The organism is Pseudomonas sp. MWU16-30323, assembly GCF_020515595.1.
Classification (GTDB): Bacteria; Pseudomonadota; Gammaproteobacteria; order Pseudomonadales; family Pseudomonadaceae; genus Aquipseudomonas; species Aquipseudomonas yamanorum.
This window is the reverse complement of the sequence record NZ_JAIWYM010000001.1, coordinates 226,592-282,736: the sequence shown is the minus strand read 5'-3', so window position 1 is coordinate 282,736 and position 56,145 is coordinate 226,592. Positions and strand designations below refer to the sequence as shown.

Sequence of the window (56,145 nt, the reverse complement as noted above, 5' to 3'; positions counted from 1 at the left end):
TCAACACACCTTCTGGAGATCGACATGACCACACACAACCTCAGCGGCAAAGTCGCCTTGATCCAGGGCGGTTCCCGCGGTATCGGCGCCGCCATCGTCAAGCGCCTGGCCGCCCAGGGCGCCGCCGTCGCCTTCACCTATGTCAGCTCGGCCGCCAAGGCCGAAGCATTGCAGAACAGCGTGATCAGCGAAGGCGGCAAAGCCCTGGCGATCCATGCCGACAGCGCCGATGCCGCCGCCATCCGCAGCGCCGTCAACGCCACCGTCGAAGCCTTCGGGCGCCTGGATATCCTGGTGAACAACGCCGGCGTGCTGGCCGTCGGCCCGCTGGAAGATTTCAGCCTGGAAGACTTCGACCGTACCCTCGCCATCAACGTACGCAGCGTGTTTGTCGCCACCCAGGAAGCCGCGCGGCACATGGGCGAAGGGGGCCGCATCATCAACATCGGCAGCACCAACGCCGACCGCATGCCGTTTGCCGGTGGCGGCCCGTACGCCATGAGCAAATCGGCGCTGGTCGGCCTGACCAAAGGCCTGGCCCGCGACCTGGGGCCACGGGGCATCACCATCAATAACGTGCAGCCAGGCCCGGTGGACACCGACATGAACCCGGCAAGCGGTGATTTCGCCGAGAGCCTGATCGGCTTCATGGCCGTGGGCCGTTATGGCCATGTGGAAGAGATCGCCAGTTTCGTCGCCTACCTGGCAGGCCCTGAGGCCGGCTACATCACCGGCGCCAGCCTGACCATCGACGGCGGCTTCGGCGCCTGAACCCAAGCTGCGACATCGCACCGCGCTCCGACCTTGGTCGACACTGACTAACGCCAAGCATCATGCGAGACTGTTCGCCCGGGCCGGGAATGCCCGGGCGTTCTTATGTCTGGAGTTCTCATGACGCTGTCCAGCGGGCTGATCGCCGCCGTTGCCCTGGCCTATATGGCCATTATGTTTGCCATCGCCTTTTACGGTGACCGTCGCCATGCGCCGCTGCCGCCGCGGATGCGTGCCTGGGTGTATAGCCTGTCGCTGGCGGTGTATTGCACCAGTTGGACATTCTTTGGTGCCGTAGGCCAGGCGGCCGAACAGTTGTGGGCGTTTTTACCGATCTACCTGGGGCCGGTGCTGCTCCTGGTGCTGGCGCCGTGGGTCCTGCAAAAGATGGTGCTGATCAGCAAGCAGGAAAACATCACCTCCATCGCCGACTTTATCGCCGCCCGTTACGGCAAATCCCAATCCCTTGCAGTGGTGGTGGCACTGATCTGCCTGGTGGGCGTGCTGCCTTATATCGCCTTGCAGCTCAAAGGCATCGTGCTGGGGGTGAACCTGCTGATCGGAGCCAGCGCCGACACCACCGGCACCCGCTCCCAGGACACGGCGCTGATTGTGTCGCTGGTGCTGGCACTGTTCACCATCGTGTTTGGTACCCGCAACCTGGACGCCACGGAACACCACCGGGGCATGGTGCTGGCGATTGCCTTTGAATCCCTGGTCAAGCTGTTCGCGTTTCTCGCCGTCGGTGCGTTTGTGACCTACGGCCTGTACGACGGTTTCGACGATCTGTTCAGCCAGGCGATGCTCGCGCCACGGCTGGAGGAATACTGGAAAGAGACGGTCAACTGGCCTTCGATGGTGGTGCAGACCGGCGTCGCGATGATGGCAATCATCTGCCTGCCCCGGCAGTTTCACGTCACCGTGGTGGAAAATATCGACCCCCAGGACCTGCGCCTGGCCAAGTGGGTGTTCCCGGCCTATCTGATCCTGGCCGCCCTGTTTGTGATCCCGATTGCCCTCGGCGGGAAGATGCTGCTGCCGGGCTCGGTATTACCGGACTCCTACGTGATCAGCCTGCCGCTGGCCGAAGCCCATCCGGCCCTGGCTGTGCTGGCGTTTATCGGTGGCGCTTCAGCGGCCACGGGCATGGTGATCGTCGCGAGTATCGCGCTGTCGACCATGGTCTCCAACGACATGCTGCTGCCCTGGCTGCTGCGCCGTTCCAGCGCCGAGCGGCCATTCGAAGTGTTCCGTCACTGGATGCTGTCGGTACGCCGGGTGAGCATTGTCATCATCCTGCTGCTGGCTTACGTCAGTTACCGGCTGCTGGGCTCCTCCGCCAGCCTTGCGACCATTGGCCAGATCGCGTTCGCCGCCGTGACCCAGCTGGCTCCAGCGATGCTCGGCGCACTGTATTGGAAACAGGCCAACCGACGTGGGGTCTTTGCCGGGTTGGCGGCAGGGACGTTCCTGTGGTTCTACACCTTGGTCCTACCAGTCACTGCGAAAAGTCTGGGCTGGTCCTTCAGCCTTTTCCCGGGCATGACGTGGCTGCATTCGCACCCACTGGGTTTGTCCGTGACTTCCCTGACCCTGGGCACCGTATTTTCCCTGGCGGGTAACTTCACATTGTTCGTGTGGGTCTCGATGCTGTCGCGTACGCGGGTGTCGGAGCATTGGCAGGCCGGGCGTTTTATCGGCCAGGAAATCAATCAACGGGCCAGCGCCCGCTCGATGCTTTCGGTACAGATCAACGATTTGCTCAGCCTGGCGGCGCGGTTTGTCGGTGAAGAACGGGCTCACCAGAGTTTTGTGCGCTTCGCCTATCGCCAGGGCAAAGGCTTTAACCCCAACCAGAACGCTGACAACGACTGGATCGCCCATACCGAACGCCTGCTGGCCGGTGTGCTCGGCGCTTCGTCGACCCGGGCGGTGGTGAAAGCCGCCATTGAAGGCAGGGAAATGCAGTTGGAGGACGTAGTCCGCATCGCCGACGAAGCGTCGGAAGTGCTGCAGTTCAACCGGGCGCTGCTGCAAGGCGCCATCGAAAACATCACCCAGGGCATCAGCGTGGTGGACCAGTCGTTGCGGCTGGTGGCCTGGAACCGGCGCTACCTGGAGCTGTTCAATTACCCCGAAGGCCTGATCAGTGTGGGCCGGCCGATTGCCGACATTATTCGCTACAACGCCGAACGCGGGCTGTGCGGCCCGGGCGAGGCCGAAGTGCACGTGGCGCGCCGCCTGCACTGGATGCGCCAGGGCCGTGCGCATACCTCCGAGCGGCTGTTCCCCAATGGCCGGGTGATCGAGCTGATCGGCAACCCGATGCCGGGCGGCGGGTTTGTCATGAGTTTCACCGACATCACCGCGTTCCGCGAAGCCGAGCAGGCGTTGACCGAGGCCAACGAAGGCCTCGAGCAGCGGGTGACCGAGCGTACTCACGAACTGTCGCAACTCAACGTTGCCCTGACCGATGCCAAGGGTGTCGCCGAGACGGCCAGCCAGTCGAAAACCCGGTTCCTCGCGGCGGTCAGCCACGACTTGATGCAGCCGTTGAACGCCGCAAGATTGTTCTCTGCTGCCCTCTCCCATCAGAACGACGGCATGTCGCCGGATGCCCGGCAATTGGTGCAGCATCTGGACAGCTCGTTGCGTTCAGCAGAAGACCTGATCAGCGACCTGCTGGATATTTCACGCCTGGAAAACGGCAAGATCAATCCCCAGCGCCAACCCTTCGTGCTCAATGAACTGTTCGATACGTTGGGCGCCGAGTTCAAGGCGCTGGCCCAGGAACAGGGGTTGCGCTTCCGCCTGCGGGGCAGTCGTTTGCGGGTCGACAGCGACATCAAGTTGCTGCGGCGGGTGTTGCAGAATTTCCTCACCAACGCGTTCCGCTATGCCGATGGGCCGGTGCTATTGGGTGTCAGGCGCCGTGGTGGCGACCTGTGCCTTGAGGTGTGGGACCGTGGTCCCGGCATTCCTCAGGACAAACAGAAAGTCATCTTCGAAGAATTCAAACGCCTGGACAGTCACCAGACCCGCGCCGAGAAAGGCCTGGGCCTGGGCCTGGCGATTGCCGACGGCTTGTGCCGCGTGCTCGGGCATCGCTTGAGCGTGCGTTCATGGCCGGGCAAGGGCAGCGTGTTCAGCGTGCGCGTGCCGTTGGCGCGCACCCAGGTCAGCGCGCCTGCCAAGCCGGCGCAGGAAAGCGGCCAGCCGTTGAGTGGCGCGCAGGTGCTGTGTGTGGATAACGAAGAAAGCATCCTGATCGGCATGCGCAGCTTGCTCACGCGCTGGGGCTGTGAAGTCTGGACCGCGCGCGACCAGGCGCAATGTGCCGCGCTGTTGGCGGAGGGTGTGCGCCCGCAACTGGCCCTGGTGGATTATCACCTCGACCACGGGGAGACCGGCACCGAGTTGATGGGCTGGCTGCGGGCACAACTGGCGGAGCCGATTCCGGGGGTGGTGATCAGTGCCGATGGACGGCCGGAGATGGTGGCCGAGGTGCATGCGGCGGGGTTGGATTACCTGGCCAAGCCGGTGAAGCCGGCGGCATTGCGGGCCTTGTTGAGCCGGCACCTGCCGCTTTAGCCCATGTGGGAGCTGGCTTGCCTGCGATGGCATCGCCTCGGAGTATCTGGAGGACCGAGGTGTCTGCATCGCAGGCAAGCCAGCTCCCACAGAGACCGGTGACTATTCGGGCAACTGCGCCACGCCGTCTTCATCGGTCATCGCCCGTTCCAGCAGGTCGGCCGGCAGGCTTTTGCTGGCGCGGGCGCCGAGCAGCTTCAGTTGCTCGGTACGGCTCACCAGGTTTCCGCGTCCGTCTGTCAGCTTGTTGCGCGCTGCGCTGTAGGCTTTGTCCAACTGCTGCAGGCGGTTGCCCACCTCGTCCAGGTCCTGGATAAACAGCACGAACTTGTCATACAGCCAACCGGCGCGCTCGGCGATTTCCCGGGCGTTCTGGCTTTGCCGCTCCTGTTTCCACAGGCTGTCGATCACCCGCAAAGTCGCCAGCAGCGTGGTCGGGCTGACGATCACGATATTGCGGTCGAACGCCTCCTGGAACAGGTTCGGCTCGGCTTGGAGTGCAGCCGAAAATGCGGCTTCGATGGGCACGAACAGCAGCACGAAATCCAGGCTGTGCAGGCCTTCGAGACGTTTGTAGTCCTTGCCGGCCAAGCCTTTGACGTGGTTGCGCAACGACAGCACATGCGCCTTCAGGGCGGCTTGGCCGATCGCTTGATCGTCCTCTGCAACGTACTGTTGATAGGCCGTCAGGCTGACCTTGGAATCCACCACCACCTGCTTGTCACCCGGCAGCATGATCAACACGTCAGGCTGGAAGCGCTCGCCGTCCGGGCCCTTGAGGCTGACCTGGGTCTGGTACTCGCGGCCCTTTTCCAGCCCGGCATGTTCCAGCACTCGCTCCAGGATCAGTTCGCCCCAGTTACCCTGGGTTTTCTGGCCCTTGAGGGCGCGGGTCAGGTTGGTGGCCTCATCGGAAAGGCGCAGGTTCAGCTGTTGCAGGCGCTCCAGTTCCTTGGCCAGGGAAAAGCGCTCGCGGGCTTCGCTTTGGTAGCTTTCTTCGACGCGCTTTTCGAACGACTGGATGCGCTCCTTGAGCGGGTCGAGCAATTGGCCGAGGCGCTGTTGGCTGGTTTCGGCGAAGCGCTGTTCGCGCTCGTCGAAGATCTTCCCGGCGAGTTCAGCGAATTGCGCGCGCAGCTCATCACGGGAACCTTGCAGGTCGCTGAGGCGTTGCTGATGGCTTTCCTGTTGCTCGCGCAATTCGGCGCGCAGGGACGCAGACAAGGCATCCAGGCGGCGCAGTTCGGTTTCTTTGGCGGAACGGTCGAGGTTCCAGGCGTGAGCGGCGTCGCGGGCGTTGTCGCGGTCGATCTGCAGCAGTTCGACTTCCCGGCGCACGGCGGCGAGGTCGGCTTGCTTGGCGGCGTTGGCCTGGCTCAGGTCGCTGATTTCGTCACGGCTGGCGTCCAGCTGCGCGGCGAGCCCTTCCTGGGCCAGTTGCGCGGTGGCCAGGCGCTCTTCGAGCAATTCCCAGCCGGCCATCCGTGCGCTCAGTCGGCGCTGAATCTGCCAGCACAGGCCCAACAGCGGCAATCCAGCACCGGCGAGACCCAGCGCAACACTGGTCCAGTCAAAAGCCATAGCGATTCCTGCCGTCACCCGAAAAGAAGAAGGTTAACCAAGCCTGCGCATTGAGGACAGCTCAGTCTTCGATCTGGCCCAGTTCACGCTGGGCGATGCGGTCGCCGGCGCGGGCTGCCTGGCGCAGCAAGTCGTGGCCGATGCGGCGGTCCCGGGCATTGCCGCACTCGCGGCACATCAACTGGCCCAGACGGCTTTGCGCTACTACTACGCCAGCACGAGCCGGTTGCTTGAGCAAATGCCCGGCGAAGTGTTTGACGTTGGGGCTGTGGCCCAGGCGCGGGCTGTCGAGCAACCACAAGGCGACTTTCAGGGAAAAACGCTTGGGTGCGGTAACAACCTGAGGGCTGTCGGTAACAGAAGGTGATACTGAGCGAAACTTCATAAAGCACTGTGGGACAGAACGGAAGGCGCGCCACTCTACTCTTTTTTTCGTACAGGTAAAGCTGAAAAAACCCTGCACGCCCGTTCTAGAGCAAGCGCTTGGGACAATCCACAGAAGCTGTGGATAACTCAGTGGACAACCGTTACGTAACTCCCGCAAAGGCCCGTGGAACGGGGGCCGCGCTCAAACTGACGATTTTTTCACCAATAAAAAAAAGCTCGATTTTTCATTGACTTAAATTTTAGTTGCAGGCACCCGGGGGCATTGCAGAGCGTATGTCAGTGCGGTTACACAGGACGCAACCAATGTGCACAACTACCCGCCTGACGGTTATATCAACCGCGTTTTTTGGTCGCAAGGCGGCCGAGGAATGTTACCGACGCACCGAGGCCAGAAAAGTTTTTTACCTAGCACACTTCCTTTCACCGTTTCAATCCGTTACTATCCGCGGCGTTAGTACCAAGCTGAAAGTCAATTCTGGTCGAACAACTCCCTCACGGCACCGCCGACAAAAAGGGATCGACCACCTCGATGGTTTCCAGGTATCACTTGCGACGACACAGCCTTTGAACAAGCAAAGGGTGTCGCGAAGTTTCAATACTCTGAAAGAACCAACCTGCAAATTGATCAGGATCTTCACCCCGGGCCCAGAACCTTTGCCCCTGTTGTGTTGCCTGCCCTCCTAAGTACCTACCTGCCAGCCCAAGCGCGCCAACTTAATAGCGCTTCAAACTGGCTGCTTTGTTCCAGTCGGGTTCTTCGTTCGATCAATAGTGATCAACGTCACTGGAACGTTTTAACGTTGCACGGTTCTTAACCGTGTCATTTGTAGGAACACCAATAATATGTCCACTCAAATCCACACTCAGGATGCCATTCGCACCCTAACTAACGCTTTTGCACCAATGAACTGCCTGATCATGGCCGCTCGCAAAGGCTGCTTCAGCTTTACCCTGGTCAACGAACACGGCATCGCTCGTCACAGCGAACGCCTGTACCCCGATCAATACTCCAGCGCAGAACCGCTGCAGGCCGTGATCGATCGTACTCGCCAGGCACTGGTTGCCTGATCGACCCGGATCGCTGAAACACAAAAACCCCGGTTAAAACCCGGGGTTTTTTATTGCCTGAAATTCAGGCGCGCTAAGTTCAAATTGATATAAACGCTATAACTAAATGATGAAAATATTTTAAAAACAGTCCTTTACGTCGTAAATATGACACTACACTTCAACTCAAGCGGCATGATCCGCTTCCGGCGAGCCTGAGATCCGATTCACTGCTGCCAAGCCCCCTCTCAGGTATCGCCGACCCATTTCATGGATTGAGGCTTTTATGGGCATCGCCGCCAGCGAATTGTGTCGTTATGTGATCCGGCCCACCCTGCTTTATTTGGGTCGCCATAACCCGACTGCCGAATCCCTGCTGCTGGGCATCGCCGCCAGCCAGTCGGCACTCGGTTCCGCCCTGCACGACCGTCGCGGCCACGGCCTCTACAGCATCACCGAACCGCGCCACCGTGCGCTGTGGGATGACTACCTGGCGCTGGACCCCGAGCGCGCCAGCCTGGTGCGCGGCCTCGCCAGCCAGCATGCCTTCCTCAGCGGGCCGCAGCTCGAGCTGACGGTCAACCTGCGTTACGCCACCGCCATCGCGTGGCTGCTGGTGGAACAACACCGTCCAAACCTGCCACCGGCCGATGATGTATTGGCGATGGCGCGTATCTGGAAAGAAATATTTCACCCTCAAGGCCGGCTCCGGGATTTCACCCAGGCCTGGCAAACCTGTGTTTCACCCATGAATCACGTCGCCTGTTGACCGGGCGATTTGCAAGATTCGGCTAAAAACGTTGATTTTGGTCGGATTGTCCTACAAAACCGCTCTATCTCCTATGTTTCAGCCTATAGCGCTAACTTAAAAATATTGTTACTTTCCGCAGCGGTGATCACCACGGAGTTCTAATAATGAAAAAAGTAATGCTCAAGACGACACTTAGCCTCGCCGTTGCAATGGCATCCTCCCACGTGTTCGCGAGCGGCTTCGCCCTCAACGAACAGGACGTTGCTGGGATGGGTACCGGTTTTGCGGGGCGCTCATCATCTGCCGATAACGCAAGCACTGTTTATGGCAACCCTGCCGGTATGGCTCGCCTTGAAGGCCAGCAGATTACGGGTGGTGTTGCAGCCATCGACGCCTCGACCGACATCAAAGATGCCGGCGGCCGTTCCAGGGGTACCAACAAAGGCGATATGGTTCCCTTCACCGGCGTACCGTTCGGCTTCTACACCAACAAACTCAACGATCAGTGGGCTGTAGGCTTTGGTGTCTACGCACCGTTCGGCCTGGTGACTGATTATGAACGCGGCTTCCAGGGCAGCGGGTTTGGCAGCTACAGCAAAGTGTCTGTCATCACCCTCCAGCCGACGGTCAGCTACGCGTTCAACGACCGGGTTTCCATCGGTTTCGGCCCTACCATCAACCGGATTTCCGGCAAGCTGGAATCCGAACTGACCCTGAACCCTGCCGTGCCTTCGACCAACGTCACGATCAAGGGCGACGATACCGCCATTGGTTTCAACGTCGGCGTACTGGTACAGGCCACCGATACTACCCGCGTCGGCCTGACCTACCACTCCAAGGTCAGCTACAAGCTTGACGGCCACACCGAGGTGACGGCGCCTGCTCCGACCGCCGGTGCGATTGGCAGTGGCCGCTACGACGCCTCGCTGAGCATCGACACACCAGAGTCTTACGACCTGTCGGTAACCCAGGACCTGACTGACGCCTGGAAACTCTATGGTGGTGCGACCTGGACCCGCTGGAGCCGCCTGAAAGACATCACGGTCAAGAACCAAGGTGTAACGGGCGCCAACGGCTTTCTCGCACCTTCGGTCATCGGCACTATCACTGAACCTCAGAACTGGCACGACACCTGGGCCTACGCCCTGGGTACTTCGTACCAGGTCACCAAGCAAGTGGTACTGCGTACCGGCCTGACGTTCGACCAGTCGCCAACCAACAACACTGACCGTTCCCCACGTATTCCTACTGGCGACCGGACCATCTTCAGTGTGGGCCTGGGTTATGCCGTGATGGATAACATGACCGTTGACTTGGCTTACTCCTACCTCAAGGAAGAACCGGTCAAAGTCAACAAGTCCAATGCACTGGGTTCCTACAGCGCCAAGTACGAAAACAGCGCCAACGGTTTCGGCCTGGGTGTGACGTACAAGTTCTGATGTAAAGCGACATAAAAAAGCCCCGCTCTCTTGCAAAAGAGGCGGGGCTTTTTAGTGGCCGGCAATCAGGGTTTCGAAGCCAGTGCTTCTTCCACCGCCTTGATCAGGTCCGGACTATCCGGTTTGGTCAGGCTGGAGAAGCTGGCGATCACCTTGCCCTGGCGGTCCACCACGTACTTGTAGAAATTCCACTTCGGCGCGCTGCTCTGCTGCGCCAGAACCTTGAACAGGTGCACCGCATCCGGGCCCCTGACCTTCTGTGGCTCGGTCATGGTGAAGGTCACGCCGTAGTTCACATAACAAACCTTGGCCGTTTCCTCCCCGGTCTTGGCTTCCTGCTTGAAGTCATCGGACGGCACGCCAATCACTTCCAGCCCCTGGCCCTTGTAGCGCTGGTACAAGGCCTCAAGCCCTTTGAACTGCGGCGCAAAACCGCAGAAGCTGGCGGTGTTGACGATCACCAGCGGCTTGCCGGCGAAGCGCTGGCACAGGTCGATGGATTCCTTGGCGCGCAGCTTGGGCAGTTGGCCTTCAAGCAACGGCGGGCAATCGGCGGCCATGGCGACGCTGCCAAAAGCCATCATCAGAGCGGGTACTGCAAGCCAGCGCATCTGCATGTCAGGTGTCCTTGAAAAGTCTCAGACACAGAACTTAACAGATCGCCATGCCCAACTGCATCAATGCCAGGCCGCCCTGTTGCCAGCCCCACCACGCCAACAGCAGCAAGACCCCTGCTCCTGCTGCGCCGAGCCAATGCCAGGTCGAATTCATGCCACCCCCATTTGCGTCTGCAAACGTGCCACCGGGCGCTCGCGCACCGGCCAGTTCAGCGCCGCTGCCACCAGGCTCAGAACGATTGCCACCTGCCAGATCAAATCGTAGTTACCAGTTCGATCATAGACCACCCCGCCCAACCAGCCCCCGAGGAACGAACCCAGTTGATGGAACAGGAACACGATCCCACCGAGCATGGAAAGGTTTCTGACACCAAACAAGGTCGCGACCGTGCCGTTGGTCAGCGGCACCGTGGACAGCCACAAGAAGCCCATGGCCATGCCAAACAGGTAAGCGCTGGTTTGCGTCACGGGCGCCCACAGGAAGATCACAATCACCACCGCCCGCAGCAGGTACAAACCGGTCAACAGGCGCGGCTTGGACATACGCCCGCCGAGCCATCCCGCCGTATACGTGCCGAAGATATTAAACAGGCCGATCAATGCCAGCACCGTGGTGCCCACGGAAGCCGGCAAGTGCTGGTCCACCAGGTACGAAGGCAAGTGCACGCCGATAAACACCACCTGGAAACCGCAGACGAAGAACCCAAACGCCAACAGCCAGAACCCCGAATGGGAGCAGGCTTCACCCAAGGCTTCGCGCAGGGTCTGTTGACCGGCTACCGCGGGCAGCGGACGGTCCTTGAGCATGGTCACCAATGGCACGATCAGCGCCACCATCAGCCCCAGCACCAGCAACGCGGCAGACCAGCCAAGCCAGCCGATCAAACCCAGGGTGCCTGGCAACATGGCGAACTGGCCGAAGGAACCGGCGGCGCTGGCGATGCCCATGGCCATGCTGCGTTTTTCCGGCGCCACGGCGCGGCCCACGACGCCAAGGATCACCGAGAACGAGGTGCCCGACAGGCCGATACCGATCAGCAACCCGGCACTCAGAGACAGCGACCACGCTGAATCCGACAAGCCCATGAACACCAGGCCCAGGGCATACAGCACACCACCAATCATCACCACCTTGGCCGCACCGAAGCGGTCGGCCAGGGCGCCGGTAAATGGCTGCGCCAGGCCCCAGATCAGGTTTTGCAGGGCAATGGCAAAGGCAAAGGTTTCACGGCCCCAGCCGAATTCGGCACTCATGGGCGCCAGGAACAGGCCAAAGCCATGCCGCACGCCCAAGGACAACGCGAGAATCAGCGCACTCCCCACAAGAATCCAACCGCTGGTGCGCCACATCGAGGTCATTTCTTATTCTCCGCTCACGGGTATATACCCGCTTGTCATCGAAAAAACTCGCGTTAAGCGAGTTCATCCAGCAAGGCCAACAGGGTTTCGCGCTTTTCGGCGCCCAACTTATCGATCAATTTCTGCTGCGCCGTCTCCCAGGCCGGCAATGCCGCCGCAAGCCGTTCGTTACCTGCCTCGGTGAGCAGGACCAGGCGGTTGCGCAGGTCATCCCCCTCCACCAGTTGCACCAGGCCCTCCCCCTCCAGCACCCGCAAATTACGCCCCAGCGTGCTGCGATCCAGGCCCATGGCGTCGGCCAGACTGGAAATGCTCGGTTGATCAAGGCGCTGCAGATTACACAGCAAAGAATACTGGGCAACGTTGATCCCGAAGCCGTCGAGAGCGCCGTCGTAATGCCTGCTGACGCCACGAGCGGCGCGACGCAGGTTAGTGCATAAACATTGGGAAGCAAGCATAGAGCGTGTATATACCCGGGATTAATGAAATGCAAGAAACTGTTACAGCGCCAGACCGACCAACACCGCAACCTCCAATAGCTCCAACAGCGCACCGGCGGTGTCGCCGGTGGTGCCGCCGAGGCGATTAACCATCAGCTGGCGCACGCCGATAAAGCAAAGCGCCGCCAGCAACACGGCAATCCCGCCGCTGAAACCGCCGATCAAGATACACGCCAGGCCGCTGAGGATCAGCACCTGTTGGCCGACGATCCGTGGCAAATGGTCCGCCAAGGCCTGCCCCAACCCACCGGCGCGCACATAGCGTGTGGTGAGAAACAGCGCCAGCATCGAAGCGCGACCAATCAACGGTGCGAGGATCAGCGCGGCGCCGTTATGCTGTTCAATCAACGCCACCAGCGCGGTGAACTTGAGCAACAGCACCAGGCCCAGGGTGACCACCGCGATCGGCCCGCTGCGCGGGTCTTTCATGATGGTCAGGGTGCGCTCGCGATCGCCGAAGCCACCGAGCCAGGCATCGGCACTGTCGGCCAGGCCGTCCAGGTGCAAGCCGCCGCTGAGCAACACCCACGCAGTCAACAACAGCGCGGCGTGCAGCAGCAATGGCGCGCCCATCAACACCGCGTTCAGGCCCCACAGCAGCAGCCCGAACAGCAGCCCCACCAGCGGATAAAACAGCAACGACCGCCCCAGCTCCTGCGGCTGCGGCATACCGGGCAAGCGAATCGGCAGGCTGCTGAGAAACTGCAAGGCGATCCAGAACGGCAACATGCTCAGAGTCCTTCCCTTAAAACACCATCAGCCTCGACCTGCAGGCTGAACAGGCCACCGTGGCCCACTTCAACATTCAACAGTTGCTCACGCGGCAAACCGCGCGCCTGAGCCAACAGCAAACGCATGACCCCGCCGTGGCTGATCAGCAGCACTCGCTGGCCGTCATAGGCTTGATGCAAGCGCGCGACGGCACCCAATATACGCGCGGAGAACTGCGACACCGGCTCGCCCTGCGGCGGCGTGAAACGGTAGGGGTCAGCCCAGAACAGCCCCAACGCGTCGGCGTCGGTTTCCATCAAGGCTGCGGCGCTCTGCCCTTCCCAGGCGCCGAAGTGTAGCTCCTGCAGGTCTTTTTCCAGGCTGACCGGCAGCTTCAGACGCGCGCCCAGCTCATCAGCAAACCGCGCACACCGTTGCAGCGGCGAGCTGACCAGTCTGTCCCAAGGGCCCTGTTCCGCTACCGCCCCACGCATCTGCTCCCAGCCCTTGGCCGTGAGCGCATCGTCCAGGCTGCCGCGCAAGCCGCCGCCCAGTTCGGTTTCGCCGTGGCGCAACAGGTCCAGGTGCAAGGTCATGCCGGGCGGTCCGCCACGGCCGCTTCGGCGAAGGTCGCCATTTGCCCATGCAGCGCGCAGGCCAGGCGCAGCAACGGCACGGCCAGCGCGGCGCCACTGCCTTCGCCCAGGCGCAGGCCGAGTTCCAGCAATGGTTCGGCATTGAGGCTTTGCAGCACATGACGATGGCCGGGCTCGGCACCACGATGGCCGAACAGCAGCCATTCACGGCAGCCGGGATTCAGCCGCGTGGCGACCAGCGCGGCGACCGTGCAGATAAAACCATCCACCAGCACCACGACCCCTTCTTGAGCACAGGCCAGGTAGGCGCCGACCAGCGCGGCAATTTCAAAACCACCGAGGTTGAACAGGGTTTTCAGGGCGTCATCACGGTCGCCTGCGTGCAGCGCCAGGGCGCGTTCGATGACGGCGACTTTGTGGCTGACACCCTGAGCGTTCAAGCCGGTACCGGGGCCGGTCAGGTCGCTGACCTGGCAATCCAGCAGCGCGCAGGCCAGGGCACTGGCGGCGGTAGTGTTGCCGATGCCCATTTCGCCGCCGATAAACAGCTGCGCGCCGCTCGCGATGGCGCGGTGCACGCTGTCGCGGCCGGCTTGCAGGGCCAGTTGGCCCTGGGCCTCGGTCATGGCCGGGCCTTTGACGAAGTTGGCGGTGCCGGCGCCGATGTTGAGGTGACGCACGCCGGGCAGGTTCAAAGTGGGGGTGATGGTGCCGAGGTCGACCACTTCCAGTTTCGCGTCCAGTTGGCGCGCGAGCACGCTGATGGCGGCGCCGCCGGTGACGAAGTTGTGGAGCATCTGGCCGGTGACTTCCTGGGGGAAGGCGGAGACACCTTCGGCGACTACGCCGTGGTCGCCGGCGAAGATGGCGATCCACAGGTGGTCGACGCTGGGTTTGACCTGGCCCTGGAGGCCGGCCAGTTGAACGGCCACGGCTTCCAGTTGGCCGAGGGAGCCGGCGGGCTTGGTCAATTGCTGCTGGCGGGCCAGGGCGTGTTCGTGGGCTTGGGTGTCGATTGCTTTGCAGGGGTTGAGCCACCAGGTGTCGGTCATAACGCAGTACCTTTTAAAGTCAGGGGCAGGCCGGCGACGGTCAGGACAACGCGCTGACAGCGTTCGGCCAAGGCTTGATGGAGCCAACCGGCTTCATCGACATAGCGGCGAGTCAATTCGCCCAGCGGGACGACACCCAGTCCGGTCTCGTTGCTGACAAAAATGATTTCTCCTGGGAGGGTGGCCAGGGTTTGTAGCAGGGCCTCGCGCTCGTGGTTGAGGCGGTCGGGGTCTTCGAGCATCAGCAGGTTGGTGAGCCATAAGGTCAGGCAGTCGACCAGCAGGCAATGGTTCGGGCTGGCGTTTTCCTTGAGGACACGGGCCAGTTCGATGGGCTCTTCGATCAGGCCCCATTCGGATGGGCGGCGCTCGCGGTGGTGGGCGATGCGTGCGTTCATTTCGCCGTCCAGGGGTTGGCTGGTCGCTATGTAGGTGACGCTTAGGCCGCTGTCGGTGGCGAGTTTTTCAGCCAGGCGGCTTTTGCCGGAGCGGGCGCCACCGAGGATCAACTGGAGCATGGGTTGTGCCTCTGTTTTTGACTGTGTGTATATCCGTTATTTTTGTAACGGCTGATATGGGTTCCGCCCTTACGGCGGCTCACTTTTGAAAAGCGCAAAAGTAAGCAAAACGCTCTTGCCCCACCACTCGGCACCTCGCCTAGGCTCGGTGTGCCCTCACTCCGGCTTTGGACCGTGGGCCGCCGCGATGGGCCATCCTTGGCCCAGCGCGGCTAACCCGGCGTCCTGCCGGGTTACCCACGATCCAAAGCCTGCGTTCGGCCAGCGTGGTTTAACGGGGCGCCTAAGATCAAGATCAAAAGCAAAAGCACAGCGGCCTACCGGCCGGCTTGAGTGTTGAAGAGCAAAAGCCAAATCAAAATCTAATGCGGGCACGGTCCAAATGTGGGAGCTGGCTTGCCTGCGATAGCATCAACTGGGTCTGCCTGATACACCGAGGTGTCTGCATCGCAGGCAAGCCAGCTCCCACAGAAAAGCAGAGCTGCTTTCGCTCTGGCTTTTGATCTGGCTTCTAACACTCAAGCCGGCCGGTAGGCCGCTGTGCTCTGCTTTTGATCTGTTTTTGATTTTGATCTGCGGGCCCCGTTAACCACGATGGCCGCAAGTAGGCACGGTGGAGCGGGTAAATCGGCAAGGATGCCGATTTAGCCGCGCCGGGCCATGGATGGCCCGTCGCGGCGGCCCGCGGAACCGGGCCGGAGTGCGGGCATGCCGAGCCTAAGCGAGGCACCGAGTGGTGGGGCAAAGACCTTTTGGTTACTTTTGGGGCGTTTGCCAAAAGTGACCCGCTGTAAGAGCGGAACCATAGGTCGCAGTTACCTAAATAACGGATATTCACACGATCCAAAAATCAAACCCCACACAACGAACGCAACAACCCCGTATCCAAATGCCGCTCTACCAAATCCGCCAACCGCTCAATATCCCGCTCCCGCAACCCGTGATAATCCACCTCTTGCACATCTTCCAACCCCGCCCAACGCAACAAAGCACTACAGGCCGCCGGAACCTCAAACACCCCATGCAAATAGGTCCCAAGAACCTGCCCATCCTCACTCTGAGCCCCATCCCGACGCCCATCGTCCAACTGCACCGCAGCCCGCACCAAACCAGCGCCACTGGTAACGCCCGCGTGGATCTCATACCCACTCACCTCGGCATCCTCCAGCAACAACCGCCCTCGCACATTACGCAGCTGCTTCTCCTCCTCCAGGGTCGTACTGAACGCCAACAACCCCAACCCCACACTCGAACCGCAAGGCCCTTCCAACCCAAGCGGGTCATGCACCTGCTCCCCGAGCATCTGCAACCCACCACAAATCCCCAACACCTTCCCGCCATACCGCAGATGCCGCGCCACCGCCGTGTCCCACCCGTTGGCCCGCAAATACGCCAAATCACTGCGCACACTCTTCGAGCCCGGCAAAATAATCAGGTCCGCCGCAGGAATCGCCTGCCCCGGCCCCACAAACTGCAAATCCACCTGCGGATGCAACCGCAACGGATCAAAATCCGTGTGATTACTGATCCGCGGCAATACCGGCACCACCACCTTGAGCACTTGCGCCGCCTTGTCGATCTGGCGCTGGTCGATACCGTCTTCCGCCTCCAGATGCAGATCCATCACATACGGCAGCACCCCCACCACCGGCTTGCCCGTACGCGCTTCCAGCCAATCCAGCCCCGGCTGCAACAGCGCGAGATCGCCGCGAAAGCGATTGATGATGAAGCCTTTGACCCGCGCCTGTTCGGTGGGTGACAACAATTCCAGCGTGCCCACCAGGTGCGCAAACACCCCGCCGCGATTGATGTCGGCAATCAGCAGCACCGGGCAGTCCACCGCTTCGGCAAAGCCCATGTTGGCAATGTCATTCGCCCGCAGGTTGATCTCGGCCGGCGAACCCGCGCCCTCGACCATCACCACCGGATACACCGCACTCAACCGCGCATGAGAGGCCAGCACCGCCTGCATCGCGATGGCTTTGTAATCGTGATAAGCCACGGCGTTCATGGTGGTCACGGCGCGCCCGTGGATAATCACTTGGGAGCCTGTGTCGCTGTTGGGCTTGAGCAGCACCGGGTTCATGTCGGTGTGGGGCGCCAGGTTCGCGGCCTGGGCCTGCACCGCCTGGGCTCGGCCGATTTCGCCGCCTTCGGGAGTCACGGCGCTGTTGAGCGCCATGTTCTGCGGCTTGAAGGGCACCACCGGGATGCCCTGGCGCACCAGCCAGCGACACAGCGCGGTCACCAACGTGCTTTTGCCCGCGTCGGATGTGGTGCCCTGCACCATCAAGGTACTCATGAGGCTTCCCTGTAGGCGCTCAGCGCCTGTTCCAGCCGTAACCAGTCGGCCTCGGTATCCGGCAGGCCGAAACGCAAGCTGCTGTTGTCGACAAACAGGCGCAGCAAAATACCGCGCTGGGCCATGAATTCATGCAGCTGTTCTGCCCGGTCCGTGATCATCCACTGGAACAACCCGCAGCCGCCCTGAGGTCGCAAGCCATGGCGTTCAAGCAGGTCAAACAGACGCTGGCTGGCCGACTCGCAACGCAGCCGCTGTTGCGCATGGCCGACGGTATCGCGCAGGCACACTTGCCCAAGCACCCGCGTCGGCCCGCTGACGGCCCACGGCCCCACCTGTTCGGCGAGCAGCTTGAGCAGATTGCGCTCAGCCAGCACGAACCCCAGCCGCACGCCAGCCAGGCCGAAGAACTTGCCGAACGAGCGCAGCACGATCAGGCCGACTTGATGGGCCTGGCTTGCCAGGCTCAACTGCGGGGTGATGTCCATAAAGGCCTCATCCACCACCAGCCAGCCACCGCGCTGGGCCAAGCGTGCATGCCAGTCCAGCAGGCGTTGCGGCGTCAGGCTCAGGCCGGTGGGATTGTTGGGGTTGACCACCACCAGCACGTCGAGGCTCTCGAGGAAGAAGTCGACTTCCTGCTCCAGTACTTCGCGCACGATGTACCCGGCGCGACGCCAGGCTTCGGCGTGTTCGGCGTAACATGGCGACAGCACACCAACCTTGCCCGTCCGGCGCAGGCGCGGCAATAACTGGATCGCGGCCTGGGAGCCGGCCACGGGCAGTACGTGGGTCGCGCCGTAATATTCGCAGGCCGCCTGTTCCAGGCCGTCATCGGTTTCAGGCAGGCGCGCCCAGGCCCGCAGTGGGATGTCCGGGATCGGAAACGGCCATGGCGCCAGGCCACTGGACAGGTCCAGCCAATCGGCCTCTGCAATACCGTAATTCAACGCCGCCTTGCGCAAGCGGCCACCGTGCTCAAGCATAAAACTCAGCCCCCACACACAGGATCAGCAACCACAGCCACACGCCGCGCTGCACCAGTTGCCAGCCGCGCTCGATGGAGTCCGCATCCGCGGGCGGCCCTTCGCCCAGTTGCGGGCGCTGGTGCAGCTCGCCGTGATAAATCGCCGCGCCACCCAGCTCCACCCCAAGGGCGCCAGCCCCCGCCGCCATCACCGGGCCGGCATTGGGGCTGTCCCAGGTCGGGCCCTGGGTGCGCCAGCATTTGAGGGCCAGGCGGCTTTTGCCCAGCAGCGCGTAGGTCAACGCCACCAGACGCGCCGGAATGTAGTTGAGCACATCGTCGATCTTGGCCGCAGCCCAGCCGAAACGCTCAAAGCGTTCATTGCGATAGCCCCACATGGCATCCAGGGTGTTGCTCAGACGATAGAGCACCACGCCGGGCACGCCAGCGACCACAAACCAGAACAAGGCGGCAAATACTGCGTCGCTGCCGTTTTCCAGCACCGATTCGGTGGCCGCACGGGCAACTTCAGTGCGGTCCAGCTCGCTGGTCTGGCGACTGACCAGGTAGCTGACGCGTTTGCGCGCTTCGTCCAGGTCATCGCTGCGCAGCGCTTGCGCCACCGGCAGCACGTGCTCACCGAGGCTGCGCATGCCGAGGGCGCAATACAACGCGAGGATTTCCAGGACCCAACCGATGTAAGGCGCCCACGAGAGGGCCGTGGCCAACAGGGTCAGCGGCACCACCGCGATCACCCAGGCGGTGACGCCATGGCTGCGCCAGCCACGGCCGCCGGAGTTGAAACGCTGCTCGATGCGCCCGGCAAAATTGCCGAACGCCACCAGCGGATGCCAGCGCCTGGGCTCGCCCAACAGCGCATCCAGCGCCACCGCAGCGACACTCAGCAAGGCCACACTCATTGACTCACTCCCCAAACATTCTCATACAGCATGTCACTCAGTGGCCGTGGTTCGGTCCAGCCTTCGAGCTGCAACATCGGTGCCGGGTAGAACTCGGTCACCGGGCCCAGGCACAACACGGCCAGCGGCTTGGCGCCGGGCGGCAGGCCCAGCAGGTCGGCCAGGGCCTGGGGCTCGAACAGCGAGACCCAGCCCATGCCCAGCCCTTCGACGCGGGCTGCCAGCCATAGATTCTGGATCGCACAGGACAACGACGCCATGTCCATTTCCGGCATGGTGCGGCGCCCGAAGATATGCCGTTCGCGATCGTCCATCAACGCCGCCACCAGTACTTCGGCGCAGTCGTTGATGCCTTCGACCTTGAGCTTCATGAACTGGTCGGAGCGCTCGCCAAGGGCCTCGGCGGTGCGTACCCGTTCTTCTTCCACCAACTGCTGGATCTGGCCGCGCAGGTTGCGGTCGCTGATGCGGATAAAACGCCAGGGCTGCATCAAGCCGACGCTCGGCGCCTGGTGGGCGGCTTGCAGCAGGCGGTGGAGCAATTCAGGCGCGACGGCGCCGCCGCTGAAGTGGCGCATGTCGCGGCGTTCGGCGATGGCGCGGTAGACGGCTTCGCGATCGGCTTCCGGAAAGGCGTTGTCAGTCATGGCCTCATCGCGGGCAAGCCCGCTCCCACCGTAGATGGCGTTTCAACTCGGTCAAGTGTGGGAGCGGGCTTGCCCGCGATGGCGGCCTCAAGGCCTGGCGCAAACAGGGCAGCCACCGCCGTCGGGTTGGACGGGAAGTAAAAATGCACATAGGACGCCGTCATCCGGCCCTGACGATAAACCGCCTCGGCGCCACGCCCACCATTCGGGCTCAGGCCCCGGGCAATCGGCTGCCACTCGGTGCTGGTCAACGAATGATGGTAGGTGTGGCCGCGCAACAGGCCTTCTGGCAGTTCGACGTTTTGCAGGGCCAGTGCCGCCAGGCGCTTTTGCATCACGGCATCGCCCTGGAGCAGGCCGACCAGTTCGGCACGGGTACCGTCGACATCGGTGAGCGAATCCAGCAGATAGAGCATGCCGCCGCATTCGGCCAGCAGCGGTTTACCCGCAGCGTGATGGGCGCGGATGGCGTCCAGCATCGCGGTATTTTCCGACAGCGCCTGGTGATGCAGTTCCGGGTAACCGCCGGGCAGATAGAGGCTGTCAGCGTCAGGCAATGCGCGGTCACGAATCGGCGAGAAGAAGCACAGTTCGGCGCCCATCGCCCGCAACAGGTCGAGGCTGGCGCCGTAGGTAAAGGCGAAGGCTTCGTCGCGGGCCACGGCAATGCGCACGCCGGCCAGCAACGGTTGGGTCTCGATCACCTCGGGTGCGGCGAATTCCACCGGCGGTGGCAGCGCTACCTCGCAACTGCTGCCCAAGGCCTGGGCGGCGGCGTCGAGGCGCAAGTCGAGGTCGTTCAGTTCACTGGCCTGCACCAGGCCGAGGTGGCGGCTGGGCAACTCGATGCCGGTTTCTCGGGACAGTGCGCCGTACCAGCGCAGGCCTTCGGTGAGGCTGCCTTCAAGCAGTTGCGCATGGCGCAGCGTGCCGACGCGGTTGGCCAGTACGCCGGCAAACGGCAGGTCCGGCTGGTAACGCGCCAGGCCCAATGCCAGGGCGCCGAAGGTCTGGGCCATGGCCGTGCCGTCGATCACCGCAAGTACCGGCACACCAAAGTGCCGCGCCAGGTCGGCGCTGGAGGGCGTGCCGTCGAACAGGCCCATCACGCCTTCGATCAGGATCAGGTCGGCTTCCCCCGCCGCTTCCCACAGCAACCGGCGACTTTCCTGCTCGCCGACCATCCACATGTCCAATTGATAGACCGGCGCACCACTGGCGCGCTCGTGGATCATCGGGTCGAGAAAGTCCGGGCCGCATTTGAACACCCGCACCTTACGCCCCAGGTTACGGTGCAAACGGGCGAGCGCGGCGGTGACGGTGGTTTTGCCCTGGCCGGACGCCGGAGCGGCGATCAGCACAGCAGGACAGTGACGGGGCTGATTCAAAGTTCGATGCCTTTCTGCGCCTTGATACCGGCCTGGAAGGCGTGCTTGAGCATGCCCATTTCCGTCACGGTGTCGGCCATTTCGATCAATTCAGGTTTCGCGCCACGGCCGGTGACCAGCACGTGTTGCATCGGCGGGCGGGCCTGCAGGTCGCTGAGTACCTGGTCCAGGTCAAGATAGCCGTGCTTGAGGGCGATGTTCAGCTCATCCAGCACCACCAGGCCAATGGCCGGGTTCTGCAGCATTTCCCGGGAGACCGCCCAGGCGGCTTCGGCGGCCACGATGTCGCGCGCACGGTCCTGGGTTTCCCAGGTGAAGCCTTCGCCCATCACGTGGAAGCGCACCTGCTCGGGGAAACGGCGGAAGAACAGTTCTTCGCCGGTGCTGTTGCGGCCCTTGATGAACTGCACCACGCCGCACTGCATGCCGTGGCCCATGGCCCGCGCCAGCATGCCAAAGGCAGAACTGCTCTTGCCTTTGCCGTTACCGGTGAGCACCAGCAGCAACCCGCACTCGTTCGGTGAATTGGCAATGCGCTCGTCAATCACGGCTTTTTTGCGCAGCATGCGCGCCAGGTGGCGTTCGTCACGATCGGGGGATTCAGTCATGGCAGCTCTCCGTTGGGGCTGGACAAAAACGGCGGGCAGGAAAAAGACACATACAGACAGCCAAGCATCGCCCACCGTGATGCTGTTGGATGGATCAGGCCGGTCTCCGGGCTCATGAGTGGCATTGGATGCCGAGGGTGCGCCTTCCCATATCGCGGGCGATACAGTGGCTTAAGGCACCGTCTTGACTCATTTACCGTTGCGGGGGCAGCGCCGGGATCGTGGCGGCACTGTAGAAAAATGCGCTCACTCACCGGCTTCCCTGTTTCACTCAGTCGACGCGTACGCCACAGAGCACCTGAAACAAGCCGCGAAGGTTAGTGGGTTGGGGGTGGAGCGTCAATTAAAGCCGGACATGCGCGTGAACCATCGAGCCGCTACACGCCTCTACCCTACAGGTATTAAGGAGAAAACCATGCACAAGACCCGACTTGCCCTACTGATCATGGTCGCCGGCACCCTCGCCGCCTGTGGCGAAAGCTCTACCCTGCAAGTGTCCGACGGCACCGGGCCCTCGCCCAAGCTGCCGGAACCGAATAAAACCCTGATCCCCACGGTAAACATCGCCCCGGCCATCGGCTGGCCCGAAGGCGTCAAACCAACTCCGGCCGCGGGCACCCAGGTGGCCGCGTTTGCCGAAGGCCTGGATCACCCGCGCTGGCTGTACGTACTGCCCAATGGCGATGTACTGGTGGCGGAAACCAACGCACCGCCCAAGCCAGACGATGCCAAGGGCATTCGTGGCTGGGTGATGGAAAAAGTCATGGGCCGTGCCGGGGCCGCCGTGCCCAGCCCGAACCGCATCACCCTGCTGCGGGACGCCGACCACGACGGTGTGGCCGAAACCCGCACGGTGTTCCTGGAGCACCTGAACTCGCCGTTCGGCATGACACTGGTGGGCAACGACCTGTATGTGGCCGATTCGGACAAATTGCTGCGCTTCCCTTATCAACCAGGGGAAACCTCGATCAAGGACGCCGGCACCACCGTCACCGACCTGCCAGGCGGCAGCATTAACCATCACTGGACCAAGAACGTGATCGCCAGCAAGGACGGCAGCAAGCTGTACGTCAGCGTAGGCTCCAACAGCAACGTGGGGGAAAACGGCCTGGAAGCGGAGCAAGGCCGCGCCGCGATCTGGGAAGTGGACCGCGCCACCGGCCAGCACCGCATCTTCGCCTCCGGCCTGCGCAACCCCAACGGCATGGCCTGGGAACCGCAAAGCGGCAAGCTATGGACGGCAGTCAACGAGCGCGATGAAATCGGCAGCGACCTGGTGCCGGACTACATCACCTCGGTCAAGGATGGCGCCTTCTACGGCTGGCCATTCAGTTACTACGGGCAGCACGTGGATGGGCGCGTGAGTCCGCAGAACCCGGAGCTGGTGGCCAAGGCGATTGCACCGGACTACGCGGTGGGTCCGCACACAGCTTCCTTGGGACTGACCTTTGCCGAGGGCAGCAAGTTACCGGCGCAGTTCAGCCATGGCGCGTTTATCGGCCAACATGGTTCGTGGAACCGCAAGCCCCACAGTGGCTACAAGGTGATCTTCGTGCCGTTTGAAGGCGGCAAACCGAAAGGCCAGCCGGTGGATGTGCTGACCGGCTTCCTCAACAGCGATGAGAAAGCCATGGGCCGTCCGGTCGGCGTGGTGATCGACAAGCAGGGGGATTTGCTGGTGGCGGATGACGTGGGGAACAAGGTGTGGCGAGTGTCGGCGGCTAAATAGCCAACTTCGCAAACACCGCAAAACAAATGTGGGAGCGGGCTTGCTCGCGAATACGGTGGATCAGCCGACAACCAGGTGACTGACACACTGCATTCGCGAGCAAGCCCGCTCCCACATTTGGTTTCGTGTTTTCCTAGGGGTTTCGTGCCAGGTGCTCGGCCGGCAACACGCGCTTGGCGCTCAGGTAGGCGTTCTGCCAATAGGCCTTGGACAATGTGTCCAGCTTCACCGTACCGCCGGTTTGCGGCGCATGCACAAAGCGCCCTTCACCTACGTAGATCCCGGCGTGGCTGACCTGCGAGCCGCCGCCGGTGGCGAAGAAGATCAGGTCGCCGGTCTGCAGGTTGTTTTCGCTCACGTCCTGGGCGCGCATCACGATCAGCTCGCGGGTGGTGCGTGGCAGAGAGATGCCCGCCGCGTCACGGTAGACGAAACCGATCAAGCCACTGCAATCAAACCCCGAGTCCGGCGTGTTGCCGCCCCAACGATAAGGCGTGCCGACCAGGCCCAGCGCACGAAAAAGCACGTCTTCGGCCGCAGGCGAGAAACTTTGGGTGGCGTAGGTGTTGAACACCGGCTTGGGCTTGACGGCCACGGGAGCAGGCGGAGGACGGCTTGCGCAGGCGCTGAGGAGCGCGGCGCAAACAAGAAGAATTAGGCGGGCCGAGGTCGACATGGGCAGAACAATCCTGATCTGGATGCGGCTTTCGCTGCCGAACGTTGAAAAACAGAACGCGCAAGCAAAGCTCGCGCGATCGATTTACAACAATGTCCAGGGATTCTAGCGCTTACACGTCAAACTTCAAGTATCACTTTAACTTTACTTGCTAGCGGTAACGGTAGTCGGGGCCATCGCCAGGGCGCGCTTGGCTTCGATGAAGGTTTTGCTCCAGTAGCTGTCGCCCAGGTTGTCGACTCGCACACCACCGCTGCGGCGGCTGCTGGAGTGGATAAACTGGTTGTCGCCCAGGTAGATACCGGCGTGACTGACGCGACCACGGCCAGCCGTACTAAAGAAAAGCAGATCACCGGGCTTGAGGTTGTTTCGTGCGACCAACGGTGCATCCACGTTGATCATTTCGCGGGTGGAGCGCGGCAGATTCATGCCAGCTTCCTCGCGGAACAGGTAGCCGATGAAACCGCTGCAGTCGAAACCGGCTTCAGAGGTACCGCCGAAACGGTAACGGGTACCGATCAGGGACATGCCGCGTTCGAGAATGCTGTCGGCCAGAACTGGAAGCTGGTAAGGCTTGGCGCCGGCGAAGTCGGCGAGTTCTTTTTCAGTTGCGATCTCTTCCTGATAAACAGTGGAAGACTGCGACGCAACGAATTTTGCCTGGGACTGCTGTACTGGTTTTTGCTGCTCAGCCACGTTTTGAGTGTGGGTGGCGCAACCAAACAACAGGGTAACGAGTGCGAGAGGCACGAGGGGTGCGAAGCGATTTAGCATGGGCACGACCGTGGCTGATGTGTAAAGAAGCCGAGACTATGCCTTCTATCACATCCATTTGCAAATTCAATCGTGATCTATGTGACTTCTTGTTCGGACTATGACATCTAAGCCCTTAACACCCCATGGACCCCATTTGCGTGGCCAAAACGGCCCAAACGCGGGTTTTCTGACGCCTGGAATTTGCCGAAAGCCCCGATTTTAAAGGGCTGGCTACCAGCCGAGGGTTTCTTTAAGGAAGGGAATGGTCAGCTTGCGCTGGGCCTGCAAGGAGGCCTGATCGAGCTGTTCGAGCAAGTCGAACAGTGCACTCATGCTGCGGGTGCCACGGGTGAGGATAAAATGCCCGACTTCATCCGTCAGGTGCAATCCACGGCGGGAAGCACGCAGTTGCAGGGCACGCAATTTGTCTTCGTCGGACAATGGGCGCATCTGGAAAATCAGCGCCAGGGTCAGACGTGACTTCAAGTCCGCCAGCTTCACCGGCAGCTCACGTGGCGAGGTGGACGCAGCAATCAACAAACGCCGGCCGCTGTCCCGCAAGCGGTTGAACAGATGGAACAGCGCCTCTTCCCAATCCGCCCGCCCCGCTACCGCCTGCAAATCATCCAGGCACACCAGTTCGTATTGTTCAAGGTTGTCGAGGATCTCGATACCGCGATCCAGCAGCTCCGCCAGCGGCAGGTACACCGCCGGTTCACCCATCTGTTCGAAGCGCAGGCAAGCGGCCTGTAACAAGTGGGTACGCCCCACGCCGTCCTTGCCCCAGAGGTAGATCAGGCTTTCGGTCCACCCGGCGTCGGCTTCGCAGAGCCGCTCGACATAGCCGAGTGCAGCGGCATTGGCGCCTGGGTAGTAATTGATAAAGGTGGCGTCGTCACGCAGACGCACACCTAGGGGCAGCTGAATCGGTTTCATGCTGACTGAACGGTTCCAATCGAACCGTTAGTGACCTCTGTGTAAAGTTTGCAAAGTTTATACCCGTGACGCCGGGCGCACAATGCAGCAGACCACAAGCAAAATCAAAGGTTTGCGTTAACTTGTTGGATTTGGTGAAGATTGTTTGACGCAATGGCGAAACGCCAGAGCCGATAAATGACAAACCCGGCCTTGAGCCGGGTTTGTGATGCTGCGGTTATAACTCCGGATCCTCGACCCCGGCGTACATGTCCGAGTCCTTGTACAGGTCGTGCACATGGCGCACCAACACCATGATCACCGCCGCCACCGGCAGCGCCAGCAGGATCCCGGTGAAGCCGAACAGCTCGCCGCCCGCCAGGATCGCAAAGATCACTGCCACCGGGTGCAGACCGATCCGGTCACCCACCAGCAACGGCGTCAGCACCATGCCTTCCAGGGCCTGGCCGACCATGAACACCGCGACAATCCCGAGCATCGGGTACAGGTCGCCGTGGAACTGGAACAATCCGGCCACCAGCGCCGCGCCGATACCAATCACAAAACCCATATACGGCACGATGGCCGCCAGCCCGGCGATCAAGCCGATCAACAATCCCAGCTCCAGGCCGATAGCCATCAGCCCCGCCGCGTAGATGATCCCCAGCGCCAGCATCACCAGCAACTGGCCACGGACGAAGGCGCCGAGCACCTCATGACATTCCTCGGCCAGGGAGACGATGCGCTCCTCACGGTCGCGCGGCAGCAGGCCGCGGATCTTGGCCATCATGATGTCCCAGTCCCGCAGCAAGTAGAACGCCACGACCGGGATCAGCACGAGGTTGGTCAGCCAGCCAATCAGCGCCAGGCTTGAAGCCGTGGCCTGGCTCAACACCACGCCGACGATGTCAGTGGTCTGGCCCATGTGCTCACTGATGGCGGCCTTGACCTTGTCGAACTTCCAGAAGCCGTCTGCCAGCCCCAGTTTGGCCTGCGCCCACGGCATGGCCGTGTGTTGCAGCCAGTCGAGCATTTGCGGCGCCAGTTCATAGAGCTTGAACAACTGCTTGGCCAGCATCGGCACCAGCACCAGCACCAGCGCCGTGATGATCAAGGTGAACAACGCAAACACCGCCACCACGCCCCAGGTACGTGACAGCCCGATCTTTTCCAGACGATCCACCACGGGATCGAACAGATAGGCCAGCAGCAACGCGACCAGAAACGGCGTCAGGATCGAATGCAGCAGGAACACAAAAACGCACAGCAGGACGACCCCGCCAATCCACACCCAACGACGCGTATCCGCCATAAACCCTTCCCTCTGTTATTTGCTTCCTGCTTCTATATAAGAAGGAAGGTTTACCAATGAAAACGTAGTTGCGGCGTCGGCTCGACCGGCGCCGGTTGTGCACCTTCCACCACCGGCTGCGGAGCCGGCGCTTCACCCGCCGGGATTTCCTGCAACTTGGCCAGGCTCAACTGGGTGCGCAACTGCTCGGCGCTGCCATTTACACGATAGACGATGCGAGTGCCATCCACCCGCACCGGCTGGGCACCGAACGGCTCCAACAGATGCCCCAGGGCGGCGTAATGCTCCAGGTTCATGCCCTGCACTTCCAGCAACTGATCGCTGATGGCAGCGCCGGCCTTGACCGCAAAGCGCGGGGCCAGGCGTTCGCTGACGGCCAGCAGCACGGCGTCGGCCAGCGCGGCGGTGTCAGTACCGGTGGCGGTGCCCTGCTCACTTTTATCGCCCAACCACAGGCGCCACTTGGCCGACCATTGGCCACCGTCTTCGCGGGCATGCACCGCCAGCAAGGCGTCGGCGCCATAACGTTCGGACGCGGCACGCAGTGGCGTGGCGTCGGGGCTTTCAAGATTCGGAGCGGTGGCGACGATTTGTTCGTCCAAATCACCCAACGGCAGGCGCAGCGGCAAGCCACGGTGCTGGGCCGCGCGGCGCAACGGCTGGGCGACGGCTTGGCCATCGCCTACCAGGCTGCTGCCGTCGACGGAGTCGTTCAGCCACCAACCAAGGATCGACGGCCGATTGCTGCCCCACAGCGCCAGGCCTGCGCCACGCAGGGCGCGATCGGTACTGACAGGGTCGAAATCCACCTGCAGGCTTTCGGGAGGGCCTGCGTCGTAGCCGTACTGGCTGATGATTTGCTGCGGGTCCTTACGAATGGCCGCCAGGCCTGGGCCATCGGCGGCCTTGGCGTCGCCGGTCAGGCGGATCACCAGGGTTTGCAGGGCACGCTGGGTAGCCTGGTCACGCTCCTGGGGAGACTGGCTGCTGACTGGCTCCAGCACTTGATAGAGGCCATTGAGGGTTTCGGCATGACTCGCCAGGCTGACCAACGACAAACAGCCCACAAAAAAGTATTTACTCAGACCCATGAAAGAAGATTCCCGAACGGCAAAATAAGCGGTTGGAACAGACCGCGTGAACACTGTTGAGCAAGGCTGTGACCACAGCGACCGGCAAAACATTCACAGGGTCTCGGTAAGTTTTTGTACTGTCATAACGATAGCGAGTTAAAGGCTATACCTTAATACGGCCCGTGACCGACTCGATTAGCGATTTTTTTAACAGCTATTGTCCCTGCCCGTCGGCCCGAGGATGGCCGCTGCCCCTCAAGCCTGATAAAATCGCGCGCCTTCGCAGACCGTCAATGGCAGGCCATGCTGAAACTTCAGGTTTCGGTATACCCGCCGCATTCGGTCGTTACCCCTGAATCCCCCCTAAAGGCCTGGATCATGAGCAAGCAACCCTCCCTGAGCTACAAGGACGCCGGTGTAGACATCGACGCCGGTGAAGCATTGGTCGAACGCATCAAGAGCGTCGCCAAGCGCACTGCGCGCCCCGAAGTCATGGGCGGCCTGGGCGGTTTTGGCGCCCTCTGCGAGATCCCGGCCGGCTACAAGCAGCCTGTATTGGTCTCCGGCACCGACGGTGTGGGCACCAAGCTGCGCCTGGCACTGAACCTGAACAAGCACGACAGCATCGGCATCGACCTGGTTGCCATGTGTGTGAACGATCTGGTGGTGTGCGGCGCCGAGCCACTGTTCTTCCTTGACTACTACGCCACCGGCAAGCTCAACGTCGAGACCGCAACCCAGGTGGTTACCGGCATTGGCGCTGGCTGCGAACTGTCCGGCTGCTCCCTGGTCGGCGGCGAAACCGCTGAAATGCCAGGCATGTACGAAGGCGAAGACTACGACCTGGCCGGTTTCTGCGTCGGCGTTGTCGAAAAATCCGAAATCATCGACGGCTCCAAAGTCGCCGCCGGTGACGCCCTGCTGGCCCTGCCATCGTCCGGCCCGCACTCCAACGGCTACTCGCTGATCCGCAAGATCATCGAAGTGTCCGGCGCCGATATCGAAACCATCCAGCTCGACGGCAAGCCGTTGACCGACCTGCTGATGGCCCCGACCCGCATCTACGTGAAGCCGTTGCTCAAGCTGATCAAGGACACCGGCGCGGTCAAGGCCATGGCCCACATCACCGGTGGCGGCCTGCTGGACAACATCCCGCGCGTACTGCCTAAAGGCGCCCAGGCGATTGTCGACGTGGCCAGCTGGCAGCGCCCGGCGGTCTTCGACTGGCTGCAAGAGAAAGGCAACGTCAACGAAACCGAGATGCACCGCGTGCTGAACTGCGGCGTGGGCATGGTCATCTGCGTGGCTCAAGAGCACGTTGAAACCGCGCTGAACGTCCTGCGTGAAGCCGGCGAGCAGCCTTGGGTCATCGGCCAGATCGCTACCGCCCCAGAAGGCGCTGCCCAGGTTGAACTGAAGAACCTCAAGGCTCATTGATGTCCCAGACCTGTGATGTCGTGGTGCTGCTCTCCGGCACCGGCAGTAACTTGCAGGCCCTGATCGACAGCACGCGTACCGGCGACAGCCCGGTGCGCATCGCTGCGGTGATCTCCAACCGCAGCGACGCCTACGGCCTGCAACGCGCCAGGGACGCGGGTATCGACACCCGCTCCCTGGATCACAAGGCCTTCGAAGGTCGCGAGGCTTTCGACAGCGCCTTGATCAAACTGATCGACGCCTTCAATCCCAAGCTCGTGGTACTGGCCGGCTTCATGCGCATTCTCAGCGCTGACTTCGTGCGCCACTACAACGGGCGACTGCTGAATATCCACCCGTCCCTGCTGCCCAAATACAAAGGGTTACACACCCACCAGCGCGCCCTGGAGGCCGGCGACACCGAGCACGGCTGCAGCGTGCACTTTGTTACCGAGGAACTCGATGGCGGGCCTCTGGTCGTACAGGCAGTAGTTCCGGTAGAGTCTGCGGACTCTGCGCAGACGCTTGCGCAACGGGTTCACACCCAGGAACACAGGATTTACCCGCTGGCTGTTCGCTGGTTCGCTGAGGGGCGGTTGATTCTTGGCGACCACGGTGCATTATTGGACGGTCAGTTACTTGCGGCCAGCGGCCACTTGATTCGAACCTAGGAGACTTTATGCGTCGCGCCCTGCTTTTCGCCTTTGCGCTGTTCGCCTTGCCTGCCGTACAAGCGGCAGACCTTCACCCTTTCTCCGCGAGCTACACCGCCGACTGGAAACAGTTGCCCATGAGTGGTTCGGCAGAACGTAGCCTGACCAAGAATGACAACGGCAGCTGGACCTTGAATTTCAAGGCTTCCATGATGATCGCCAGCCTGACTGAAACCAGCGTGATTCGCTTCGACAAAGATGCCCTGCAGCCGGTGAGCTACACCTTCGAACGCGGCGGCCTCGGCAAGACGAAGAAGATCAACCTCGACTTCGATCAGACGGCCAAGAAAGTCACCGGCTTTGAAAACAAGGACCCGGTCAACGTGGCCCTTCAAAGCGGCATGCTCGATAAGTCGACCTACCAGTTGGCATTGCAGCGCGATGTTGCCGCCGGCAAGAAAAGCATGAGCTACAACGTCGTCGAAGGCACTGATGTCGACACCTACGACTTCCGCGTGATCGGCCCGGAAAAGGTCCAGACCAAAGCCGGCTCCATCGATGCAATCAAGGTCGAGCGCGTGCGTGACCCGACTCAAAGCAAGCGCATTACCCAAATGTGGTTTGCCAAGGACTGGGGCGGCATCCTGGTTGCCCTGCGCCAGGTCGAGACCGACGGCAAGGAATACAACATCATGCTGCAAGACGGTACCGTTGACGGCAAGGCTGTCAAAGGCAGCTGATCCTCAGCCCAGTGAAAGAGCCCCGCGCATGCGGGGCTTTTTTTCGCCTGTCGCCTGACGCCAACATGAAACTTTTGTCATATAACTCAGCGCCCTGCGACGCAATGTCGCGGTTTCCGTGGGCTCGGGCGATTACTGCAAATCCTGTAAAGGTGTGTTGCAATTCCTGGTTATTTACTTAGCAAGCTAACAAATCATATAACAAAGGCCTGCGACGCCTTGCCGCAGATCAACCAGAGATTGGAGCAAGCAGATGACTGTAAAAGTAACTGAACGCGACGATGAACATATGTCCCATGAAGCAGTAGCCCACGGGATTCACATCTGGGATGTACACCAGCAAGACCTGCTGGTCGGCATGTTTCACGACGAGACCGAAGCTCATAATTATAAAAACGAGCTCGAGACCCTTGAGATGAAACGCCAGGCGCAAAGCTCCTGAAACTCTGAAATCCTGTAGATAGCCAGCCCCACGCAGCTGGAGTGTCTATAAACACAAACCCCGCCTTTTGAGCGGGGTTTGTGTTTTTGGGGGTTGGGGTTTTGGGGGTTGGGGTTTTGGGGGCGCTTCGCGCCCCAGCGGGAGCAAGCTCCCTCGCCACAGCAAGCTCACTCACCACAGCAAGCTCCCTCACCACAACAAGCTCCCTGCCACAATGTGGTTTCTAACGCCTTACCACATCAGGTCATCAGGGATCTGGTAGGCGGCGTACGGATCATCCTCATCCGGCACCTGGCTTTCGGTCAGGACGTTCATCTGGACGATACGCTCCGGCGCCCGCTCCTGGATCTTCAGCGCGGCTTCGCGCGGGATCACCTCGTAACCGCCACCGTGATGCACGATCGCCAGGGAGCCGTTGCTCAGCTTGTTACGCATCAGCGTGTTGACCGACAGGCGCTTGACCTTCTTGTCGTCCACGAAGTTGTAGTAGTCCTCAGTGGTCAGCTTGGGCAGGCGCGAAGTTTCGATCAGTTGCTTGACCTGGGCAACACGGGCCTTGGCCTCGGCTTTTTCCTGCTGCTGACGGTTCAGCTCCTGGTCACGCTTGACCTTCTCGGCATGGGCTTCAATGGCCAGGCGCGCCTGGCTATCGTCGGCTGCGACCTGGCCTTTATGCACCAGGCGCTGCTGTTTCTGTTTCTCTTTGCCGACCTGCTTGGCCTGCTTTTGGTTGACCAGGCCTGCTTTGAGCAACTGGTCGCGAAGGGAAATGCTCATGGTGCTTACTCACTTGGGCAACGGCTCAGCCGCAGCTGGACAGATTCTTTTCCTGGCGTTTGGCTTCGCCCCACAGGGCGTCCAACTCTTCGAGGGTGCAATCTTCTATGGATTGGCGTGTGTCGCGCAATGCCTGTTCGATAAATCGGAAACGTCGTTCGAATTTGGCGTTGGCTAAACGCAAGGCCGCTTCCGGGTCGACCTGGAGGTGACGGGCCAGGTTGACCGCCGCAAACAGCAGGTCGCCTACCTCATCCGCGATGGCTACCGGGTCGTTATCGGCCATGGCCTCCAGCACTTCATCCAGCTCTTCGCGTACGTTATCCACCACCGGCAACGCGGCCGGCCAGTCGAACCCCACCTGCCCGGCGCGCTTTTGCAATTTGGCGGCACGGGAAAGCGCGGGCAAGGCTGTGGGCACATCGTCCAGCAAGGACAGTTGCTCCGGTGCGTCGGATTTTTCCTCACGCTCCTCGGCCTTGATCTGCTCCCAGCGTTCCTTGACCTGTGCTTCGCTCAACTGCGGGATGTCCAGCGGCGCATACAAGTCGCCGGTGGGGAACACATGCGGGTGACGGCGAATCAGCTTGCGGGTAATGCTGTCGATCACCCCGGCAAATTCAAAGCGCCCTTCTTCCCGCGCCAGCTGGCTGTAATACACCACCTGGAACAACAGGTCGCCCAGCTCACCTTGCAGGTGATCAAAATCCCCGCGTTCGATGGCATCGGCGACTTCGTAGGCTTCTTCCAGGGTGTGGGGGACGATGGTGGCGTAGGTTTGCTTGATGTCCCACGGGCAACCGTATTGCGGGTCGCGCAGGCGGTTCATCAGGTGCAGCAGGTCTTCAAGTGAATACATCAGTCTCTTTCCGCAGAAGTGGGAACGCTGAAGATCAACTGTGGGAGCGGGCTTGCTCGCGAAGGCGTCGTGTCAGTTGCCTGATAGTTGACAGACGCACCGCCTTCGCGAGCAAGCCCGCTCCCACATTTTAATCCGCGCTCATCCAGCTACTCATGGCGTGCGATTACGCCGGGTCTCAATGATGTTCGGCAGCTGGGAAATACGCCCCAGCAACCGCCCCAACGCGTCCAGCCCCGGAATCTCGATGGTCAGGGACATCAACGCAGTGTTGTCCTCTTTATTCGAGCGGGTGTTGACCGCCAGCACGTTGATCCGCTCATTGAGCAGCACCTGCGACACGTCGCGCAGCAGGCCGGAACGGTCGTAGGCACGGATGACGATGTCCACCGGATAGGTCAACACCGGCACCGGGCCCCAGCTGACCTGGATGATCCGCTCCGGCTCACGCCCGCCCAGTTGCAACACCGAGGCACAGTCCTGGCGGTGAATGCTCACCCCACGTCCCTGGGTGATGTAACCGACGATAGCGTCGCCCGGCAATGGCTGGCAGCAGCCGGCCATTTGCGTCATCAGGTTGCCCACGCCCTGGATCTGGATATCGCCACGCTTGCCCGGCTTGTAGCCGGTGGCTTTACGCGGGATCAGTTCCAGCTGTTCGCTGCCACGTTCCGGCTCAACCAGTTGCTGGGCCAGATTCACCAACTGCGCCAGGCGCAAATCGCCCGCACCGAGGGCGGCAAACATGTCTTCGGCGATCTTCATGTTGGCCTTTTCGGCCAGCTTGTCGAAGTCCACCTGCGGCAGGCCAAGACGCGCCAATTCGCGCTCGAGCAAGGTCTTGCCGGCGGCGACGTTCTGGTCGCGCGCCTGCAATTTGAACCAGTGGACGATCTTCGCCCGCGCCCGGGAGGTGGTGATGTAGCCCAGGTTCGGGTTCAGCCAGTCGCGGCTCGGCGTACCGTGCTTGCTGGTGATGATCTCGACCTGTTCACCGGTCTGCAGGCTGTAGTTGAGCGGCACGATGCGCCCGTTAATCTTCGCGCCACGGCAGTTGTGGCCGATCTCGGTGTGCACGCGGTAGGCAAAATCCAGCGGCGTGGCGCCCTTGGGCAGGTCGATCGCGTGGCCGTCGGGGGTGAAGATGTAGACCCGGTCGGGTTCGATGTCCACCCGCAACTGGTCGGCCAAACCGCCGATGTCGCCCAGCTCTTCATGCCATTCCAGTACCTGGCGCAACCAGGAGATTTTCTCTTCGTACTGGTTGGACCCGGCCTTGACGTCGGTGCCCTTGTAGCGCCAGTGAGCGCATACACCCAGCTCTGCCTCTTCGTGCATCGCATGGGTACGGATCTGCACTTCCAGCACCTTGCCCTCGGGGCCGATCACTGCCGTGTGCAACGAGCGGTAACCGTTTTCCTTGGGGTTGGCGATGTAGTCGTCGAATTCCTTGGGGATGTGCCGCCACAGCGTGTGGACGATACCCAGCGCGGTGTAGCAGTCGCGCATTTCCGGCACCAGCACGCGCACGGCGCGCACGTCATAGATCTGGCTGAAAGCCAGGCCCTTGCGCTGCATTTTGCGCCAGATGGAATAGATGTGTTTGGCCCGGCCGCTGATGTCGGCTTCAACGCCGGTGGCCTGCAACTCCGTGCGCAACTGGCTCATCACGTCGGCGATGAAACGCTCTCGGTCCAGCCGCCGCTCGTGGAGCAGCGTGGCAATCTGTTTGTATTGATCGGGTTCGAGGTAACGGAAGGACAAGTCCTCCAGTTCCCACTTGATATGGCCGATGCCCAGGCGGTGGGCCAGGGGCGCGTAGATGTCGAACACCTCGCGGGCGACGCGGTTGCGCTTTTCGTCGTCGGCGGTTTTCACCGCCCGAATCGCGCAGGTGCGCTCGGCCAGCTTGATCAGCGCGACGCGAACGTCGTCGACCATCGCCACCAGCATCTTGCGCAGGTTTTCCACCTGGCCCTGTGTGCCCAGCACCATGGACTGGCGCGGGCTGAGGCTGGCACTGATCGCCGCCATGCGCAACACGCCGTCGATCAGCTTCGCCACCACGGTGCCGAAACGCTGGCTGACGGTGGGCAGTTGAATATGCCCTTCGCGCACGCCGCGATACAGCACCGCTGCGATCAGTGAATCCTGATCGAGCTTGAGATCGGCGAGGATCTCGGCGATTTCCAACCCGGTGCGAAAGCTTGAAGTGCCTTCGGCCCACAGGTTCTTGGCCGCATTGTCTTGCTGTTCAGACTCACGAGCGAACTCGCAGGCTGCTTTCAAGGCTTCACGGTCCAGTGCCGGGTCGACACTGATGGCATGATCCAGCCATGCCTCGAGATTGATACTGCCGTCGGTGTTGATCGGCTGGTGTGCTCTCACCTGTACCATCTTGCTTACCTTCCCTACGACGCACCTTGAGTGCGTCAAAATCATCGCTGACCTGCTTTACAAAAAAGCTTGTGCACGCTCCCTGGCAGGTCACAGGCCCAGGAGATGCAGGCCAGTCGGATTAAACGGGCGTCCTAGCCCGCTTCAAATAACGCCATGGCCTCGACATGGGCCGTCTGGGGAAACATGTCGAGGATCCCGGCACGTTTTAGCCGGTAGCCTTGCTTGACCAACTCGACCGTGTCCCGCGCCAGCGTTGCCGGATTGCAGGACACATACACCAGGCGATCAGCCCCCAGGGTAGCGAGCTTGCGCACAACCTCCAGGGCACCATCGCGGGGTGGGTCCAAGAGTACCGCAGAAAAGCCCTGTTTGGCCCACTCCGCGTCGGTCAAAGGCTGAGACAAATCGGCCTGAAAAAACTGCACATTATGCAAATTATTGCTGACAGCATTGTGTGCCGCCCGGTCCACCATGGCCTGCACGCCTTCCACCGCCACCACTTCTCGCACTTGGCGGGCCAGCGGCAAGGCGAAGTTGCCCAACCCACAAAACAAATCCAGCACCCGCTCGTCGGGCTTTGGCGCCAGCCATTCCAGGGCCTGGGCGACCATCGCCGCGTTGACCCCGGCGTTGACCTGCACGAAGTCTCCCGGGCGGTACGCCAACTGCAGATCCCACTGTTCCAGACGATAGCCCAAGGCCTGGTCCGGTTCGAAGGGTTGCGGCTGACCCTCTCCATGCAGCCACAATTGCGCCTCATGAAAAGTACAAAATTCCTGCAGGATCGTCAGGTCCGCTTCGGACAAGGGCGCCATGTGTCGCAACAACACGGCGATCGACGACCCGCTGAACAACTCCACATGCCCCAACGCCTGAGGTTTGCTCAAGCGCCGCAGCATGTTTGGCAACCGCTGCATGATCGGTTGCAAGGCCTGTACCAGCACCGGGCAATCGTCGATGGCGACGATGTCCTGGCTGGCCACGGCGCGAAAGCCGACTTCAAGTTTCTTCGCCTTGGCATCCCAGCGCACAGCCACGCGGGCGCGGCGGCGATAGCCGAATTCCGGCCCGCTCAAAGGCGCGGCCCACTCTTGGGGTTCGACACCGGCCACGCGGGATAATTGCTCGGCGAGCATGCGCTGTTTCAGGGCCAGCTGTTCGTCATGGGGCAAGTGTTGCAGGCTGCAACCGCCGCAACGGCCGGCGTGCACACAGGGTGCCGGGCGGCGCAGTTCGCTGGCGGTAAATACGCGCTCGGTGCGGGCCTCGACCACTTTGCCGTGGGCGCCCAACACCCGCGCTTCCACCTCTTCGCCGGCCAAAGCACCCACCACAAACCAGGTGCGGCCTTCAAAGAACACGATGCCACGGCCGTCGTTGGCCAGGCGCTCGATGGTCAGGCGTTGCTTCTTGCCTACGGGAATCTGTGGGGCCCGGCTGCCGCCCGTCGGTTGGAAGCGCAGGCCTCTCTCGTGCTTGGCCATCAGTTGGGCGCGTCGAAAATGCCGGTCGACAGGTAACGGTCGCCACGGTCACAGATGATCGCGACGATCACCGCATTTTCCAACTCTTGGGACAAGCGCAACATTCCGGCCACGGCGCCACCGGACGACACGCCGCAGAAGATACCTTCTTCACGGGCCAGACGGCGGGTGGTGTCTTCGGCTTCACGCTGGGCCATGTCGATGATGCGATCAACCCGAGCGGCGTTGTAGATCTTCGGCAAATACTCTTCGGGCCAACGACGGATCCCCGGGATCGCCGAGCCTTCCATCGGTTGCAGGCCAACGATCTGGATCTCGGGATTCTGCTCCTTGAGGTAGCGCGAGTTGCCCATGATGGTGCCGGTGGTGCCCATCGAACTCACGAAGTGAGTGATGGTGCCCTGGGTCTGGCGCCAGATTTCCGGGCCGGTGGTGGTGTAGTGCGCCTCGGGGTTGTCGCCGTTGGCGAACTGGTCCAGCACCAGGCCACGGCCTTCGGCAGCCATACGCTCGGCGAGGTCGCGAGCACCTTCCATGCCTTCTTCCTGGGTGACCAGGATCAACTCGGCGCCATAGGCGGTCATCGCCGCCTTGCGCTCGGCGCTGCCGTTGTCGGGCATGATCAGGACCATCTTGTAACCCTTGATCGCCGCGGCCATGGCCAGGGCAATCCCGGTATTACCGGAAGTGGCTTCGATCAGGGTGTCGCCGGGCTTGATCTGCCCACGCAACTCGGCGCGGGTGATCATCGACAACGCGGGGCGGTCCTTGACCGAGCCGGCCGGATTGTTCCCTTCGAGCTTGAGCAGCAAGGTATTGCTGGTGTTTCCCGGCAGGCGCTGCAAGCGGACCAGCGGGGTGTTGCCGACGCAATCGGCGATGGTGGGGTACTGCAAGGTCATGGCGTATTCGCAATCCAGACTGCGGGGGCGACCATCATACCGGGAAAGGCCGGCGGGCCATATCACGCAAAGTGTGGTGCTTATCGCTTAATGGAATAAGTCAGGCGGGGCCGTGGTTTCGCTGGAACACTTCATCGCCCATCGCTGCAATTTGTCCGTCGATCAATGCCTCAAACGGTTTCAGCAGCGGCTCGAATGACGTGGGCGCTTCGAGCACCTGCAACGCCTGCACGATGGCCTCCACCGTCGACAATGCCCCGGGCCCCGGCGCCTTGCGCAATCGGTAGCGGGACACGGCGCCCTCCGCCAGCGTCACTCTCGGCAGTGCCGCCAACAACGGGTTGAGGTGCAGCAACTTGCGCGCCTTGCGCCAGGTACCGTCCGGCACTACCAGCAACAACGGTTCGTCGGATGGCGTGTAGGCCTGCAACGGTTGTGCATCCTCGGCAGGGAATAACAATCGCGCCTGATAACCCGGCGGATTCAACAACGCCTGCAAATCCTCAAACACCTCCCCCACCACCAACTGCGCATTCACCAATCCCAGCGCCGCCAACCGCGCGGTATTCAAGGCGTGATTGACCTCGCTCGGATGCTGCAACAGCAACACCCGAGTGCGGCTATCCAGCCGGGGGATCAGCGGGCACAGGCAATGGGCAGTGGGCCGCAGGCAGCGGGGGCATTGGGGTCTGGGCATGGTTTCAGGCCTGGTTGAGCTGGGCTTTAAGTAAATCGCGGAAGGTCTGGATCAGTGGTTCGCGGCTGCGGCCCCGGCGCATGATCATCGAGAACGGCGCCTGGTAGCCAAAGGTCGCCGGCAACAGCACCCGCAAATCCCCCTTGTCGGCCCAGGCCTGGGCGTAGTGTTCCGGCAGGTAGCCGATGTAGGCGCCGGACAGCACCAGGATCAGTTGCGCCTCCATACTTTCCACCGTGGCGGCGCTGTGCTTGAAGCCGTGGCGCGCCAGTTCGGCCTGGCTCCAATAACCACGACCGACCATGCGTTGCTGGGTGATCACTTGCTCCGGGATGCGCCGCTCGTTGAACAACGGGTGGCGGGTGCTGCAATACAGCCAGTGCTGCTCGCGGTACAGCGGCATGTAGATCAGCCCGCTCATGCGGTTGGAGAAGGCACCGATGGCCAGGTCCAGGCGATTGTCCTGTACCCCCAACTGCAATTCGTAAGGGCTCATCACCGACAAATGCAGATGCACCGCCGGGTGTTCCTGGCTGTAGGCGCCGATGACTTCGGCAAACGGCAGGGCTTTGTCGCTGACGGTGGAGTCGAGCACGCCGAGTTTCAGGGTGCCGCGCAACTCGCCTTTCAGCGCAGCGGCGTATTGCTCGAAACCTTCCAGCTCGCCCAGCAGGCGCAGGGTTTCCTGATGGAACAGCTCGCCCTTGCTGGTGAGGCTGAACCCGCCCCGGCCGCGATGGCACAGCACCAGGCCCAACGCGGCTTCCAGCTGGCTCATGTAAGTGCTGATGGCCGAGGTCGACAGGTTGAGTTCGTGCTGGGCATTGGCGAAACCCTGATGCCGCACGACGCTGACGAAGATGCGCAGGAGTTTCAGGTCGGGCAAGGCGTTGGCCATGGGCTCTCCAGAAGCAAACATAAAACCTGTGGGAGCCGAGTTTACCTCAGGCATTAGTTTAGAAAAATCTGAACTAAGTATTTGCCCCTGCCGATTCTTCCCTTCCCGTGCATTTCGCAGAATCGGCCTCTAATAAACACAACGATGAGGCAATCCCGTGGACAAGATTTTCCACCAACCACTGGGCGGCAACGAAATGCCGCGCTTCGCCGGCATCGCCACCATGATGCGTCTTCCCCATCTGCAATCGGCCAAGGGACTGGATGCCGCCTTTGTCGGCGTGCCCCTGGACATCGGCACCTCCCTGCGTGCCGGCACCCGTTTCGGGCCGCGGGAAATCCGCGCTGAGTCGGTGATGATCCGCCCCTACAACATGGCCACCGGCGCCGCGCCGTTTGACTCGCTGTCGGTTGCCGACATCGGCGACGTGGCGATTAACACCTTCAACCTGCTGGACGCCGTGCGCATCATCGAAGAAGCCTACGACGAGATCCTCGAACACAACGTGATCCCGATGACCCTGGGTGGCGACCACACCATCACCCTGCCGATCCTGCGGGCGATCCACAAGAAACACGGCAAGGTCGGGCTGGTGCACATCGATGCCCACGCCGACGTCAACGACCATATGTTCGGCGAGAAAATCGCCCACGGCACCACCTTCCGCCGCGCCGTGGAAGAAGGCTTGCTGGATTGCGACCGCGTGGTGCAAATCGGCCTGCGCGCCCAGGGCTACACCGCCGAAGACTTCAACTGGAGCCGCAAACAAGGCTTCCGTGTGGTCCAGGCCGAAGAATGCTGGCACCACTCCCTGGCCCCCTTGATGGCTGAAGTGCGCGAGAAAGTCGGCGGCGGCCCGGTGTACCTGAGCTTCGACATCGACGGCATCGACCCGGCCTGGGCGCCTGGCACCGGCACCCCGGAAATCGGTGGCTTGACCACGATCCAGGCGATTGAAATCATCCGCGGCTGCCAAGGCCTGGATCTGATTGGTTGCGATCTGGTAGAAGTTTCGCCGCCGTACGACACCACCGGCAATACCTCGCTGCTCGGCGCCAACCTGCTGTACGAAATGCTCTGCGTACTGCCGGGCGTGGCGCACCGCTGATGAGCGCCCAGGCCGAGGTATTAAAAGCCGCGGCCGACCTGGTGTCGGCCTTCGCCCGCAATGATCGCGATGCCTATTTCGGTGCGTTCAGTGCCGACGCCAGCTTCGTGTTCTACACCCTCCCCCAACCGCTGCTGAGTCGCGATGCCTATCAGGTGTTGTGGGACAGCTGGCGCCGGGACGAGGGATTTGAGGTGCTGTCCTGCACCTCAAGCAACGCTTTCGTCAGCCTGCACGGTGACGTCGCGGTATTTGTGCATGACGTGGCCACCGAGCTGCGCATGAACGGGGAGCAATTCTTTAGCCAGGAACGCGAGACCATTGTCTTCAAGCGACAAGGGGATCGCACACAACAAAAAGAAGGCCTGTGGCTGGCCTGTCACGAACATTTGTCCGCTATGCCGGAAGGGCTGCCGCCCCATTAGCCAATGTGATCGGAGCAGATCATGAATAATAAAAACAACGAAAACAGTATTCGCAACATAGAAACCAACGGCGTCGAACAGATCCCGGACCACGAACGTACCGCCGGGCCGAAGGATTTGTTTCGCCTGATTTTCGGCGGTGCCAACACCTTCGCCACTGCGGTGCTGGGGAGCTTTCCGGTGCTGTTTGGCTTGTCGTTCCAGGCCGGCGTCTGGGCGATTGTGCTGGGCGTGTTGGTGGGTGCAGTGATCCTCGCGCCCATGGGCCTGTTCGGTCCGCTCAACGGCACCAATAACGCCGTGTCTTCCGGTGCGCACTTTGGCGTGCACGGGCGGATTGTCGGCTCATTCCTGTCGCTGCTGACCGCGATCGCGTTCTTCTCACTGTCGGTGTGGAGTTCAGGCGATGCGCTGGTGGGCGGTGCGAAACGTCTGGTGGGCTTGCCGGAAACCGACCTGACCCTGGGCCTGGCCTACGGCGTGTTCGCCATTCTCGTGCTGACGGTGTGCATCTACGGCTTTCGCTTCATGCTGTGGGTCAACCGCATTGCAGTCTGGGCGGCGAGCCTGCTGTTCCTGCTGGGCATCTTCGCCTTCGCCCCCGCTTTCGACAGCCACTTCGCCGGCACCGTTGCCCTCGGCCAGGCTGGCTTCTGGGCGGCGTTTATCGGTGCGGCACTGGTGGCCATGAGCAACCCGATTTCCTTCGGGGCATTCCTCGGTGACTGGTCGCGCTACATCCCACGGGAAACCTCGAAGATGCGGATCATGTTGGCGGTGGTGCTCGCACAGATCGCCACCCTGATCCCGTTCCTGTTCGGCCTGGCCACCGCGACCATCGTGGCGGTCAAGGCACCGGACTATATCGCGGCCAACAACTACGTCGGCGGCCTGCTGGCGGTGGCACCGAGCTGGTTTTTCCTGCCGGTGTGCCTGATCGCGGTGATCGGCGGCATGTCCACCGGCACCACCTCGCTGTATGGCACCGGGCTGGACATGTCCAGCGTGTTCCCGCGCCTGCTGTCCCGGGTCAAGGCGACGCTGCTGATCGGGGTGATGTCGATTGCCTTCATCTTTATCGGACGTTTCGCCGCCAACCTGGTGCAGAGCGTGTCGACCTTCGCCGTGCTGATCATCACCTGCACCACGCCGTGGATGGTGATGATGATCATCGGCCTGATCGTGCGCCGGGGCTATTACTGCCCGGACGACCTGCAGGTGTTCACTCGCGGCGAAACCGGCGGGCGCTACTGGTTCAGCCACGGCTGGAACTGGCGCGGCCTGGGGGCCTGGATCCCGAGTGCGCTGGTGGGCCTGTGCTTCGTCAACCTGCCGGGACAGTTTGTCGGGCCGCTGGGCAACCTCGCCGACGGCATCGACATCAGTCTGCCGGTGACGCTGGGCCTGGCCTCGCTGGTGTACCTGACGCTGCTTCGCCTGTTCCCTGAACCGGCTGCCGTCTACGGGCCGACGGTGGCGAGGGAGCCTGCTCCCGTTCGACTGCGCAGCAGTCGCGAGGCCGCCTGATGAATTGCGTGGAATGGATTGGGGCTGCTGCGCAGCCCAGCGGGAGCAAGCTCCCTCGCCACACAGCCCCCTTTAGCCTTACATAAAAAAGATAATCGGAGACCCGCCGTCATGGCCTTAGATCTATTCGTCGTCCTCATCTACGCCGCCGGCATGCTGGTGCTCGGCTACTACGGCATGCGCCGCGCCAAGACCCATGAAGATTACCTGGTGGCCGGCCGCAACCTCGGCCCGACGCTGTACATGGGCACCATGGCCGCCACGGTGTTGGGCGGTGCGTCCACCGTCGGCACCGTACGCCTGGGCTATGTCCATGGCATTTCCGGTTTCTGGCTGTGCGCCGCGCTGGGTGCGGGGATCATTGCGCTGAATCTGTTCCTGGCCAAGCCGCTGCTGAAGCTGAAAATCTTCACCGTGACCCAGGTCCTGGAAAAACGCTACAACCCCATGGCCCGCCAGGCCAGCGCAGTGATCATGCTGGCCTACGCTCTGATGATCGGCGTGACCTCGATCCTCGCCATCGGCACCGTGCTGCAAGTGCTGTTCGACCTGCCATTCTGGATTTCGGTATTGGTAGGCGGCGGCGTGGTGGTGGCGTACTCGACCATCGGCGGCATGTGGTCGCTGACCCTGACCGACATCGTGCAGTTCGTGATCAAGACCGTCGGCCTGATGTTTATCCTGCTGCCGATCTGCCTGTACCGCGTCGGCGGCTGGGATGAACTGGTGGCCAAACTGCCCGCGTCGAATTTCAGCTTCACTGAAATCGGCTGGGACACCATCATCACCTACTTCATGATCTACTTCTTCGGCATCCTGATCGGCCAGGACATCTGGCAACGGGTGTTCACCGCCCGTGACGAAAAGGTCGCCCAGTACGCAGGCACGTTCGCCGGTTTCTACTGCATCCTCTACGGCCTGGCCTGTGCGCTGATCGGCATGGCCGCCCATGTACTGATCCCGGACCTGGACAACGTCAACAACGCGTTCGCCGCCATCGTCAAAGTCTCGTTGCCGGACGGTATCCGCGGCCTGGTGATCGCCGCTGCACTGGCCGCGATGATGTCCACCGCCAGTGCCGGCTTGCTCGCCGCGTCCACCGTCTTGACCGAAGACCTGCTGCCGCGCCTGCGGGGCGGTAAACAGTCGAGCCTGAAGATCAACCGCCTGTTTACCTTGCTGACGGGCGTTGCCGTGCTGGGTATCGCATTGGTGGTGAACGATGTGATCAGCGCGTTGACCCTGGCTTACAACCTGTTGGTGGGCGGTATGTTGATCCCGCTGATCGGCGCGATTTTCTGGAAACGTGCGACGACTTCCGGGGCGATCACCTCCATGACCCTGGGCTTTGTGACCGCACTGGTGTTCATGATCAAGGATGGGTTGGATGCCAACACGCCGATCTACTACAGCCTGGGCGTGGGCCTGGTGAGTTTTGTAGTGGTGAGCTTGCTGTCCCGTCGCCCGGAGGCGGTGGCGGCTCGGGCGATCTGAAAAAACACTTGAAAGAAGCTTTCTTCAGCGGGTGCGACGTCGGATGTCGCACCCGTTTTTTTATTCCCACATTGCCGAAACAGCTGGCGCTCTCGCCTGGATGACTTCCTGGACCAAAGATGCCCAGACCAATCCCTGGGTGGTGCCTGCGGCATAAGTTGCCCCCGCTGCAATTCGGTTGTATGCGGACCAATGAACGATTGAAAGTCCATCTGCGGTGCCGGGCCTGGCACATTCGATAATGTGCAATTCGCCGCTTTCGATCGCCCTGCGGTAAGACTCCGGAAAGTGCCGAGAAACAGCCGCCAGACACGCCGCCAATATCTGCTCCTTGTGCTCTTGCGTTGAATCAGGTGGAACCTGCCCGCCGGAGACAAGAATGCAGTCCCCGTCCAACCGGCAATTCATGACGCCGATTGGCAGATCGTACTGCAGCTTGAGTCCGCGCATTTCGACACCTTCATTACCAACGGCGCGAAGCTTGAAAAACCAGCCAATGATCGCAACTACCTCCGGCTCCTCTACCCCCATGGCGGTGACGACGAAGTGCTCTCTACTCAGGTCAGCAATTTGGACCGGGCTAAGGTGCACGGGCATGAACTGAACCCCGGAGCGCCGCAAAAGCGACGCCATCTCCTCCATAAGATCGCTGAACTCCAGATCGTAGCCCGACACCTCAATCGCCCGACAGACCCCAGGGACGCAATACGTTGCCTGGAATTGCAGTTGACCGATCTCTGCAAGTTCACGTCCCGGCTTGCCACTCGGCCAAGGCCTGTTTTCGATATCGCGTTGCTCGCTGATCGCGGCCTCTACGCCACTGGCGCCGTCCACATAGGCGCGTACAATCCGCGACCGCGCGAATCGCGCCAACGACGGGTTGTCGGCCAGGAGCTTTTCAAACAGCTCGATGCCGGCTCGATTGCACTCAACGGCCAAGTACTGATTTCCGGGAGTCAGATAATCGTTATGCAGCGGCTTTGCAGTCGTCTCCGTTGCTGACAGATGACGCATGTTCACCTGCTTGTGACTGGCGCCATCCCGCTCCTGATTTCCTCCGTAAACCATGACCTGATAATTCGCCAGGCGGAACATCGCGGCTTGGAGCAGGCCGTTGATACCTCTGCCGATGATCGACACGCGCGGCGCAGCGGCATCGGCCTGCTGAGGGGGGATCGTCAATGAGTGTGCAAGCTTGCGCCTGACAAGGCCGCGCAAGGCCATCAAGCTCAGTTGCACAGAGACCGCATAGTCGAGGTCGCAATGGCAGGCTTCGGTGGTGGCCGCCTGTGTCGTCAGCATCGCCGGCTTGCGCCACGTGGAGACACAGCAGCCGAGCGCTTGTGCACGCATCCGAAACGCATCCAATGTCCGGGGGCCGTAGTCCAATACCAGCTGGGTATCTTCAGCCATTGCCAGGGTCTGCAAAGCATCATCGCTTAAGACATCCGGCTTGGAGACACAGACCAGGCGAGCTCGTCTGTGCAGACGTTGAATGAGGGTCCGATCAATACGATGCGCGGATTCATCATTCAAGGACACGCATACGGCGATCGCATAGGCCCCCTCCAGCGCCTCGAGCCAGTCTGCGACAAATGCAACTCTACAATCGGAAGAGGCTTTCCCGATATTGCCAGCTACTCGATCACGTCGATCTAATACCTTAATCCGAATACCCGGATCTTGATCAAGCAGTAACTTAACAAGCTCTTTCCCTACATTGCCGTATCCCAGTACACAGATATCACGGGGCATGGAGCCATCCGCCAGTGTCAGCCAGTGTGCAATATAGGCGGCAACATGCGGCGCGTTTATGCCTGGCGTATTGCTTACTTGAATATTGTGGGAGTCGCAAAGATCCAGTCGCACCTTATCCAGACTCGCACCACGGCGGACCAAATGGAGGTTTCCAAATGGATGAGATATACGCCACTGGCCGATGACGTCGGCATCGATAACTTGGTCTGCGACAACGATCGTTGATGGGCGCAGAAGTCCAATCTGTATAAGCAGAGCTTGCTTGGTTAATGTCGGAGGGAAAAACACGACGTTGCTGGGTGCGTCAGCCTTCCAGCCTCTGGATGCAGGTGCGATATGCAAGATATTTTCGGTGGTGGCGATCAGTGAAGCGGCGACTGGAGGAACGGAAGAAAGCATCATGGCTTTATCTCCAACAATTCTGACTTGCGCAGGGGAAGTTCAATAACGGTGGGGGATTTGAAAACGCAAACGATACAAATCTTTTCCTAACGGAATTCAACCTACGCTTATCTTTAGAATTGAATAAGCCAGCCGACTCTGACAAACAGGTAGTCCGATTCCGACACTTGAACGCCAAAACCTGACTGACGTGCACAGATTCGGACTACTCAACTATTACCGTGAAACATCAAACGGCGTGTTCAAAAAGCTTTCCCGACTACAGTTTGTTTGCACGTGCACAAAACAAATGTGGGAGCGGGCTTGCTCGCGAATACGGTGTGTTATTCAGTGTAAAACCCACTGATACACACTATTCGCGAGCAAACCCGCTCCCACATAAAATTTATGCCGCTCCAGGCTGCACCCAAACCCAGGGGTTTGAGCGCTTTTCCAGGACTTACCTGCGACGCGGGCGACGCTGCTCGTCATCGGTGCGGATTGGCACCGGTTGCAGCGGTGGCTCGATCAAGCCGAGTGCGACGCCGAGGTCGTGCAGCCAGTTTTGCAGTTTCTCTTTCATGGTGCCCCCTTGGGGTAATGCCGAGCGGCTGGAATTCTGTGGCCGCTTCTTACAGATAGTAGTCTTAAGTCCTACGTATTGCTTGAACGAAACCACAACGAACTATTACTGAATTGATCAAAATCCTGACGGATCGTTCAAGCGATGGCTCTGGTTTCGCTTTCCGGTAGCACCTTGCCCTCTTGTTGCAGGTCAATCCACGCATTGAGGTTAGCGCCGAGCATACCCTTACGCCACATCAACCAGGTGGTGGCGCTGGCAAATGGCTCCGCCAACGGATGAATGGACACGCTGTCCTTGCCCGGCAAGCTGTCGAGCATTGATTCCGACATCAGCGCCACCCCGGATCCGGCGATCACACAAGCCAGCATGCCTTGGTAGGACTCGATCTCGATAGCCCGGCCCATGGCCACGCGGTCGTGGGAAAACCAGGCTTCCAGGCGCGCACGGTAGGAACAACTGCGTCGGAACGTGAACACCGAGCGGCCGGCAACATCCTGCGGCCCACGCACGGGCGGGTGATCCGCCTCGCAGATCAGCAGCAGGCGCTCTTCGCACAGCGGCACGCCATCGAGGGTGGCGAGGGTCAACGGCCCGTCCACCAGCGCGGCGTCCAGGCGCCCGGTGATCAAGCCTTCCAGCAGTTCACCACTCGGAGCCGACTGCACCTGCAGGTTCACCATCGGATACGCCTTGTGGTAGCGCGCCAGCAGCTTGGGCAAATGAATCGCCGCCGTGCTGTACATGCTGCCGAGCACAAAGTCGCCGGCTGGTTGCCCGCCTTGCACCGCGCCATGGGCTTCGTCGTGCAGGGCCAGCAAGCGTGCGCTGTAATCCAGCAGTACTTTGCCTGCGGGAGAAAGCTGCAAACGCTGACGCTCGCGTACGAACAGTTCGACGCCCAGCTGTTCTTCCATTTGTTTAAGCCGGGTCGACAAGTTGGACGGCACCCGGTGCAAACGCTCGGCGGCACGGGTGATGGAGCCCTCCTCGGCCACGGCCTGGAAAATCCGCAATTGACTAAACTCCATCACCTTTCTCCAAAACTGAACAAGTTACTCACTATTATTCATTTTTACAGAAAGTCAATCCGCTTTAGCCTGATGGTCACTCGCTGCTCCCAGGAAAAAACATCATGTCACCGCTGATCCGCTTACTCGCCAGCTTTATCGCCTTGATGATGGCCATGGGCATTGGCCGCTTCGCGCTTACCCCGCAAATGCCGCATTTGCTCAGCGAAGGCCAGATCGACCTGACCGGCGCGGGCCTGATTGCGGCGGCCAACTACCTGGGCTATTTCGTCGGCGCGGTGGATTCGATATTCGCCCGCAGCCATCACCATGTGCGCGGACGCTTGTACGGCGGGCTGTGGTTATGTGTGCTGCTGACCCTGGCGTCGTACTGGGCCCATGGGTTCTGGCCGCATCTGCTGTTGCGCTTCGGTACCGGCGTAGCGAGCGCCTGGGCGCTGGTGATGATCACCAGCCTGAGCCAGCCGCTGGCCATTGCGGCCGGGCGCCCACGCTTGGGTGCGCTGGTATTTGCCGGGCCGGGGTTGGGGATTCTGTTGACCGGGCTGCTGGCGCTGGGCTCCAACCTGCTGGGGCAGGATTCTGCAACCTTGTGGCTGGTGTATGGCGTGGTCGCGCTGGTCATGCTGCTGGCAATCCTGCCGTTCCTGCCCAAGCCTTCCGCCACCAGCTCCCCCGCTGCCAGCCACACCGACGTGGCCAGCAACGGCAGCATCACTCACCTGTGCTGGATCTACGTGTTGTATGGCCTTGGCTACATCATCCCGGCGACATTCCTGTCGCAGATGGCCAGCGCGCAATTCAAGGGCGCCTGGCAGGCGGACCTGTTCTGGCCCTGCTTTGGCCTGGCCGCCGCAATTGGCGTGGTGGTCGCGAGCCTGCGCCGCAAGGACCCGGACACCACCCGCCGCTGGCTGATGACCACCCTTTGGCTGCAAGCGGCCGGGGTGTTTGCCTGCCTGCTGGGCAACGGTTGGGGCCTGGCGCTGGGCGTGTTGCTGTGCGGCGGGCCATTCCTGGCGTGCATGCAACTGGTGATGGCGCGCTTGCGTGAGGTCGCCCCCCACGGCTACCAGCGCAGCACCGGGTTGCTGACCGCCAGCTTTGCAATCGGCCAATTGAGCGGGCCATTGCTGGCGTCGGTGAGCAGCCACCTCAGCGGTGGCCTGCAACCGGCGCTGGTGGTCGCCGGCGCCGGATTGCTAGTGGCCGGATCGGTCCTGGTCAGCCGGCAACCATCGGCACAGGCGCGCGCACCTGTTCACGCCGCGCCAGCACCAGGAAAAACAGCCCACCCAGGAAGCAGCCGGTAAACCAGGCGAAGTTGGCCATGCCCTGCAGCGCCGGGGTAAAGGTGATCGCGACGCCCACCAGCGTCGCGGGCACCAGCGCCTTGACCGCCGTCCAGTTCACGCCACCGTCGAAGTAGTAGCGCCCGCTCGGGCTGTCATCGAACAGCGCATCCACGTCGATCTTCTGCTTTTTGATCAGGTAGAAGTCCACCAGCAGAATCCCGAACAACGGCCCGATAAACGCGGCGAGGATGTCGAGGGTGTAGTGGATCATCAACGGGTTGTTGAACAGGTTCCACGGAGTGATGAAGATCGACGCCACCGCGGCAATCATCCCGCCGGCGCGCCAGCTGATTTTGCTCGGTGCCACGTTGGCAAAATCAAAGGCCGGCGAGACAAAGTTGGCGACGATGTTGATGCCGATGGTCGCGGTAACGAAGGCAAACGCCCCCAGCAGCACGGCCATGTCGTTGTCGATGCGCGAAACGGTAGCGATTGGATCGTGGAGCATTTCGCCGAACACCGGCAAGGTGCCCGAGACGATCACCACGGTGACCAGGGAGAACGCCAGGAAATTTACCGGAAGGCCCCAGAAGTTGCCGCGACGCACGTCCTTCATCGTCCGGCAGTAGCGGCTGAAATCACCGAAATTCAGGGTTGGCCCGGAGAAGTACGACACCACCAAGGCGGTCGCCACGATGATTTGGCCAAACGCTTGCCAGCCTGACAGGGACTTTTCCGCCAGGGTGAAGCTGATATTGGCCCAGCCGGCCTTCCAGACGATCCAGCCGGCCAGGGCAAACATCACCGCATAGACGACGGGCCCCGCCCAGTCGATGAAACGACGGATGGATTCCATGCCGGCCCAGAACACCAGCGCCTGGAGCGTCCACAAGCTGAGGAAACCGAACCAGCCCAGGTACGACAGACCGGCAAAATGCGGCTCTGCGTATACCGCCATCTGTGGGAAAAAGCGCAGCACCACAATGATCAATGCGCTGGATGCCAGGTACGTCTGGATCCCGTACCAGGCCACCGCGATCAAGCCGCGAATTACTGCCGGGATGTTCGCCCCAAAAACCCCAAAGGCCAGCCGGCAGATCACCGGGTAAGGCACCGCCGCCTGCTGGCTCGGCTTGGCCACCAGGTTGGCGATCAATTGCACAATGCAGATCCCGGCGAGCAAGGCGATCAATACCTGCCAACTGGCCAGCCCCAGGGCGAACAGGCTGGCGGCGAATACGTAGCCACCGACGCTGTGCACGTCGCTCATCCAGAAAGCGAAGATGTTGTACCAGTTCCATTTTTGCGGCAGCGGCCCCAGGTCCTGGTTGTACAGGCGCGGGCTATAGCCTTTGGGCAATTGTTCGGTCATCGCGGGGCTCCTCGTAAATACCGGCCTGCCACCCGCGACGGGAGTGCGTACGGGAGGCGGCATCGTTTGTATACGAGTTGATGAGCAGAATGCGTGCCAATGAATTAAAACTCGGCACAATCCCTCTGGGACAACGGTCTGCAGAAGGTTACACAATGGCGCAGGGATGATTAGACGGTGCAGGCTCGCTCAGGGATGGTGCAGACCAATCCTGTACACAATCAATTGTGCACCCTGCGTGCACATTGATAGCCCACGGTGCAGCAAACGGCACTGAGGACGGTACCCCACGCAATGTCCATGACGGCCAACCCGGCGGACCAGCCCTGCAAGGTCGCCCAGTTGCTCAGGTCATAAGTGCCATAAGCCACCAGCCCCAGCAACGCACCCAGCCGCGCGGCACGTTGCCAGCGGCCGCTCGCCAAAGCCGGAAGGACGACAAACACCACACAGCCGAATACATAAAGGAGATAGAACGCCACGGCCGGGAACAGCCGCGGCTGATCGAGCATCAGGGGGCCGAGCAGCGCTTTGTAGGTCGGCCCCATGAGGACGCCGAGCCAAAGGCCGTCGAGGATCAGAAAGGCAAGCAAAGTGCCGAGGTAGGCGAAGAGTGTTTTCCTGGACATCCTGGCGGGCCTTTTGTAGGAGCGAACGTGCTCCTACAAAAGAGCAAACCCGGATCAGCTTAGTTCAATGCGATCCGCATGGATCACGATGTGACCCTGTTTGTAGAGGGCACCGATGGCCTTCTTGAAGTTGCCTTTGCTGACACCGAACAAACTGCTGATCACGGCCGGATCGCTTTTATCGCTGACCGGCAAGGTGCCGTTGTTGTCACGCAACTTGGCGAGGATCTTCGAGTTCAGGCTGGACGCCGCCTCTTCACCCACCGGCTGCAGGCTCAGGCTGATATTGCCGTCAGCGCGGATTTCCTTGATGAAGCCTTTCTCTTCCTTGCCCGGGCGCAGGAACTTGAACACTTCGTTCTTGTGGATCAGGCCCCAGTGCTTGTTGTTGATAATGGCCTTGAAGCCCATGTCGGTGGCCTCGGCCACCAGCAAGTCAACTTCCTGGCCGACCTTGTAGGTGGCCGGGGTCTTGTCCAGGTAGCGGTCAAGGCGCGCAGTGGCGGTGATGCGCTTGGTGTGTTTGTCGAGGTAGACGTGCACCACGCAATACTCACCGGCAGTCAGCTGGCGCTTTTCTTCGGAGTAAGGCAGCAGCAAATCCTTGGGCAGGCCCCAATCGAGGAAGACACCGATGCTGTTGACTTCAACCACTTTCAGACTGGCAAATTCACCCACCTGTACTTTTGGTTTTTCGGTGGTCGCGATAAGTTTGTCATCGCTGTCCAGATAAATAAAAACGTTGAGCCAGTCTTCATCTTCACTGGGAATATCTTTGGGGATATAACGGTTGGGCAAGAGGATTTCGCCCTCTTGATCACCATCCAGGTACAAACCAAAGTTAGTGTGTTTAACCACTTGCAAGCTGTTGTAGCGCCCGACTAAAGCCATTTCCAATACCCTCATTGCGTGGGCGGCATTCTACCCGAGTTGACGGCGGCGGTCCCGTGTAGCGGCGTACAGCCCTGAAAAATCATGGGTTTGCCGGGCAACGCCCCGCTCGTCAGATCATCAGCCTGAATTCTGCCGGTGCCCCGGGCATGTTTTCTTCCTGGGTTTCGATTTAAAACAGCGAGTTAGGTGACTATTTCAATCATTCATTGCAGACAATTCATAAGTCCGCCGTTTATTTCAGGGGGATATTTGCCAAGCAATTGTCAAGCATTTCATGTACGATGCATGGCCAAGTTAATTTTCTACAGGTTAGTGGCCGCCATGCGCGTAAAAGCATCCAACAGCAAAGCAAAGCCAGCTCCCGCCGTTGAAACCAGCGAATCGATCAACAGCCAAATCGCTGCCTTCCTCAAGCAGGGCGGCGAAATCCAGCAGATTGCCAAAGGCGTAAGCGGCCAGACTTTCGGCCCGTCCAAGCAGATCACCCTGGGTAAAAAGTAATACTTGCGCATCACACCTGGTCCCTAAGCGCTTTGCCTTTCAAGGCGCTAGGACTAGAGCCCGCAACACCCTCTGATCCACCCCTCTTTTACACCAATCGACGAACGGGCTTCATCTGCGGACCATCGTCGGTATGCTTGCACACGTCTAGATCGGGCATTTGCCTGATATTTCCCGTTACTGCTCCTCGCTTTTCATGGAGTGAAGCATGCTCAAATCCTGCATTTTCCTGGCCGGTGCCCTGTTGGCCAGCCCCCTTGCCGAAGCGCAGGTTTTCCAGCGTGAACTGGGTGATTTCGACCTGAAATTGGGCACAACCCCTAGCCGAAGCATGGCTCAAGGCCTGGTAAAGCCCACTGCGCCTGGGAGCAATTCGTTCCACGGCGGCCTGGACCTGAGCCACGGCAGCGGCCTGTACCTCGGCCAATTCTCACCGAGCATGGGGATTTCCCCTACCAGCAATCTCGAGGTCGATTCCTACTTGGGCTTCAAGCGCCCTTTTGACCAGACCCTGGGCTACGAGCTGGGGATGATTCATTACAGCTATCCCAAGCTGAGCCCCCTCGACAGCCAAGAGTTCTACGGCGGCCTGACTGTGCTGGGCAACCGCTTCGGCGCCTCCTTCAGTAACGACCCGGACCGCCAGGACAGCACCGTGTTTGCCGACCTCGGCGGCACCAAGCCTTTCGGCATCGGCGTCAGCATGAAGTACACCACCCACCAGTTGGGCACTCCGGTCTCGCTCGCCGATGGCAGCTCCATTCGCAACTTCAGCGATTGGTCAGTGCAATTCTCCCGACCGTGGATGGGCGTCGACCTGAACCTGATCTATAGCGACTCAAGCCTCAGCGGCGGCGATTGCTCGGCCTACTCCGGACATAACTCGCAATGCGACGGACTCTTGACCCTGAAAGCAGAGCGGGCGTTTTATTGATGGGCTGAACTGTCGCTGCACTGACGGGTTCAGATGCAATACTCTCGTCTGCGCAAGGACTCGCTCATGCTGCGTCGGTTAAAATTTCTGGTGATGTTGCTGACCCTCAGCCTAGTGCTCGCCGGCTGCAACCGGGTAGGGCTGGCCTATCGCAATCTGGATGTGATCATCCCCTGGACCCTCAGCGACTACCTGGACATGAATGCCGGGCAGAAGAGCTGGTTCAACGACAAACTCAAGGAACACTTGGCCTGGCATTGCACCACTCAATTGCCGGGCTACCTGGACTGGCTCGACCGCCTGCAACAGATGGTCGACAACAACCAGGTGACCGATGCCGCCCTGCAAACCCGGACTACCGAGGCCAAGCAAGCCATTGCCGAAAGCGCCCGGGCGATCACGCCGTCCGCCGTCGAGCTATTGCAGGGGCTGGATGACCAGCAAGTACAGGCTATGGAGCAAGCATTCGCCAAGGACCTGCGCAAGCGTCAGGACGAGTACCTGAAACCGCCCCTCGAGCAGCAGATCAAGGAGCGCGCCGAGCGCATGAACAAACGCCTCGATGCATGGCTCGGGCCGTTAAGCGCCAACCAGCAGAATCGCGTCACCGCCTGGTCGATCGCCTTGGGTGAGCAGAACCAGCAGTGGATCGGTAACCGCGCTCACTGGCAGGCGCTGTTTATCGCAGCAGTCAAAGACCGCCACAGCAGCGACTTCCCCCACAAGATCGAACAACTATTGGTAGACCGCGAAAGCCTGTGGACCCCGGAATACCGCCTGGCCTACGCCCAGACCGAAACCGCCGCCCGCCGCCTGATCGTCGACCTGATGTCGCAGAGCACCGTGCAACAACGCCAGAAGCTGACGCAGAAGATCGACAAGGTGCGCAGCGATTTCCAGGCGCTCAAGTGCCTGAAAAGTGCCTAACCCGCAAGCCTCGGACTCAAGGTGCCTATTTCAGCACAGACATGTAAGGCTCCGGACCGATTGAAGCGGCTCGTTTCAGCAGGTTGAATCAGCAACTGTCAAAACCAAAGGCGTACACCCATTACCCAGCGCCATTCACTGCGGTCATCGCCCTCCTCACGTACGTATTTGGCCGTTTGGCCGTAGGAACGATTCCAGGTGACGCCAACGTAAGGCGCAAACTCGCGGCGGATTTCGTAGCGAAGCCGCAGGCCTATTTCGCTTTCAGAAAGACCGGAACCGATCTGACGCTGCGGGTCGTTCTTGCCGTAGAAATTGATCTCGGCCGTCGGCTGGAGCACCAGCCGATTGGTCAGCAGAATGTCGTAGTCACCCTCAAGGCGCGCCGCAGTCTGGCCGGCCTCGCCGACAAACAAGGTTGCCTCGGCTTCAAAGTTGTAAAGGGCCATGCCCTGCAGCCCGAAAGCGGCCCAGCTTTCACTGTCGCCGGGTTTGAAATCCTGGCGCACACCGCCCACCATATCCCACCAGGGACTGATGGCGTGCCCCCACAACGCCTGGACCTCTGCCTTCTCGGTCCTGCCCTTGGCCCGCTCGCCCTCAGTACGCAACCACAAGCGGTCAATGTCGCCGCCCACCCACCCTTTGGCATCCCAGCTCACCGCGCGACCGTCGTCCGCGCCCTGCCACTCCAACTGGTTGATCACAAACAGCGAGTTGATCTGGCTGTCATGAACCCTGTGCCCATCGGGAGCGTCATAGACCGCCGCGCGGTCAGCGTCGGTCAACGCGGGAATCGGCGTGCGACTTGAGGTCGTGACAGCCGGGCTCATCCCTTGCATCTGACTGTGATCCATCTGCCCGGCCGCCAGCGCAACAGGACCGGCGATTGTCGTTGCCAACATCAACACAATACGGTTCATGGTCGCTCCTCACTCGTGCACGCGGACTTCACGGAACATGCCCATTTCCATGTGGTACAGCAGGTGGCAGTGATAAGCCCAACGCCCCAGTGCATCGGCGGTCACCCGATAGCTGCGCCGGCTGCCAGGCGGCATATCGATGGTGTGTTTACGGACTTTGAACTGGCCATTTTCGTCTTCCAGATCACTCCACATGCCATGCAGGTGAATCGGATGAGCCATCATCGTGTCGTTGACCAACACCACCCGAACCCGCTCGCCATAGGTCAGCCTGAGCGGCTCGGCGTCAGAGAACTTCACGCCATCGAACGACCAGGCGAACTTTTCCATATGCCCGGTGAGGTGCAACTCAATCGTGCGGCCGGGCTCACGGCCATCGGGGTCGTCAAAGGTGCTTCGCAGGTCGGCATAGCTCAGCACCCGGCGCCCGTTATTTCTCAGGCCGATGCCAGGGTCGTCGAGCTTCGGAGCAGGACTCATCGCCTGCATGTCCACCAGCGGGTTATTCATTTCGCTGGCGGGATGGTTTTGCATCGACATCCCCGCCATTGCGCCATGATCCATGCCGGCCATATCTCCCATGGCGCCGTGGTCCATGCCGCCCATCCCCATATCGTCCATGGTCAGCCAGGGGCGCGGATCAACGGGCGGAACAGGCGCCACCAGGGCGGCGTGACTGCTGAGGGTGCCTCGGGCGTAGCCGGTTCGGTCCATCGACTGGGCGAACAGCGTGTGCACGGCCTGCGTGGGCTCGACGATCACGTCATAGGTTTCGGCCACGGCAATTCGGAACTCGTCGACACTCACCGGCGTTACCGGCTGCCCATCGGCCGCCACCACGGTCAGCTTCAGACCGGGAATGCGTACGTCAAAGTAGGTCAT

The 56,145-nt window shown here is 61.0% G+C and carries 53 protein-coding genes and 1 riboswitch (1 of these 54 running past the window's edge); of the genes, 18 read left to right on the top strand and 35 right to left on the bottom strand.

Annotation, left to right across the window (positions count from 1 at the left end; translation table 11 throughout):
- Positions 1–24 precede the first annotated feature (24 nt).
- Both LIY45_RS01370 and LIY45_RS01365 read left to right on the top strand, forming a co-directional pair.
- A complete protein-coding gene (locus tag LIY45_RS01370) occupies positions 25–771 on the top strand; it encodes a 3-oxoacyl-ACP reductase family protein (RefSeq protein ID WP_226475067.1) in 747 nt (248 codons plus the stop codon).
- Between the two features lie 120 nt (positions 772–891).
- Complete coding sequence (locus LIY45_RS01365; RefSeq protein ID WP_226475066.1) at positions 892–4,362, top strand: PAS domain-containing hybrid sensor histidine kinase/response regulator; 3,471 nt, start codon at positions 892–894, stop codon at positions 4,360–4,362.
- Positions 4,363–4,464: 102 nt separating this feature from the next.
- On the opposite strand, the gene rmuC is transcribed toward LIY45_RS01365, so the two are convergent.
- Complete coding sequence (gene rmuC, locus LIY45_RS01360; protein ID WP_226475260.1) at positions 4,465–5,829, bottom strand: DNA recombination protein RmuC; 1,365 nt, start codon at positions 5,827–5,829, stop codon at positions 4,465–4,467.
- 175 nt (positions 5,830–6,004) lie between these two features.
- Positions 6,005–6,328, bottom strand: coding sequence for a hypothetical protein (locus LIY45_RS01355; RefSeq protein ID WP_026078187.1), 324 nt, complete (start codon positions 6,326–6,328; stop codon positions 6,005–6,007).
- A gap of 845 nt (positions 6,329–7,173) precedes the next feature.
- Here LIY45_RS01355 and LIY45_RS01350 point away from each other — a divergent pair.
- The 3 genes from LIY45_RS01350 (at position 7,174) to LIY45_RS01340 (ending at position 9,567) form a co-directional block, all read left to right on the top strand.
- On the top strand, positions 7,174–7,398 hold the full coding sequence (locus tag LIY45_RS01350) for a hypothetical protein (RefSeq protein ID WP_003214941.1): 225 nt from the start codon (positions 7,174–7,176) through the stop codon (positions 7,396–7,398).
- A gap of 265 nt (positions 7,399–7,663) precedes the next feature.
- Positions 7,664–8,146 (top strand): hypothetical protein, encoded by a 483-nt coding sequence (locus tag LIY45_RS01345; protein ID WP_226475065.1) that lies wholly within the window; start codon positions 7,664–7,666, stop codon positions 8,144–8,146.
- A gap of 146 nt (positions 8,147–8,292) precedes the next feature.
- Complete coding sequence (locus tag LIY45_RS01340; RefSeq protein ID WP_026078188.1) at positions 8,293–9,567, top strand: outer membrane protein transport protein; 1,275 nt, start codon at positions 8,293–8,295, stop codon at positions 9,565–9,567.
- 65 nt (positions 9,568–9,632) lie between these two features.
- Here LIY45_RS01340 and LIY45_RS01335 read toward each other — a convergent pair whose 3' ends face one another.
- The 13 genes from LIY45_RS01335 to cobO all read right to left on the bottom strand — a co-directional run bounded on the left by LIY45_RS01335 (position 9,633) and on the right by cobO (position 21,752).
- Positions 9,633–10,184, bottom strand: a complete 552-nt coding sequence (locus LIY45_RS01335; protein ID WP_226475064.1) for a redoxin domain-containing protein — start codon at positions 10,182–10,184, stop codon at positions 9,633–9,635.
- A 150-nt stretch (positions 10,185–10,334) separates the two neighbouring features.
- Positions 10,335–11,534, bottom strand: coding sequence for an MFS transporter (locus LIY45_RS01330; RefSeq protein WP_017479109.1), 1,200 nt, complete (start codon positions 11,532–11,534; stop codon positions 10,335–10,337).
- A 62-nt stretch (positions 11,535–11,596) separates the two neighbouring features.
- Entirely contained in the window at positions 11,597–12,001 is a 405-nt protein-coding gene (locus LIY45_RS01325) for a MarR family winged helix-turn-helix transcriptional regulator (RefSeq protein ID WP_226475063.1), read from the bottom strand.
- A 42-nt stretch (positions 12,002–12,043) separates the two neighbouring features.
- Positions 12,044–12,772 (bottom strand): adenosylcobinamide-GDP ribazoletransferase, encoded by a 729-nt coding sequence (locus LIY45_RS01320; RefSeq protein ID WP_017479112.1) that lies wholly within the window; start codon positions 12,770–12,772, stop codon positions 12,044–12,046.
- Between the two features lie 2 nt (positions 12,773–12,774).
- On the bottom strand, positions 12,775–13,350 hold the full coding sequence (gene cobC / locus LIY45_RS01315) for an alpha-ribazole phosphatase family protein (RefSeq protein WP_226475062.1): 576 nt from the start codon (positions 13,348–13,350) through the stop codon (positions 12,775–12,777).
- Positions 13,347–14,402: a nicotinate-nucleotide--dimethylbenzimidazole phosphoribosyltransferase gene (cobT, locus tag LIY45_RS01310; protein ID WP_017479114.1), complete on the bottom strand. Its 1,056-nt coding sequence runs from the start codon at positions 14,400–14,402 to the stop codon at positions 13,347–13,349. Before cobT ends, cobC begins: the two co-directional genes overlap by 4 nt.
- Complete coding sequence (cobU, locus tag LIY45_RS01305) at positions 14,399–14,920, bottom strand: bifunctional adenosylcobinamide kinase/adenosylcobinamide-phosphate guanylyltransferase (RefSeq protein WP_017479115.1); 522 nt, start codon at positions 14,918–14,920, stop codon at positions 14,399–14,401. Before cobU ends, cobT begins: the two co-directional genes overlap by 4 nt.
- Positions 14,921–15,770: 850 nt before the next feature.
- Positions 15,771–17,222, bottom strand: coding sequence for a cobyric acid synthase (locus LIY45_RS01300; RefSeq protein WP_226475061.1), 1,452 nt, complete (start codon positions 17,220–17,222; stop codon positions 15,771–15,773).
- Positions 17,219–18,208, bottom strand: a complete 990-nt coding sequence (cobD, locus tag LIY45_RS01295; protein WP_017479118.1) for a threonine-phosphate decarboxylase CobD — start codon at positions 18,206–18,208, stop codon at positions 17,219–17,221. Before cobD ends, LIY45_RS01300 begins: the two co-directional genes overlap by 4 nt.
- Positions 18,201–19,109 (bottom strand): adenosylcobinamide-phosphate synthase CbiB, encoded by a 909-nt coding sequence (gene cbiB / locus LIY45_RS01290; RefSeq protein WP_017479119.1) that lies wholly within the window; start codon positions 19,107–19,109, stop codon positions 18,201–18,203. The genes cobD and cbiB overlap by 8 nt, the downstream gene beginning before the upstream one ends.
- A complete protein-coding gene (bluB, locus tag LIY45_RS01285; RefSeq protein WP_017479120.1) occupies positions 19,106–19,756 on the bottom strand; it encodes a 5,6-dimethylbenzimidazole synthase in 651 nt (216 codons plus the stop codon). Before bluB ends, cbiB begins: the two co-directional genes overlap by 4 nt.
- Positions 19,753–21,144 (bottom strand): cobyrinate a,c-diamide synthase, encoded by a 1,392-nt coding sequence (locus LIY45_RS01280; RefSeq protein WP_226475060.1) that lies wholly within the window; start codon positions 21,142–21,144, stop codon positions 19,753–19,755. The genes bluB and LIY45_RS01280 overlap by 4 nt, the downstream gene beginning before the upstream one ends.
- A complete protein-coding gene (gene cobO, locus LIY45_RS01275) occupies positions 21,141–21,752 on the bottom strand; it encodes a cob(I)yrinic acid a,c-diamide adenosyltransferase (RefSeq protein ID WP_003210751.1) in 612 nt (203 codons plus the stop codon). Before cobO ends, LIY45_RS01280 begins: the two co-directional genes overlap by 4 nt.
- A gap of 79 nt (positions 21,753–21,831) precedes the next feature.
- Positions 21,832–22,069, bottom strand: a riboswitch (cobalamin riboswitch).
- Positions 22,070–22,167: 98 nt separating this feature from the next.
- Between cobO and LIY45_RS01270 the strand changes: the two genes are divergently transcribed.
- A complete protein-coding gene (locus LIY45_RS01270) occupies positions 22,168–23,481 on the top strand; it encodes a sorbosone dehydrogenase family protein (RefSeq protein ID WP_226475059.1) in 1,314 nt (437 codons plus the stop codon).
- A 133-nt stretch (positions 23,482–23,614) separates the two neighbouring features.
- Here the strand turns inward: LIY45_RS01270 and LIY45_RS01265 are convergent, their stop codons facing one another.
- The 5 genes from LIY45_RS01265 to LIY45_RS01245 all read right to left on the bottom strand — a co-directional run bounded on the left by LIY45_RS01265 (position 23,615) and on the right by LIY45_RS01245 (position 28,231).
- Positions 23,615–24,157 (bottom strand): C40 family peptidase, encoded by a 543-nt coding sequence (locus LIY45_RS01265; protein ID WP_003210749.1) that lies wholly within the window; start codon positions 24,155–24,157, stop codon positions 23,615–23,617.
- A 144-nt stretch (positions 24,158–24,301) separates the two neighbouring features.
- The gene (locus LIY45_RS01260) at positions 24,302–24,931 is read right to left on the bottom strand and encodes an NlpC/P60 family protein (protein ID WP_003210748.1); all 630 of its coding nucleotides are present in this window, start codon (positions 24,929–24,931) and stop codon (positions 24,302–24,304) included.
- A 213-nt stretch (positions 24,932–25,144) separates the two neighbouring features.
- Positions 25,145–25,849: a DnaA regulatory inactivator Hda gene (gene hda, locus LIY45_RS01255; protein WP_010176467.1), complete on the bottom strand. Its 705-nt coding sequence runs from the start codon at positions 25,847–25,849 to the stop codon at positions 25,145–25,147.
- Positions 25,850–26,066: 217 nt separating this feature from the next.
- Positions 26,067–27,140, bottom strand: coding sequence for an AI-2E family transporter (locus tag LIY45_RS01250; RefSeq protein WP_226475058.1), 1,074 nt, complete (start codon positions 27,138–27,140; stop codon positions 26,067–26,069).
- Positions 27,141–27,190: 50 nt separating this feature from the next.
- Entirely contained in the window at positions 27,191–28,231 is a 1,041-nt protein-coding gene (locus tag LIY45_RS01245; RefSeq protein WP_226475057.1) for a DUF2066 domain-containing protein, read from the bottom strand.
- Positions 28,232–28,591: 360 nt separating this feature from the next.
- Here LIY45_RS01245 and purM point away from each other — a divergent pair, with 360 nt between their 5' ends.
- The 4 genes from purM (at position 28,592) to LIY45_RS01225 (ending at position 31,464) form a co-directional block, all read left to right on the top strand.
- Positions 28,592–29,650, top strand: coding sequence for a phosphoribosylformylglycinamidine cyclo-ligase (gene purM, locus LIY45_RS01240; protein WP_063032448.1), 1,059 nt, complete (start codon positions 28,592–28,594; stop codon positions 29,648–29,650).
- On the top strand, positions 29,650–30,300 hold the full coding sequence (gene purN, locus LIY45_RS01235; RefSeq protein ID WP_226475056.1) for a phosphoribosylglycinamide formyltransferase: 651 nt from the start codon (positions 29,650–29,652) through the stop codon (positions 30,298–30,300). Before purM ends, purN begins: the two co-directional genes overlap by 1 nt.
- An 8-nt stretch (positions 30,301–30,308) precedes the next feature.
- Entirely contained in the window at positions 30,309–31,022 is a 714-nt protein-coding gene (locus tag LIY45_RS01230) for a DUF3108 domain-containing protein (protein ID WP_003210742.1), read from the top strand.
- Positions 31,023–31,275: 253 nt separating this feature from the next.
- Entirely contained in the window at positions 31,276–31,464 is a 189-nt protein-coding gene (locus LIY45_RS01225) for a hypothetical protein (protein WP_008438187.1), read from the top strand.
- 231 nt (positions 31,465–31,695) lie between these two features.
- Here LIY45_RS01225 and LIY45_RS01220 read toward each other — a convergent pair whose 3' ends face one another.
- From LIY45_RS01220 to LIY45_RS01190, 7 genes are all read right to left on the bottom strand, one after another.
- Entirely contained in the window at positions 31,696–32,241 is a 546-nt protein-coding gene (locus LIY45_RS01220) for a DUF2058 domain-containing protein (protein ID WP_017479129.1), read from the bottom strand.
- A 25-nt stretch (positions 32,242–32,266) separates the two neighbouring features.
- Complete coding sequence (gene mazG / locus LIY45_RS01215; protein ID WP_226475055.1) at positions 32,267–33,100, bottom strand: nucleoside triphosphate pyrophosphohydrolase; 834 nt, start codon at positions 33,098–33,100, stop codon at positions 32,267–32,269.
- Between the two features lie 153 nt (positions 33,101–33,253).
- The gene (relA, locus tag LIY45_RS01210; RefSeq protein ID WP_010176475.1) at positions 33,254–35,497 is read right to left on the bottom strand and encodes a GTP diphosphokinase; all 2,244 of its coding nucleotides are present in this window, start codon (positions 35,495–35,497) and stop codon (positions 33,254–33,256) included.
- A gap of 134 nt (positions 35,498–35,631) precedes the next feature.
- Entirely contained in the window at positions 35,632–36,984 is a 1,353-nt protein-coding gene (gene rlmD / locus LIY45_RS01205) for a 23S rRNA (uracil(1939)-C(5))-methyltransferase RlmD (protein WP_226475054.1), read from the bottom strand.
- Positions 36,984–37,886: a cysteine synthase CysM gene (cysM, locus tag LIY45_RS01200; RefSeq protein ID WP_017479132.1), complete on the bottom strand. Its 903-nt coding sequence runs from the start codon at positions 37,884–37,886 to the stop codon at positions 36,984–36,986. Before cysM ends, rlmD begins: the two co-directional genes overlap by 1 nt.
- Before the next feature lie 100 nt (positions 37,887–37,986).
- Positions 37,987–38,583 carry a DTW domain-containing protein gene (locus LIY45_RS01195; protein ID WP_226475053.1) on the bottom strand — a complete coding sequence of 199 codons (597 nt, stop codon included), beginning with the start codon at positions 38,581–38,583 and terminating at the stop codon, positions 37,987–37,989.
- Between the two features lie 4 nt (positions 38,584–38,587).
- The gene (locus tag LIY45_RS01190; protein ID WP_003210734.1) at positions 38,588–39,481 is read right to left on the bottom strand and encodes a LysR family transcriptional regulator; all 894 of its coding nucleotides are present in this window, start codon (positions 39,479–39,481) and stop codon (positions 38,588–38,590) included.
- Positions 39,482–39,638: 157 nt separating this feature from the next.
- Between LIY45_RS01190 and speB the strand changes: the two genes are divergently transcribed.
- From speB to LIY45_RS01170, 4 genes are all read left to right on the top strand, one after another.
- The gene (gene speB, locus LIY45_RS01185) at positions 39,639–40,589 is read left to right on the top strand and encodes an agmatinase (protein WP_003210733.1); all 951 of its coding nucleotides are present in this window, start codon (positions 39,639–39,641) and stop codon (positions 40,587–40,589) included.
- Positions 40,589–41,014 carry a nuclear transport factor 2 family protein gene (locus LIY45_RS01180; RefSeq protein WP_003210732.1) on the top strand — a complete coding sequence of 142 codons (426 nt, stop codon included), beginning with the start codon at positions 40,589–40,591 and terminating at the stop codon, positions 41,012–41,014. Before speB ends, LIY45_RS01180 begins: the two co-directional genes overlap by 1 nt.
- A 21-nt stretch (positions 41,015–41,035) precedes the next feature.
- A complete protein-coding gene (locus tag LIY45_RS01175) occupies positions 41,036–42,541 on the top strand; it encodes a cytosine permease (RefSeq protein ID WP_226475052.1) in 1,506 nt (501 codons plus the stop codon).
- Positions 42,542–42,652: 111 nt separating this feature from the next.
- Complete coding sequence (locus LIY45_RS01170) at positions 42,653–44,035, top strand: sodium:solute symporter (RefSeq protein ID WP_226475051.1); 1,383 nt, start codon at positions 42,653–42,655, stop codon at positions 44,033–44,035.
- A 60-nt stretch (positions 44,036–44,095) separates the two neighbouring features.
- Here LIY45_RS01170 and LIY45_RS01165 read toward each other — a convergent pair whose 3' ends face one another.
- The 3 genes from LIY45_RS01165 to LIY45_RS01160 all read right to left on the bottom strand — a co-directional run bounded on the left by LIY45_RS01165 (position 44,096) and on the right by LIY45_RS01160 (position 47,788).
- Positions 44,096–46,195 carry an NAD(P)-dependent oxidoreductase gene (locus LIY45_RS01165; RefSeq protein WP_226475050.1) on the bottom strand — a complete coding sequence of 700 codons (2,100 nt, stop codon included), beginning with the start codon at positions 46,193–46,195 and terminating at the stop codon, positions 44,096–44,098.
- Positions 46,196–46,634: 439 nt separating this feature from the next.
- Complete coding sequence (locus tag LIY45_RS30680) at positions 46,635–46,757, bottom strand: PA1414 family protein (RefSeq protein WP_003210728.1); 123 nt, start codon at positions 46,755–46,757, stop codon at positions 46,635–46,637.
- Between the two features lie 137 nt (positions 46,758–46,894).
- Positions 46,895–47,788: a LysR family transcriptional regulator gene (locus LIY45_RS01160; protein WP_017479137.1), complete on the bottom strand. Its 894-nt coding sequence runs from the start codon at positions 47,786–47,788 to the stop codon at positions 46,895–46,897.
- Positions 47,789–47,892: 104 nt separating this feature from the next.
- Here LIY45_RS01160 and LIY45_RS01155 point away from each other — a divergent pair, with 104 nt between their 5' ends.
- Positions 47,893–49,101 carry an MFS transporter gene (locus tag LIY45_RS01155; protein WP_226475049.1) on the top strand — a complete coding sequence of 403 codons (1,209 nt, stop codon included), beginning with the start codon at positions 47,893–47,895 and terminating at the stop codon, positions 49,099–49,101.
- Here the strand turns inward: LIY45_RS01155 and LIY45_RS01150 are convergent.
- From LIY45_RS01150 to LIY45_RS01140, 3 genes are all read right to left on the bottom strand, one after another.
- On the bottom strand, positions 49,013–50,455 hold the full coding sequence (locus LIY45_RS01150; protein WP_226475048.1) for an NCS1 family nucleobase:cation symporter-1: 1,443 nt from the start codon (positions 50,453–50,455) through the stop codon (positions 49,013–49,015). The genes LIY45_RS01155 and LIY45_RS01150 overlap by 89 nt on opposite strands.
- A gap of 221 nt (positions 50,456–50,676) precedes the next feature.
- Entirely contained in the window at positions 50,677–51,084 is a 408-nt protein-coding gene (locus LIY45_RS01145; protein ID WP_226475047.1) for a DUF2177 family protein, read from the bottom strand.
- A 54-nt stretch (positions 51,085–51,138) separates the two neighbouring features.
- On the bottom strand, positions 51,139–51,975 hold the full coding sequence (locus tag LIY45_RS01140; RefSeq protein ID WP_017479141.1) for a S1-like domain-containing RNA-binding protein: 837 nt from the start codon (positions 51,973–51,975) through the stop codon (positions 51,139–51,141).
- A 324-nt stretch (positions 51,976–52,299) separates the two neighbouring features.
- On the opposite strand from LIY45_RS01140, the gene LIY45_RS01135 reads away from it, so the two are divergent.
- The 3 genes from LIY45_RS01135 (at position 52,300) to LIY45_RS01125 (ending at position 54,340) form a co-directional block, all read left to right on the top strand.
- Positions 52,300–52,479, top strand: coding sequence for a hypothetical protein (locus tag LIY45_RS01135; protein WP_003210722.1), 180 nt, complete (start codon positions 52,300–52,302; stop codon positions 52,477–52,479).
- Positions 52,480–52,687: 208 nt separating this feature from the next.
- Positions 52,688–53,413 carry a TorF family putative porin gene (locus tag LIY45_RS01130; protein ID WP_226475046.1) on the top strand — a complete coding sequence of 242 codons (726 nt, stop codon included), beginning with the start codon at positions 52,688–52,690 and terminating at the stop codon, positions 53,411–53,413.
- 66 nt (positions 53,414–53,479) lie between these two features.
- Positions 53,480–54,340, top strand: a complete 861-nt coding sequence (locus tag LIY45_RS01125; RefSeq protein WP_017479144.1) for a DUF6279 family lipoprotein — start codon at positions 53,480–53,482, stop codon at positions 54,338–54,340.
- Between the two features lie 98 nt (positions 54,341–54,438).
- Here the strand turns inward: LIY45_RS01125 and LIY45_RS01120 are convergent, their stop codons facing one another.
- A complete protein-coding gene (locus LIY45_RS01120; protein WP_226475259.1) occupies positions 54,439–55,197 on the bottom strand; it encodes a copper resistance protein B in 759 nt (252 codons plus the stop codon).
- A 75-nt stretch (positions 55,198–55,272) separates the two neighbouring features.
- On the bottom strand, positions 55,273–56,145 hold the 3' portion of the coding sequence (locus tag LIY45_RS01115; RefSeq protein WP_226475045.1) for a copper resistance system multicopper oxidase. 834 nt of this gene lie beyond the right edge of the window; only the last 873 of its 1,707 coding nucleotides appear in the window; the start codon falls outside the window, past its right edge; the stop codon is at positions 55,273–55,275.

Bases quoted from the DNA above. Each gene is read 5' to 3' on its own strand.
- LIY45_RS01370 (WP_226475067.1), top strand. From the start codon at position 25: ATGACCACACACAACCTCAGCGGCAAAGTCGCCTTGATCCAGGGCGGT.
- LIY45_RS01365 (WP_226475066.1), top strand. From the start codon at position 892: ATGACGCTGTCCAGCGGGCTGATCGCCGCCGTTGCCCTGGCCTATATG.
- LIY45_RS01355 (WP_026078187.1), bottom strand. From the start codon at position 6,328: ATGAAGTTTCGCTCAGTATCACCTTCTGTTACCGACAGCCCTCAGGTT.
- LIY45_RS01350 (WP_003214941.1), top strand. From the start codon at position 7,174: ATGTCCACTCAAATCCACACTCAGGATGCCATTCGCACCCTAACTAAC.
- LIY45_RS01345 (WP_226475065.1), top strand. From the start codon at position 7,664: ATGGGCATCGCCGCCAGCGAATTGTGTCGTTATGTGATCCGGCCCACC.
- LIY45_RS01340 (WP_026078188.1), top strand. From the start codon at position 8,293: ATGAAAAAAGTAATGCTCAAGACGACACTTAGCCTCGCCGTTGCAATG.
- LIY45_RS01335 (WP_226475064.1), bottom strand. From the start codon at position 10,184: ATGCAGATGCGCTGGCTTGCAGTACCCGCTCTGATGATGGCTTTTGGC.
- LIY45_RS01330 (WP_017479109.1), bottom strand. From the start codon at position 11,534: ATGTGGCGCACCAGCGGTTGGATTCTTGTGGGGAGTGCGCTGATTCTC.
- LIY45_RS01325 (WP_226475063.1), bottom strand. From the start codon at position 12,001: ATGCTTGCTTCCCAATGTTTATGCACTAACCTGCGTCGCGCCGCTCGT.
- LIY45_RS01320 (WP_017479112.1), bottom strand. From the start codon at position 12,772: ATGTTGCCGTTCTGGATCGCCTTGCAGTTTCTCAGCAGCCTGCCGATT.
- cobC (WP_226475062.1), bottom strand. From the start codon at position 13,350: ATGACCTTGCACCTGGACCTGTTGCGCCACGGCGAAACCGAACTGGGC.
- cobT (WP_017479114.1), bottom strand. From the start codon at position 14,402: ATGACCGACACCTGGTGGCTCAACCCCTGCAAAGCAATCGACACCCAA.
- cobU (WP_017479115.1), bottom strand. From the start codon at position 14,920: ATGCTCCAGTTGATCCTCGGTGGCGCCCGCTCCGGCAAAAGCCGCCTG.
- LIY45_RS01300 (WP_226475061.1), bottom strand. From the start codon at position 17,222: ATGAGTACCTTGATGGTGCAGGGCACCACATCCGACGCGGGCAAAAGC.
- cobD (WP_017479118.1), bottom strand. From the start codon at position 18,208: ATGCTTGAGCACGGTGGCCGCTTGCGCAAGGCGGCGTTGAATTACGGT.
- cbiB (WP_017479119.1), bottom strand. From the start codon at position 19,109: ATGAGTGTGGCCTTGCTGAGTGTCGCTGCGGTGGCGCTGGATGCGCTG.
- bluB (WP_017479120.1), bottom strand. From the start codon at position 19,756: ATGACTGACAACGCCTTTCCGGAAGCCGATCGCGAAGCCGTCTACCGC.
- cobO (WP_003210751.1), bottom strand. From the start codon at position 21,752: ATGACTGAATCCCCCGATCGTGACGAACGCCACCTGGCGCGCATGCTG.
- LIY45_RS01270 (WP_226475059.1), top strand. From the start codon at position 22,168: ATGCACAAGACCCGACTTGCCCTACTGATCATGGTCGCCGGCACCCTC.
- LIY45_RS01265 (WP_003210749.1), bottom strand. From the start codon at position 24,157: ATGTCGACCTCGGCCCGCCTAATTCTTCTTGTTTGCGCCGCGCTCCTC.
- LIY45_RS01260 (WP_003210748.1), bottom strand. From the start codon at position 24,931: ATGCTAAATCGCTTCGCACCCCTCGTGCCTCTCGCACTCGTTACCCTG.
- hda (WP_010176467.1), bottom strand. From the start codon at position 25,849: ATGAAACCGATTCAGCTGCCCCTAGGTGTGCGTCTGCGTGACGACGCC.
- LIY45_RS01250 (WP_226475058.1), bottom strand. From the start codon at position 27,140: ATGGCGGATACGCGTCGTTGGGTGTGGATTGGCGGGGTCGTCCTGCTG.
- LIY45_RS01245 (WP_226475057.1), bottom strand. From the start codon at position 28,231: ATGGGTCTGAGTAAATACTTTTTTGTGGGCTGTTTGTCGTTGGTCAGC.
- purM (WP_063032448.1), top strand. From the start codon at position 28,592: ATGAGCAAGCAACCCTCCCTGAGCTACAAGGACGCCGGTGTAGACATC.
- purN (WP_226475056.1), top strand. From the start codon at position 29,650: ATGTCCCAGACCTGTGATGTCGTGGTGCTGCTCTCCGGCACCGGCAGT.
- LIY45_RS01230 (WP_003210742.1), top strand. From the start codon at position 30,309: ATGCGTCGCGCCCTGCTTTTCGCCTTTGCGCTGTTCGCCTTGCCTGCC.
- LIY45_RS01225 (WP_008438187.1), top strand. From the start codon at position 31,276: ATGACTGTAAAAGTAACTGAACGCGACGATGAACATATGTCCCATGAA.
- LIY45_RS01220 (WP_017479129.1), bottom strand. From the start codon at position 32,241: ATGAGCATTTCCCTTCGCGACCAGTTGCTCAAAGCAGGCCTGGTCAAC.
- mazG (WP_226475055.1), bottom strand. From the start codon at position 33,100: ATGTATTCACTTGAAGACCTGCTGCACCTGATGAACCGCCTGCGCGAC.
- relA (WP_010176475.1), bottom strand. From the start codon at position 35,497: ATGGTACAGGTGAGAGCACACCAGCCGATCAACACCGACGGCAGTATC.
- rlmD (WP_226475054.1), bottom strand. From the start codon at position 36,984: ATGGCCAAGCACGAGAGAGGCCTGCGCTTCCAACCGACGGGCGGCAGC.
- cysM (WP_017479132.1), bottom strand. From the start codon at position 37,886: ATGACCTTGCAGTACCCCACCATCGCCGATTGCGTCGGCAACACCCCG.
- LIY45_RS01195 (WP_226475053.1), bottom strand. From the start codon at position 38,583: ATGCCCAGACCCCAATGCCCCCGCTGCCTGCGGCCCACTGCCCATTGC.
- LIY45_RS01190 (WP_003210734.1), bottom strand. From the start codon at position 39,481: ATGGCCAACGCCTTGCCCGACCTGAAACTCCTGCGCATCTTCGTCAGC.
- LIY45_RS01180 (WP_003210732.1), top strand. From the start codon at position 40,589: ATGAGCGCCCAGGCCGAGGTATTAAAAGCCGCGGCCGACCTGGTGTCG.
- LIY45_RS01175 (WP_226475052.1), top strand. From the start codon at position 41,036: ATGAATAATAAAAACAACGAAAACAGTATTCGCAACATAGAAACCAAC.
- LIY45_RS01170 (WP_226475051.1), top strand. From the start codon at position 42,653: ATGGCCTTAGATCTATTCGTCGTCCTCATCTACGCCGCCGGCATGCTG.
- LIY45_RS01165 (WP_226475050.1), bottom strand. From the start codon at position 46,195: ATGATGCTTTCTTCCGTTCCTCCAGTCGCCGCTTCACTGATCGCCACC.
- LIY45_RS30680 (WP_003210728.1), bottom strand. From the start codon at position 46,757: ATGAAAGAGAAACTGCAAAACTGGCTGCACGACCTCGGCGTCGCACTC.
- LIY45_RS01160 (WP_017479137.1), bottom strand. From the start codon at position 47,788: ATGGAGTTTAGTCAATTGCGGATTTTCCAGGCCGTGGCCGAGGAGGGC.
- LIY45_RS01155 (WP_226475049.1), top strand. From the start codon at position 47,893: ATGTCACCGCTGATCCGCTTACTCGCCAGCTTTATCGCCTTGATGATG.
- LIY45_RS01150 (WP_226475048.1), bottom strand. From the start codon at position 50,455: ATGACCGAACAATTGCCCAAAGGCTATAGCCCGCGCCTGTACAACCAG.
- LIY45_RS01145 (WP_226475047.1), bottom strand. From the start codon at position 51,084: ATGTCCAGGAAAACACTCTTCGCCTACCTCGGCACTTTGCTTGCCTTT.
- LIY45_RS01140 (WP_017479141.1), bottom strand. From the start codon at position 51,975: ATGGCTTTAGTCGGGCGCTACAACAGCTTGCAAGTGGTTAAACACACT.
- LIY45_RS01135 (WP_003210722.1), top strand. From the start codon at position 52,300: ATGCGCGTAAAAGCATCCAACAGCAAAGCAAAGCCAGCTCCCGCCGTT.
- LIY45_RS01130 (WP_226475046.1), top strand. From the start codon at position 52,688: ATGCTCAAATCCTGCATTTTCCTGGCCGGTGCCCTGTTGGCCAGCCCC.
- LIY45_RS01125 (WP_017479144.1), top strand. From the start codon at position 53,480: ATGCTGCGTCGGTTAAAATTTCTGGTGATGTTGCTGACCCTCAGCCTA.
- LIY45_RS01120 (WP_226475259.1), bottom strand. From the start codon at position 55,197: ATGGATCACAGTCAGATGCAAGGGATGAGCCCGGCTGTCACGACCTCA.